Raw genomic sequence first — 55,721 nt, forward strand, 5'->3', positions numbered from 1 at the left:
CGAGGACTCCCAGGGAACCGACCCCGGCGCCGACCTCGAGGAAAGCGGAGGCGCGGACGACACCGGCGGAACCGGCGACACCGGCCAGGAACAGTCACCCGACGCACCGGCAGGCGGCGCCCTGCCCTTCTGGCGCCCCGAGAAAGCGGACTGACGAAAATCCCGAACACGCAAAACGAAGTGGGGCCGGTGAGCAGCTCACCGGCCCCACTTCACGGACTGAGAAACAGAAAAAGACTGGCAGAAACGGACTGCCAGAAAGCAACAGACTGACAGGAACAGGAACAGGAACAGACTGCCGGACGCGTCAGAGACAAAGACCTCAGAGATAGAGACCTCAGAGATAAAGACCCGTGGAGTCCTGCGAACCCTCGAACCGGTCCGCCGCCACCGCGTGCACGTCGCGCTCCCGCATCAATACGTAGGCCACACCGCGCACCTCGACCTCGGCCCGGTCCTCCGGATCGAACAGGACACGGTCACCCGCCTCCACGGTCCGTACGTTCTGACCGACCGCGACCACCACGGCCCAGGCCAGGCGCCGGCCCACCGCCGCCGTGGCGGGGATCAGAATGCCGCCACCCGAACGCCGCTCGCCCTCGGCCGAGTCCTGCCGTACGAGCACCCGGTCGTGCAGCATCCGGATGGGCAACTTGTCGTGCTGGGAGTTCTCGCTCACGTCACCGAACCTACCTGCCCGAACAGCCCGCCCACCCGGCCGGGTCAGCCCCTGCGGCGCCGTACGAGAACCAGCGAGGTCACTCCGACGACGACAACGGCGGCCGGGATGACCCGTTCGAGCCGCGGCTGCCCCTCGTCCGAGACGAACCTGGCACGCACCGAGGAGACGGCACGGTTGGCGGCCACGTAGGCACGGCCCAGGGTGTGGTCGACACGGGCCGCGATCCCGGCCTTCGCGTCACCGATGATCGTCTTCGGGTGCACACGCACACCGATCTCGTCCAGCGTCTCGGCAAGCGTCACGCGCCTGCTCTTGATGTCCGCCTCGATCTGCGCGGGAGTCCTGGCATCCGACACCGGGCTGCCTCCGTGGTCGTCGTCGGTCGTTGTCCGAAATTTTTCTACTGGACAGTCTGTCAGCTCCACCGCGACCGCACCCCTCGGCACCCCCCATTGCCCGCGGCTTACCCTCGACCGGTAACCCTGTCCCGGGGCCCAAGGCCCCCCTGCGAGGAGTCCGACATGAGCGAGCGACTGCAGCCCGGCGACACCGCCCCCGACTTCACCCTGCCCGACGCCGACGGCACCAGCGTCTCCCTCGCCGACCACAAGGGCCGCAAAACGATCGTCTACTTCTACCCCGCCGCCCTCACCCCCGGCTGCACCAAGCAGGCCTGCGACTTCACCGACAACCTCCAGCTCCTCGCCGACTCCGGCTACGACGTCCTCGGCATCTCCCCCGACAAGCCGGAAAAACTCGCCAAATTCCGCGACAAGGAAAGCCTCAAGATCACCCTCCTCGCCGACCCCGACAAGTCCGTCCTCACGGCCTACGGCGCCTTCGGCGAGAAGAAGCTCTACGGCAAGACGGTCACCGGAGTCATCCGCTCCACCGTCGTCGTGGACGAGGAGGGCAAGGTCGAGCGGGCGCTGTACAACGTGCGGGCTACGGGGCATGTGGCCAAGATCCTCAAGGACTTGGGGATCGCTACGGGCTGAGCGGGCGACCCCCTTGCCCTCCGCATCCGTACGAAACGGCCTGCCTTCGGGCGGGCCGTTTCGTATGGGCAAGGGACGGGCGCGAAACCATCCGGTCACGTGGCGTAACCAACGGACGGTCGCATCGTTAATTCGTTCGAGGTCACGAACATACGGCCGGAACGGAGAACGTGATGAGAGCCCGCTACACCCCTGAGCTACTGGCAGCAGCAGCCCGGGAGACGGACAACTGGGATGACGCGGTGAGGTTTTGCGGTGGGATACCGACACCGGGGAGCAAGGACTGCATGCGCCGCAGAATGGCCGCGGCAGGCATCAGCACCGCGCACTTCCGCAAGGGATGGGCGCGTCACACGGAGGAGAAACTGCGTGAGGCAGTAGCCGAGTCAACGTCCGTGAAGGGGGTCGTCAAGAAGCTGGGCATCAGCCCTGTCGGAGGAAACCAGGCGCATATCGGCCGTCGAATAGCGGCGCTCGGCATCGACACCTCGCACTTCATGCCCGGGACGCCCACCCGCCGCAAGTCTGCCGACCTGCTTTCCTTGCGCACGCCAGACCATGGTCGGACACCCGGCCAGCGGCTGAAGCCCAGAATGCTGGCGCTCGGCATCGCGGAAGTCTGTGCCTTCTGCGGGACCGGCCCCGAGTGGAACGGGAAGCCACTACGGCTGGAAGTCGACCACATCAACGGTGAGTGGTGGGACAACCGTAAAGAGAACTTGCGGCTCCTGTGCCCCAACTGCCATGCCGTGACGGACACTTACCGCGGCCGCAAGAGGTCGTCCGGATGAAGGGCATCGACACCCCGCAATCCCACAAGGCCCGGAAGCGCCAAAAGCTCTTACCTCGGGAGCCGTTGGCGAAAGCAGTCACCGACTCGACGAGCATCGCGGCCGTAGTTCGCCATCTCGGCCTCGTCGAGTCACAGTCGACAAGGCGCCAGGTCAAAGCATCCATCGAGGCACAAGGCCTGTGCACCGATCACTTCACGGGACAGGGGCACCGACGCGGAACCGTCTCGCCCACACGCAAGACGGCGGGCGAGATTCTTGTGAAGCTGGGGCCGAACTCCCCCAGAACCAAAACCCTCCAACTGCGACGTGCGCTCGACGATCGGGGCGTGGCCCACGAATGCGCCCTGTGCGGCTTGGGAGAGACATGGCAGGGTCGTCGGTTGGTGCTTGAAGTCGATCACGTCAACGGGGACCGGTGGGACAACAGGCTGGAGAACCTGCGCTACTTGTGCCCCTCTTGCCACAGTCAAACTGTCACCTTCAGCCGCCCACCGTCCCCTTCCCACGGGGGCACCTGACCACCGACGTCCCACCACCTCGCCCCCTGTCGAAGAGTTACCATGCCTGACAGCACACGCGGCCGTTGCTGAATTGGCATAAGCGGGCGTTTTAGGGGCGTCTGGGGTAATCCCCCGTGTGGGTTCGAGTCCCACCGGCCGCATCGGACAAGGTCCCGTCTCGCAGGAGACGGGACCTTATTCTTTTGCGCCTGCTACCCCACCAACTCCCCCACCACAGGCACCAACGCCCGGAACGCCTTCCCCCGATGGCTGATCGCGTTCTTCTCCTCGGGGGTCAGTTCCGCGCAGGTGCGGCTCTCGCCGTCCGGCTGGAGGATCGGGTCGTAGCCGAAGCCGTTGCTGCCGGAGGGTGCGGTGCGCAGGGTGCCGCGCAGGCGGCCCTCGACGACGCGTTCGGTGCCGTCGGGGAGGGCGAGGGCGGCGGCGCAGGCGAAGTGGGCGCCGCGGTGTTCGGCGGGTACGTCGGACAGTTGGGCGAGGAGCAGGTCGAGGTTGGCGCGGTCGTCGCCGTGGGTGCCGGACCAGCGGGCGGAGAAGATGCCGGGGGCGCCGCCGAGGACGTCGACGCACAGGCCGGAGTCGTCGGCGACGGCGGGCAGGCCGGTGGCGCGGGCGAGGGCGTGCGCTTTGAGGAGGGAGTTCTCGGCGAAGGTGACGCCGGTTTCCTTGACGTCGGGGAGGTCCGGGTAGGCGTCGGCGCCGACGAGTTCGTGGGGGAGTCCGGCGTGCGCGAGGATCGCCCTGAGTTCGGTGATCTTTCCGGTGTTGCGGGTGGCGAGGATCAGGCGGGTCATGGGGCCAGTATCGGGGGCGGCGGGGCGGGCGGGGCTCCGGGGCTCCGCCCTGTCCGTGTCCGCCGCCGCGTCCGCTGCCTTCGCCATGTGCGCGGCCCTCGCCGCGTCCGCTGCCCTCGCTGTGTCTGCGGCCCCCACCGCGTCCGCTGCCCGCTGTGTCTGCGGCCCCGCCGCGCCCGTGGCCCTCGCCGCTCCCCCGCGTCCGCCTGCTGTTACGGGGTGCAGACCTTGGTGAGTTCGCCTGCCGCGTCGGTGACGGGGCTGATGTCGGGGGTCTCGTCGCCGTTCTTGATGGCGGTGCGGACGTTGCCGACGGCTTCGTTCAGGTCGTCGACGGCCTTGTTGACGTCGCTGTCGTCCGTCTTGTCGCCGATCTCGTCGAGGTTCTTCTCGATGTCGTCGAGGGCCTGGTCGGCCTTCAGCGGGTCGTTGGCCGCGGTCTCGACCGCCTGCTGGAGGTCGGTGACGCTGTCGGCTATGGCGTCGGCGGTCTGGACGCAGTCCAGGGCCTTGTCGAGCGCACTGCAACCGACCGCTGCGGGTGTCAGCAGTGCGACGCTCGCGAAGACGACGGTGGCGATAACGGTGCGGCTACGGCGCGTGGCCATGTCGGCGGTCCCTCCCAGGTAACGGACGCGGGCGCCGCACTGGCCGCGTGCGCTCGCATCTGTAGAAACGCGCCACGGCTCTTCTTGGTTGCCTTTTTACTGTTGTGGTTTTGCTGTGCGGAGGCTTTGTGGGCGCGCGGGGAGCGTGTTCTCCCGGGTTGCACCTATTGGTTCCCCGGGTCGGCGCTTCGTCGGCGGTTCCGTGGTTCGGCCGGGCTTGCCGTCCGCCGGGTCTGCCGCCGTGTGTGGCAGACCCGGCGGACGGCAAGCCCGGGCCGGGGGCCGGGACTTGAAAGTGAGTCACCACCTGAACCAGGACCTGAACCGGGACCTGAAGCAGGCCATGAACCAGGACCTGGACCTGGCCTAGGACCGGGTCCGGGCGAGGGCTTCGTTCTGGAAGGCGGCGAGTTCGGCGCAGCCGGTGACGGCGAGGTCGAGCATGGCGTTGAGTTCGTCGCGGGCGAAGGGTTCGGCTTCGGCGGTGCCCTGGATTTCGACGAAGCGGCCGTCGCCGGTGCAGACGACGTTCATGTCGGTTTCGGCGCGGACGTCTTCCTCGTAACACAGGTCGAGGAGTGGGGTCTTGTCGACGATGCCGACGCTGATGGCGCTGACGGTGTCGGTGAGGGGCTTGCGTCCGGCCTTGATGAGTTTCTGGCTCTGGGCCCAGGCGACGGCGTCGGCGAGGGCGACGTAGGAGCCGGTGATGGCGGCGGTGCGGGTGCCGCCGTCGGCTTGGAGGACGTCGCAGTCGAGGACGATGGTGTTCTCGCCGAGTGCCTTGTAGTCGATGACGGCGCGCAGGGAGCGGCCGATCAGGCGGCTGATCTCGTGGGTGCGGCCGCCGATCTTGCCGCGGACGGATTCGCGGTCGCCGCGGGTGTTGGTGGAGCGGGGGAGCATCGCGTATTCGGCGGTGACCCAGCCTTCGCCGCTGCCTTTGCGCCAGCGGGGTACGCCTTCGGTGACGGAGGCGGTGCAGAGGACTTTGGTGTCGCCGAAGGAGACGAGGACGGAGCCTTCGGCGTGCTTGCTCCAGCCACGTTCGATGGTGACGGGGCGCAGTTGGTCGGGGGTTCGGCCGTCGATGCGGGTCATGGAAGGGAGCGTATCCGTCGTGCGGGGTGTGGTTTTACGCCGCCTGTGGGTGGGCCCCGCCGCGGTGGGGGCGGGGCCCGTCTCATGGGCTTGTGGCGTACGTGCTGCTGCTCTCGGTGCTCACATCATGTCTTCGATGTCGGCTGCGACCCGGTCGGCGTCGCTGCCGACGACGATCTGTACGGCGTCGCCCATGACGACGACGCCGTGCGCGCCTGCCGCCTTGAGGGCGGCGTCGTCGACGTTCTCCCGGTGTTCGACCTCGGCGCGTACGCGGGTCACGCAGCCCTCGACCTCGACGATGTTGTCGAGTCCGCCCAGTCCGGCGACGATCTTCTCTGCCTTGGTGGCCATGGTGTGCTCCGACCGTTCGGGGGCCCGCCTCACGGGGTCCGTTTTGTCACGGTAACCCAGGGTTGGCACCGGTCACATCTCGCCGCTTGCTCTCGGGCCCCCGGTCGTCTGCCGCCTGCCGTCTGCCGTCTGCCACCTGTTGTCTGACGTCTGCCGCCGGTTGTCTGCCGCCCGTCGTCTGCCGTCTGTTGTCCGTCGCCGCTTCCGGTCAGATTTCGTACGTGGCGCCGGGGGCCGCGAGTTCGGTGGGTCCGGCGAAGGCGGCGCGGGCGTCGGCGAGGTTGACGGCGGGGTCGGTCCACGGCGGGATGTGGGTCAGGACGAGTCGGCCGACCTGGGCGCGTTCGGCGCTCTGGCCCGCTTCGCGCCCGTTGAGGTGGAGGTCGGGCACGTTCTCCTTGCCGTGGGTGAAGGCGGCCTCGCACAGGAACAGGTCGCTGCCGTGAGCGAGTTCGTCGAGTTCGGGGGCCACTCCTGTGTCGCCGGAGTAGGTGAGCGAGCGGCCGTTGTGTTCGAGCCGGATGGCGTACGCCTCGACGGGGTGTCGTACCCGTTCGGTGCGTACGGAGAAGGGGCCGATCTCGAAGGCGCCGGGTTTGACGGTGTGGAAGTCGAAGACCTCGCTCATGGAGGAGGCGCTGGGGGTGTCGGCGTAGGCGGTGGTCAGTCGCTGTTCGGTGCCTTCGGGGCCGTAGACAGGGATGGCCGGGCAGCGGCCTCCGTCGTGGCGGTAGTAGCGCGCGACGAAGTACGCGCACATGTCGATGCAGTGGTCGGCGTGCAGATGGCTGAGGAAGATCGCGTCGAGGTCGTAGAGACCGCAGTGGCGCTGCAGCTCGCCGAGGGCACCGTTGCCCAGGTCGAGGAGCAGCCGGAAGCCGTCGGCCTCTACGAGGTAGCTCGAGCAGGCCGATTCCGCGGACGGGAAGGACCCCGAGCAGCCGACGACGGTGAGCTTCATGGGAGCTGGAACCTCCGCGCTGACGTGGGGACGAGGGGGGTCGTGCGGTCCGTCGAGGGTAAGTCGATCGGCTCGGGGTGGCTCCACCGTGGGTCGCCGTTGTGGGAGAACTCACCTGAGCTGTCACCGGTTCGGATGGCGCGCGGATAGGTGTGCGGGTGTTGTGGGGGGCTGGGGCGGAGTCCCGGGGCGAGGTCTCGGGGGGCTCGGGGGTGTGGTCGTCCGGTACGCGCCGAGGGTGCACCTCCTGTGTGGAGGTGCACCCTCGGTGTGCGATGCGATGTGATGCGAGTGGACGTGACCCGTGACCCGTGACCCAGGCGTGGCTTCAGGCCCAGAGCTGCCCGTGCAGGGTGTCGATGGCGTTTCGGTTTTCGGGGGACGTCAGGCGCGGCACGCATGATCGCCCAGGATCATGAGGCCGTCCAGGTATCCGCTTCCTCATCCGGGCTCATCCGGATGGTGCGGGCGAACTCATCGATGTCGTCGAGAGCTCGCAGGATCCGGCCGGCGTCGGGATCGGCCAGGATGACCAGGACGTCCGCGGCTTCCGTGCCCTTCTCGTAGCGCCAGGCGTAGCGGAGGCCGACGTGCACCTCGTTGCTGTCTTCGTCCTGGTAGTAGCGCAGTACGCGCAGGCCGGTTCCCAGGTGCGGGGAGTCGAAGTCCTCGACGATGGGGGGCTCGACGGTGTAGCCGGCGTCGGCGTGGGTCAGCTCCCGCAGTGCCGTTTTCCGGTCCTCACCCTCTTCGATCTCCACGAGGTCGACGTACGCGGGGAGCGGGATCTCGCGTGGGTGCGGGAGATGGAGGAAGACCTCGAAGTCCGGATAGGCCGCGGGGGCTCTGATTGCGTACATCAACAGGATGTCGGTCAGCAGTTCGACTTCGCCCGGTTTCGGCTTCTCCGGCGCGAAATCTTCCCAGAGCCCCTCGGCGAAGTAGCGCGCCCACGCCTCGGGCGTTTGCGCCTCCTCGACGTCCTCCAGTCCCGGTTCCGGCCACATGAGCGGGATGCGGATCCAAGGGGACAGTTCCATGGCGTGCTTGACGTTGAGCCAGCTCACTCATAACTCCATTTGAACGTGCCGACCACCGCGTCGAACAACTCGACCAGCACGTCGGTGAATTCACTGTCGATATCGCCGTCACCCGGTGTGGAGAAGTTGATGCTGATCCAGCGCCCGGGATCGTCGGGCACGGGGATCACATAGTCGACTCGCCGCGTCGGCAGGGCGACCTGCTGCACGGCTTGGGGGGCGGAGGCCAGCTTCTCCTCGTCAGGGGTGGAGCGGTAGTCGCGGCGGAGTGCGGGGGCTCCTGCCACGTGGACCTCTGCCGCTGTTCCGCCGGGGACGTCTTCGTTGGCCAGTTCAGCGAGCACGGCCTGCTGAGGAACGGCCTGCTGAGGAATGCCATTGGCTTGGCCGATCGGCATCTCGGCGACGATGAACGAGGCCATGAGGAAGATTCCCCCGCGTGGGAGCACCGGAAGGTAGAGGTCGAGGCCACCGTTTCTTCTGGCGGCACGGGCCTGCTTCTCCAACTGGCGACGCATGTCCAGCCGGAAGCGCATCGCGTCGTCCTTGGGAATGCCCTCCGGGACTTGCCCCATGTGCGAGAAGAGGACCTTCTCGAGTGCTTCCTTCGTACCCTGGCGCAGAGGGATACGGACCCAGCCGGGTGGCAGGACGAGTTCGTAGCGGCCGGGAACGGTTACTTCGGCGGGGGGTGTTTGCTGCTCTGCATCGGAGGTGCTCATGCGCGGGCCCGCTTCTTGAGTTGCCAGTCGGCCACCAGGATCGTCAGGCAGGAGAGCACCGAAATCACGCCCAGCCAGCTATAGCCGATGGTCCCGATAATGTTCCAGACCAGGTACAAGACGGCAACCAACTTGATCGTCTGCGAGAAGTTGGCACCTATCCGCGGGTCACGGATGAGTTCTCGGTTCCTGAAGAAAAGGATCAGCATCAGCACTGGCGCGATCATCATCGGCCACGCTACATAATGATAGTTGAGCCACTCCATTCCGCCGTGCTTGCTCCCGATATCCTGGAAGGCCAAGCAAAGAATGGGCACCAGTGTGCACGCGGCAAGGAACCTCATGGCTCGTGATTCCTGCGCACTTCTCGCCGGGATTGTCGCCACTATCTCCGCTCCCTCGGATTCTGCTTCGACTTTCGCCGCATCCAGTTGATGCCGATCGATTCGCACTCCGAAGTGATCACCAGCGGCTCCCGACTTCACGCGTCAGGACATCCTTGGCATCACCGTACTTATCCTTGTATGGACCCTTTTCCGCAAGTTTGTCACCCACGTCGACCAGGGTGGCGGCGCCGTAGTTCACTTTGAACTTCAGTGCGGCCTTACTCACCGCATCGGCCGCCTGCACCACATCGGGATCCCCATCGAACTCGGCGCGCATGGCCTTGGCGAACTTGGTTGCGCTGACGACCTCCCCATCCCCGCCGAGCAGACGTTCCAGTCGTCCGGCCCCAGGCCGTGTTTCCCTCGACCCGATCCCGCGCAGCGCATTCTTCGCCCGCGCTGCTTTCGCGCCGCGGGCCGAGTCGGGGCCGTATCGCGTGATGTTCCTGTCGAGCAGCTTGCGCAGATTCGCGTACCGCTGGAATCGTTTTGCCCTGCTTGCGGTCTTGAGCGCTGCCGTCGCGGCCTTCACGCCTTTCATCGCGATGCTGCCGAATCCGAGTGTCGCCAGCGCGAAGACGTCCATCGCGACATCCGTCCAGTTCCCGTCACCGGAGAGGGCGAGCAGTGTGTGCCCGACGCCGGCGAGCGCTGTGAAACTGATGGCGGTCACCGTGATGAGGGTCGCCACCCATCCGACTGGCGTGAAGAGGAGAGCGATGGCCCCGATGATGGTCGCTGCCAAACTCAGGGCCTCAACGATGCTCTTGATCGCACCCGCGTGCTCGTGCACCCAGTCCTTGAAGTTCTCCCACCGGCTGTCCTTGATGATGTCGGAGATGTCGTCGCCGATGTTCTCGGCGTAGTGCTTGGCGCGGGAGTCGCGGTCGGAGATGACCTGGTTGAGCTGCTTGCGGTACGGGGCCAGGTGACTGTCGGGGTCGGAATCCTCCGGAGCCTTCTTGTCCTCGTCCTTCTTGTCTCCGTCCTTCTTGGCCTCGGCTTCCTTTTTCCGCTCCTCGGCAGCGTGTTCCTCGTCGGCCTGCTTCGCGGCTCGGAGGACGCCGTCGGCGCGATCCTGGAAGCCGTCCAGCTCGTTGGCCCAGTTTCCGAGGTCGCCGACCACACGTTCGTAGCGGGCCGCAGTCTCACGGAAGTGCTTTTCGAGGTCGCCGGACTTTTCGCGGATCTTGTCGGCGTACTTGCCCTGCAGCGCGTCACCGTCGGCCGCCGAGCGCAGGATGACGGCCTGCGCGCGGAGGGTCGTGGCGAGGTTCTTCATCCTGGTGACCTCGTCGCGGATGTCCTCCGGGTCGCCGGGGACCGGGTCCTTCTCCGCCAGCGGATGCCAGTCGACCGGTCGGCGCCTGCCCTTACCCGCCCCCATCGGTTATTTCCCCCCGCCCTTGCCGCGCTTCTTCTTGCCCGCGTTCGTGAGATCGAGGTCGAGCTTCTCAAAGGTCTTGAGCGAGGTCTGCACTTGGTTGCCCAAGTCCACGACATTTTCGAGGAGTTCGCGCCGATAGTTGTCCCAGTTGCTGACGAAGTCGCTCATCTTGTCTTCGATGCTGCTATGACCCCAGATGTCCTGGATGTCGGTACGGTGTTTTTCCATACCTTCGAGGGCTTTTTTGATGTCCTTCAGATTCTTCGTCGACGACTCCAAAAGTATGTAGTCGACTACCAGGCGCTCGTGTTCCCCCATGGGCACCTCCGTTTGCACTTTTCAGATGGTCAACACGCTCCCGTAGGGCCAAACCACTGCAGTACACCATGCGGCGCCGAGCCAGAACCGGGCGGCCGGAAGGAACAAGACAACTCGAAATCACGTCGGCGAACGACTTCGGCCTCCAGGACCCGGTCGGGGTCCTGAAGGCCGAAGTGCCGTACGGGTGCCGCCCGGCAGAGGTGCGTGGGGCGGCACTGTGTGGTGGTGCGGAGTGTTCAGGCCCAGAGCTGCCCGTGCAGGGTCTCGATGGCCTCTTCGGTGGTGGCGGCGGTGTAGACGCCGGTGGAGAGGTACTTCCAGCCGCCGTCGGCGACGACGAAGACGATGTCCGCGTTCTCGCCCGCGGCGAGGGCCTTCTTGCCGACGCCGATGGCGGCGTGCAGGGCGGCGCCGGTGGAGACGCCCGCGAAAATGCCTTCCTGCTGGAGGAGTTCGCGGGTGCGGGTGACCGCGTCGGCGGAGCCCACCGAGTAGCGGGTGGTGAGTACGGAGGCGTCGTAGAGCTCGGGTACGAAGCCCTCGTCGAGGTTGCGGAGGCCGTAGACGAGGTCGTCGTAGCGCGGCTCGGCGGCGACGATCCTCACGTTCGGCTTGTGTTCGCGGAGGTAGCGGCCGACGCCCATCAGGGTGCCGGTGGTGCCGAGTCCGGCCACGAAGTGGGTGACCGAGGGCAGGTCGGCGAGGATTTCGGGGCCGGTGCCGGCGTAGTGGGCGCCCGCGTTGTCGGGGTTTCCGTACTGGTAGAGCATGATCCAGTCCGGGTGTTCGGCGGCGAGTTCCTTGGCGACGCGTACGGCCGTGTTGGAGCCGCCCGCGGCGGGGCTGGAGATGATCTCGGCGCCCCACATGGCGAGCAGGTCGCGGCGTTCCTGGCTGGTGTTCTCGGGCATGACGCAGACGATGCGGTAGCCCTTGAGTTTGGCGGCCATGGCCAGGGAGATGCCGGTGTTGCCGCTGGTGGGTTCGAGGATGGTGCAGCCGGGGGTGAGGCGTCCGTCCTTCTCGGCCTGCTCGATCATGTGCAGCGCGGGCCGGTCCTTGATGGAGCCGGTGGGGTTGCGGTCCTCCAGCTTGGCCCAGACGCGGACGGTGTCGGAGGGCGACAGCCGCGGCAGGCGTACCAGGGGGGTGTTGCCTACCGCGGCGAGCGGGCTGTCATAGCGCATCGCGAAATCAGCGCATTCCCCCGGCGACCGCCGGGAGGATCGTGACGTTGTCGCCGTCGGTGAGCTTGGTGTTGATGCCGTCGAGGAAGCGGACGTCCTCGTCGTTGAGGTAGACGTTGACGAAGCGGCGCAGCTGGTCGCCGTCGACGATGCGCTCCTGGATGCCGGTGTGGCGGGCTTCCAGGTCGGCGAAGAGCTCGGCGAGGGTGCTCCCGTTGCCCTCCACCGCCTTGGCGCCGTCGGTGTAGGTGCGGAGGATGGTCGGGATGCGGACCTCGATGGCCATGGCGTTGGGCTCCTTCGGGGAGGTTCGTCGGTGAGGCGCGCGGCGGCCCCGGTCGGGTTCCTGGCGGTGCGCGGTGAGCGCGTTGCGGCTGCGTGGCCCTTGGCCGTTCGGCGGCGGGCGACAGGCGTCAGTCGTGACAGGCGTCGGTCAGTCGTGACGGGTGGCGCTGCGACAGATGGCGCTGGCGAGCCTGCACAGATCGACGTGGAGGCGCGCCACAAGCAGCAGGCTGCTCGGGGGCTGTTCGCTCACGTCGTGGAAAACCATGGGCTCATCGTATCGATTCCCGGTCCGGGTTCCGGAATGTGATCTCGCATCCTGGACGGATTCTGTTCGTCAGACGGGACCGGGCAGGTAGGTGACGGTGGGAGCGCCGGTGGTCGGGTGGACGGCGACCTCGGCACGGACACCGTAGACCTTGGCGAGGAGGTCGGGTGTGAGGACCTCTTCCGGTGGGCCGGAGGCGATGACTTTTCCCTGGTCGAGGACGTGGAGGCGGTCGCAGAAGTACGCGGCGAGGTTGAGGTCGTGCAGGGCGAGCAGGCTGGTGGTGGCCAGGGTGCGGACCAGGTGGAGGACGTCCAGCTGGTACCGGATGTCGAGATGGTTGGTCGGTTCGTCCAGGACGAGCAGTGCCGGGTCCTGGACGAGGGTGCGGGCGACGAGGACGCGCTGGCGTTCGCCGCCGGACAGTTGCGCGAAGGGCCGGTCGGCGAGGTGGGCGGCGCCGACCCGGTCGAGGGCCTCGGTGACGCGTGCGGCGTCGGCGGCGGTGTCGGCCTCCCAGAAGCGTTTGTGCGGGGAGCGGCCCATGGCGACGATCTGCCGGACGGCGAAGTCCCCGCCGCCGTGGCCGTCCTGGGGTACGGCGGCGATGCTGCGGGCCCGTTCGCGTACGGGGGTGGCGGTGAGCTCCCGCCCGTCGAGGAGGATTTCGCCGCCGGTCGGGGTCAGGGTGCCGTAGACGCAGCGCAGCAAGGTGGACTTGCCGCTGCCGTTGGGGCCGACCAGGCCGACGGTCTCGCCGGGTGCGGCGTCGAGGTCGACGCCGTCGAGGAGGGTGGCGCCGTCCGTGGTGAAGCGCAGGGAACGGATGGCGAGGCGGGCGGTCACAGCAGGGTCACCTCCGGGCGACGGCGCATCAGCCACAGCAGGAAGGGGCCGCCGATGAGGGCGGTGAGCACGCCGACGGGGATGTCCTGGGGTGCGGCCACCGTGCGTGCGCCGAGGTCGGCGAGGACCAGGGCGAGCGCGCCGCCGAGCGCCGCGACGGGCAGCAGGGCGCGGTGCCCGGCGCCGACGACGAGCCGGGCGGCGTGCGGAACCATCAGGCCGATGAAGCCGACGGCGCCGCTGACCGCCACCATGACCGCGGTGAGCAGCGAGGACAGGACGAACACGGCGCCGCGGAACCGGCTGGTGTCCAGGCCGAGCACGGTGGCGTCCTCCTCGCCGAGGGCCATCAGGTCCAGGGGCCTTGCGAGCAGCAGCAGGACGAGGGTGCCGAGGACGACGACCACCGAGGGCAGCAGCAGGGTGTCCCAGCGGGCGCTGCCGAGTCCGCCGAGCGTCCAGTGCATGGCCTCCTGGAAGTGCTCGGGCCGGGCGGCGAGCACCAGGATCAGCGTGGTCAGCGCGGACAGGATGTACGAGACGGCGACCCCGGCGAGTACGAGCCGGGTCCCGGTGAGGGTGCCGCCGCGCCGCGCGAGACCGTAGACGAGGGCCAGGGCGAGCAGCGCACCGGCGAAGGCGGCGGCGGGCATGGCGACAGTGGTGGTGATGCCGCCGCCGATGCCGAGGACCATCACCAGTACGGCACCGGCGCTCGCGCCCGAGGAGATGCCGAGCAGGAACGGGTCGGCGAGCGGGTTGCGCACCAGGGCCTGGAGCACGGTGCCGACGACGGCGAGACCCGCGCCCACCACGACGGCCAGCACCGTGCGTGGCAGCCGCACCTCGCGCACGATCGTGCGCCGCGGGCTGGGTTCGGCGCCGGGGGCGAGGGCGCCCAGGACCTCGCCGGTCGGTATGTGCACGGAGCCGAGGGCGAGGGCGGCGAGGATCGCGGCGGCCAGCGCGGCGGTGAGCAGGGTGAGGACGAGGGTGTAGCGGAGGGGGCCGGGGGTGGGGCCCGCGGGTCTCCGGCGGGTGGACTTGCCGGGCGGTGGTGGACCGGGCTTGCCACCCGCCGGTGAAGTGGCTTTGCCGGGCGCCGAGTTCGCCGTGTGGTGCTCCCGGCCGGACGCTTGGTCCCATGTACCGCCCGCAAGACCCGTCACCGCATCCCCCGTACCGCGCCCCCCGTCGGACGCCACGCTCATCGCCCGTTCGCCGGGTGGAGCTGTGCGGCGAGGCGGGCGATGGCGTCGGGGGCGCGGACGCCGAGGACGGTGTCCGACAGGGGCATGACGGCGAAGCGCTTGTTCTTGATCGCCGGGACGTCCTTGAGGGCGGGGTCGTTCAGGAGGCGCTTCTTCTTCTGTTCGACGCTCACCGAGCCGTAGTCGTAGATGACGATCGTCTCGGGGCGCCGTTCCACGACCTGTTCCCAGGAGGCGTCGCCGAAGGACTTGTCGAGGTCGGCGAAGACGTTGCGGCCCCCGGCGCGGGTGATGATCTCGTTGCCGATGCCCTTGCCGCCCGCGGTGAAGGCGGTCTTGTCGCCGCTGTCGTAGACGAAGACGGAGACGGGGCGGGTGTCCTTGGTGTGTTTCGCGGCGGCGGCGACGGTGGCGCGGGCCCGCTCGGTCCAGCGCTTGGCCCGGTCCGGGACGCCGAAGGTGCGGGCGACCTCGTCGACTTCGCGGTACAGGTCGTCCAGTCCGGCCGCGCCGTTGGTGCAGTTCTCGGTGTTGAGGCGGGTGTCGATGCCGGACTTCTGCAGGTCGTCGCGGGCCCGGCCGTCCTTGGCGGCGAAGGCGCTGGCGTAGCCGCCGTAGACGAAGTCGGGGTCGGCGGCGAGGAGTTGCTCCTTGCCGGGGTACTCCTTGGCGAGTACCGGGACCTTCTTGTACGCGGCGCGGTAGGCGGGCGCGATCTTGTCGTCGAGGTAGGCGGTGCCCGCCATCGACTTCTCCAGGCCGAGGGCCAGCATGATCTCGGTGACGTGCTGGTTCATGGTGACGGCCCGCTCGGGGGGCGCCTCGAAGGTGGTGCGTACGCCGCAGTTGGTGACGGTGTACGGGAAGCCGGGCTGCCGGGCCCGGTCGTCGCCGTCCCCGGAGCCGGAGTCGGAGCAGCCGCCGAGTGCGGCGGGGAGCAGAAGGGCAGCGGTGAGCGCGAGGGCGCGCGGGCGCCGGGCCATGGGGGCCTCCTCCAGGGGATCCGCGTCCCCTGCGTAAGTGGAAGAAGGCGGCAGGTCAGTTCCTGGCTTCCCCGCGGGGCGGGGTCACAGTGGCGGGACCGTGCCGGACTCGCACCGGCTTCCTGGGCCTGCCGCCCTGGGTCGCTGCTCAGTATGCCCGCCACCCCTCGGCGTGCCCCCGGCGCTCCCCTCTTCAGTACGCGGTGACGACCTTCACCTCTTCCTCGGTGATCTCGCCCTCGACGATCCGGAAGGAGCGGAACTGGAAGTCGCCGAGGCCGTCGGTGTCGGCGGTGGAGACCAGGACGTAGTGGGCGCCGGGCTCGTTCGCGTACGAGATGTCGGTACGGGAGGGGTAGGCCTCGGTCGAGGTGTGCGAGTGGTAGATGATCACGGGCTCTTCGTCCCGGTCGTCCATCTCGCGGTAGAGCTTGAGCAGGTCGCCGGAGTCGAACTCGTAGAAGGTGGGCGAGCGGGCGGCGTTGAGCATGGGTACGAAGCGCTCGGGGCGGCCGGTGCCCTCCGGTCCGGCGACGACGCCGCAGGCCTCGTCGGGGTGGTCCTTGCGGGCGTGTTCCACGATCTGGTCGTACAGGGCCTGGGTGAGGGTCAGCATGCCGCCCAGAATATGCGGGTGGGCCACCCCGTATCGATGGTCGATACGGGGTGGCCCACATGCTGGAACGGGTGAGGCGGAACCTCAGTCGCGGGAGCCGGCCTCGGCCTTCTGGGCGGTCCGCTGGAAGGCGGTGCCCTGCGGGTTGCGGGAGCGCAGGACCAGGTACGACAGGAGCATGATCGCGCCCCAGATCGGCGCGCAGTACAGCGAGATGCGCGAGTCCTTGTCGATGCCCATCATCACGATGACCATCGCGATGAAGGCCAGCGCGAACCAGCTGGTCCACGGGGCGCCCGGCGCCCGGAACTCGGAGGCGGGCAGTTCGCCGCGGTCGGCCTTGGCGCGGTAGCGGAGCTGGCAGATCAGGATCATGATCCAGGCCCACATACCGGAGATGGTGGCGAAGGAGACGACGTAGTCGAAGGCCTTGCCGGGCCACTGGTAGTTGATCCAGACGCCGACCATCATCAGGGCCGCCGAGAAGGTGGTGCCGATCAGCGGGGTGCCGGCCTTGGTCAGGCGCGTGAACAGCTTCGGGCCCTGGCCGTTGAGCGCGAGGCCGCGCAGCATCCGGCCGGTGGAGTACATACCGGAGTTGCAGGAGGAGAGCGCGGCCGTGAGGACCACGAAGTTCACGATGCCCGCGCCCGCGGCGAGGCCCATCTTGTCGAAGGCGGCCACGAACGGTGAGACGCCCGGCTGGAAGTGGGTCCACGGCACGACCGAGAGGATCATGATCAGGGCGCCGAGGTAGAAGACGGCGATGCGCCACGGCACGGTGTTGATCGCCTTGGGCAGGGTCTTCTTCGGGTCCTTGGACTCGCCCGCGGTGACGCCGACCAGTTCGACGGCGAGGAAGGCGAACATCACGATCTGCAGGGTCATCAGGGTGCCGCCGAGGCCCTTGGGGAAGAACCCGCCCTCGGACCACAGCAGGCTCATGCTCGCGCTGTCCCCGGCGTCGGAGAAGCCGATGGTGAGGATGCCGGCGCAGATGAGGATCATGCCGATGATCGCGGTGACCTTGACCATCGAGAACCAGAACTCCAGCTCACCGAAGAGCTTCACGGAGATGAGGTTGGCGCCGTAGAGGATGAGGGTGAAGATCAGTGCCGAGACCCATTGCGGGATGTCGAACCAGTACGTCATGTACTCGGCCGCCGCGGTGACCTCGGTGATACCGGTGACGACCCAGAAGAGCCAGTACGTCCAGCCGGTGACATAGCCCGCGAAGGGGCCGACGAATTCACGCGCGTAGTCCGCGAAGGAGCCGGACACCGGGCGGTACATGAGGAGTTCGCCCAGGGCGCGCATGATGAAGAAGATCACCAGGCCCGCGATGGCGTACGCGAGGATCAGGCTGGGGCCGGCCTTCGAGATGGCCTTGCCCGCGCCGAGGAACAGGCCGGTGCCGATGGCACCGCCGATCGCGATCATCTGGATCTGCCGGGCTCCGAGCCCGCGCTGGTAGCCCTCGCCGTCCGGGGCGTGGGGTGCTCCGGCGGCTGCCGTGCCGTCGTGCTGTTTGTCGACCCGCGCTGAGGTCATCGTTTCGAGCGCCTTTCTCCATTGCCCGATCCGCGCCGAGTCAAGGCCACGGAATCGGATCCCGATCCCCCCGGATACTGATGGAGTGCCACCGGCGGTCGGCCGGTCGGAGTGCCGGCGGCGGAACAGGGGTGGCGTCCCGTCGGCGGTCGTGAAGATGTATCACGAGTGTTGCGGGCGCTTGAAGAGCCGCATGTGGCGCGCGTCACAGTACGAAAGGGACAGGCGCGCCCGATCGCCGCAAAGTATGCGCATGAGTGACACGATCGTTATCCGGACTTGAGCGTCCGCTGAGCGAACACATTCCGGACACGATGGACGGGACGGACACCCCGGACACGGACAGTCCGGACATGGGCCGCCCGGAGGCGGGCGGCCCGGACGCGATCGGCGGTCCGGTGGCACGCGAGGCGCCTTCCCCTGCGGCGCGCGACGAACCGGGGACTTCCGGCCAAACCGGTGCCCGGCAGCGAGAGCCCCGGGAGTCCCCAGGAGTCCCCCGGCCGACCGTCAGGGCAGCAGCGTGCCGACCAAGGTCTCCTGGAGGTCGCCGAGCCAGAGGTAGGCCAGCACCATCGGCTTGCGCGGGTCGGTGTCGGGCAGCCGGTACAGGAGGTCGGCGTCCTCCTCGTCGACGATGTCGAGCCGGGAGCCGATGGCGAGGCGCAGGTCGTTGAGCGTACGGAGCCACTGCTGGGACTGCTCGGGCAGGAGCTCCAGCGGGACCTCGCGGTCGGCGTCACCGGGTTCGGCGCCCTCGCGGGACAGGCTGAGCGAGTCCAGGCTCCGGATCACCGCGAGGGCGTCCTCGCGTTTGCGCGCGCGCAGATCGTTCTCGGTGAAGCGGCGGAACTCGGCGGAGCGACCGCGGCGCTCCTCCTCGTCGGCGGCGGTGACGGCCGGGCCCGTCTCGTCGGCCGAGCCCTCGGGGCCGCTGTAGGCGTCGGGGAAGAGGCGTTTGAGTACGGGGTCGGCGGGCGGCTCGCTGGGGCCCTCGGCGAAGAGTTCGTCGAGCGGGTCGGCGGCCTCGCCCTCGCCGGGTCCGGGCCCGATGAGTTCGAGGAGCTGGACGGACAGCGAGCGGATGATCGAGATCTCGACCTCGTCCAGCGCGACGGCTGCCCCGCCGTCGGGGAGCGATTCGAAGTGTCCTGACATGGAGGCGAGTGACTCCGTCTACTTTCTGTCCTGCTGGAGGGTGGCCCACAAACCGTATCCGTGCAGCGCCTGCACGTCGCGCTCCATCTCCTCGCGGCTCCCGCTGGAGACGACCGCGCGCCCCTTGTGGTGCACGTCCAGCATGAGCTTGGTGGCCTTGTCCTTGGAGTAGCCGAAGTAGGCCTGGAACACGTAGGTCACATAGCTCATGAGGTTGACCGGGTCGTTGTGCACGATCGTGACCCAGGGCAGGTCGGGTTCGGGAACGGCGAAGGTCTCCTCCGCCTCCTCGGTACGTTCGGTTTCCATCGGTGCGGGAGCGGTCACATCGACCATGCTGCCACCTGAGGTGCCCCGGCGCACAAACGGCCCGGCTGTGCGCCGACCGAGAAATCGTCAAACTGACGAGATGGGGGTAGCATCCACTCCGTACCGTGAAACCGGGGCCGCTCCGCGCGAGCCGTTCCCCGGCCGCGACCGGGGGCGCCCCGTGCGTTCCCGCGAGGAGAGGCAGAAAGTGCACCCTGTGGATCTGGGGCTGCCGGTCGAGGTCCCCTCGACCGCGCTCTTCACCGACCAGTACGAACTCACCATGCTGCAGGCCGCCCTCAAGTCCGGCACCGCACACCGGCGCTCGGTCTTCGAGACGTTCACCCGGCGGCTACCCGAGGGCCGTCGCTACGGAGTGGTCGCGGGCACCGGACGGGTCCTGGACGCCGTGGAGAACTTCCGCTTCGACGAGGACCTCCTCGGCTTCCTGCGCGAGCGCGCCGTGGTGGACGCCGACACCCTGGACTGGCTCGCCGGTTACCGCTTCAGCGGCGACATCTGGGGCTACCCGGAGGGCGAGGTCTACTTCCCCGGCTCCCCGCTGCTGCGGGTGGAGGGCTCCTTCGCCGAGTGCGTGCTCCTGGAGACGGTGATCCTGTCGATCCTCAACCACGACTCGGCGATCGCCGCCGCGGCCTCCCGGATGTCCTCGGCCGCGGGCGGGCGCCCGCTGATCGAGATGGGCGCCCGCCGCACCCACGAGCTGGCCGCGGTCGCCTCCTCGCGCGCCGCCTACGTCGGCGGTTTCGCCAGCACCTCGGACCTGGCCGCCGGGTTCCGCTACGACATCCCCACCGTCGGTACCTCCGCGCACGCCTTCACCCTGCTGCACGACAGCGAACGCGACGCCTTCCGCGCCCAGGTCGACTCGCTCGGCCGGGGCACCACGCTCCTGGTCGACACCTACGACGTGGCCGAGGCGGTCCGTACCGCCGTGGAGATCGCGGGCACCGACCTCGGCGCCGTCCGTATCGACTCCGGCGACCTGCTGCTCGTGGCGCACCGGGTGCGTCAGCAGCTCGACGAACTGGGCGCGCGGAACACGAAGATCACGGTCACCTCGGACCTCGACGAGTACGCGATCGCCTCGCTGGCCGCGGCGCCGGTGGACGCGTACGGCGTGGGCACCCAGCTGGTCACCGGCTCCGGGCACCCGACCTGCTCGATGGTCTACAAGCTCGTGGCGCGCGCCGGCTCGGCCGACCCCGCGGCCGAGCTCGTGCCGGTCGCGAAGAAGTCGCTGGGCGGCAAGACCTCCATCGGCGGCCGCAAGTGGGCCGCCCGGCGCCTGGACGCCGAGGGCGTGGCCGAGGCCGAGGTGATCGGCACCGGCGAGGTGCCCGCCGACCTCGCGGGCCGCCAGCTGCTCGTCCCGTTGGTCAAGGGCGGCGAGGTGATCGCCCGCGAACCGCTCGACGCGGCCCGCGACCGCCACCGCGCCGCACGCGCCGGACTGCCGCTCTCGGCGACCCAGCTCTCGCGCGGCGAGCCGGTCCTCCCGACCGTCTACGTGTGAGGGCGGCCCGATGCGTGCGTACGCGATGCCTGCCTACGCGGTACGTGGGAGCGCGCCCGGACGCGTGCGTACGGGCGGCCCCGCCGCGAGAGCCGTGGCCGGTGGGACGGCTGCGGCGGGGGTGCGGGACGGGCGGGCGGAGGTCGCCGGGCGGGGCATGAATGACCGGGGAGCGGGAATGCAGCTTCAACGGACATCTCCCGCGTCCGGCGGACGGGCACCGACTCCCGCCGCGCCGCCGCGGCTTCTAGGCTCGGCCCCACCGGCCCCCGCCGACGCCGCCCACCCCACAATTCCGTGACTGCCGAAGGACACCGACCATGCGCCGCGCCCTGATCGTCGTAGATGTGCAGAACGATTTCTGCGAGGGAGGCTCGCTCGCGGTGGCGGGCGGCGCCGATGTCGCGGCGGCGATCACCGAACTGGTCGCCCAGGCCCCCGCGGGCTACCGGCACGTCGTCGCCACCCGGGACAACCACATCGCGCCGGGCGCGCACTTCTCCGACCGGCCCGACTTCCGCGACAGCTGGCCCGCGCACTGCGTGGCCGGGACCGAGGGCGTCGGCTTCCACCCGAACTTCGCGCCCGCCGTCGCCTCCGGCGGCATCGACGCGGTCTTCGACAAGGGCGCCTACCAGGCCGCCTACAGCGGTTTCGAGGGCGCCGACGAGAACGGCACCGCGCTGGCCGACTGGCTGCGCGAGCGGGAGATCACCGAGGTCGACGTGGTGGGCATCGCCACCGATCACTGCGTACGGGCCACCGCGCTGGACGCGGCCCGTGCGGGCTTCCGTACCCATGTGCTGCTGGATCTGACCGCCGGGGTCGCCGAGGACAGCACCGAGCGGGCGCTTCAGGACATGCGCGAGGCGGGCGTGGAGCTGTCCGGGAAGCCGGTGGTCTGAGTCCAGGGCGTGGGCAGCGCGCCGGGTACCCACTCGTGCGGCGCGGCCGGGAGCAGGCCCTCCACGGGGGGCCTGAGGCCGGTCGCGGCCTCGGCCGCGGGCCACAGCCTCGGCGCGGGCAGCAGGGCCCGGATCGGGTGCCACAGCTCCGCGTCGCCGCCCGCCGAGGCTCGCCATATCAGGCCGTCGGGGTGGTGCAGCACCGCGGTGATCTCGTCGCCGGTCGGCGGCTGGGCGTTGCCGCGCAGGTAGACCGCGCGCAGCCCGAGGTTGCGCAGCCGGGTCAGCGCCCGGGCCCGGTTCACGGCGTGCACCAGTACCCGTACGGTGCCTGTCGCGCCGCCGGTCACCTTGCCCGCGGGGGTGGAGCGGCCTGCCGGATCCGGCAGGGTCAGCGCCACGACCACCCGCCCGTCGGGCAGCTTGCAGAAACCGCCTGCGGCCATGCCTGTCACACCCCCGTGAGACATCCATCGGTGGGAAACCTGTCGGACGCAGCTAAGCACGACCGGCCGCCGCCCTCCAAGGGGCGGCGGCCGATCATGCGGTGACCTGCGCAAACGCTGTTCGGGCGGGAAAGATCACCGGAAGAGTCTGTCATTTCCGGCCATCCGGGCCGGTTTTCTCAGCAATGAGTGACCCGGGCCGCACGCTGGGTGAGGCCCGGGTCACGGGGTTACTACGGGGGTTACCGCGGGGCTACTACTTCGCCGGAGCGACCTTGACCGTCACGGTCGAGCCGTCCTTGCCCCAGCCGGCGATCTTGATCTGCGTGTTGGTGTCGGGCACCTTCACGCTGCCGGTCGGGTTGTCCTTGAACCAGTAGGTCCCGGTGCGGTCGTTGAAGACCGAGTTGCCCTTCAGCGCCGGGAGCTTCACCGCAACGTCCTTGCTGTGCAGGGTGAACGCGTCCGTCCGCGCCGTGGTGAAGGTCGAGTCGAAGGTCTGGATCTTGTTGACCATGACCTTGCCGTCCTTCCACTTGAGCGCCTTCGGGTGGGCGTCGACGGGAAGGATCAGACCGGTGCCCGGGTGGACGCTGGTGTTGTTGTCCTTCTGCGAGCTGTCCCACAGCCAGACGAGCAGGCCGTTCTGGTACGGGTAGTGCTCCACCCAGTTGGGACGGGACTCGCGCCAGCCGAAGTTGTACGGGCCGACCTTGAGGGTCTTGTCGTACGAGACGTACTGACGGTTCTCGGCGATGTAGTACTGCTCGTAGTCCTTGGTGAAGGACTCACCGATGCGCGAGAAGCCGTTGACGGTCCAGCCGTTGTCGTCGCCCTCGGCGTTGTCGCTGAACAGCGCCTTGCCGTCGGCGTTCACGACGATCTCGTCCGCCGCGAAGCCCTTGCCGCCGGCGCCGCCGTCGGTGTTGTAGCGGAAGCGGAGGTCGATCTTCTTGCCGGCGTACTCGTCCAGCGGGAAGACGAGCTTCTTGTACGTCTTGGAGACGTCGGTCAGGGCCGGACGGTCGGCGCCGTCCTTCGTTATCTCCTTGCCGTCCGCGGTGCCGTTGAGCGGCGTGAACTGCTTGCCGCCGTCGGTGGACACCTCGGTGTAGAGGTAGTCGTAGCCCTTCTCGATGTCCCACCAGCCGTTGAGCGTCAGCTCGGCCTTCTGCTTGCCGGTGAGGTCGACGCTGCGGCTCAGGGTGTTCTTGAGGTTGTCACCCTGGTTGCTCCACCACTGCTTGCTGCCCTCGGTGGGCTTGACCACCGTGGTGGTGACCTTCTTCTTGGGCAGTTCGACGAGCAGCGCCTGCGGGTTCTTCGTGTTGTACTCCGAAACACCCAGCTTGTGCGTCGACTTGGTGGCCGCCTTGCCCTTGGTGTACTTCAGCCAGCCGAGCTGGAGCTTGTCCCAGGAGGTCATGTCGCCCGGCAGGTCGCCGATCGACTCCTTGCCGGTGCCCAGCCACGAACCGGCCGACATCAGCGACCAGAAGCCCACCGAGTTGTCGCCGCCACCGGTGGTGTCGTAGTGGTCCGGCAGACCGAGGTCGTGACCGTACTCGTGGGCGAAGACGCCGAGGCCGCCGTTCTCCGGCTGCATCGTGTAGTCGCCGACCCAGATACCGGTGTCGCCGATCTGGGTGCCGCCCGCCTTGTTGTTGGCGGGACCGGTGTGACCGGCCTCGTCGCCGTAGGCGTACCAGCGGTGCGCCCACAGCGCGTGCTCGCCCTGAGCGCCGCCACCCGCGGACTCGTCCTCACCGGCGTGCACGATCTGGAAGTGGTCGATGTAGCCGTCGGACTCGTTGAAGTTGCCGTCGCTGTCGAAGTCGTAGCGGTCCCAGGCGTCGTACTTGGCCAGGGTCTGCTTGATCTCGGCGTCGGTCTTGCCCTGTTCCTTCTGGTCGGCGACCCAGGCGGTCACGCCGTCCTTGACCGTGTCCCAGACGTTGGGGCAGTTGTGGTCACCGCAGTAGTTGGAGCCGTAGCGGCCCTCGTTCCACGGCACCTTGACCCAGTCGGAGACCTCGCCCTCGACCGAGTAACGACCGGAGGAGGTCCGCTCGTAGTAGGTCTTCAGGGACTCCTTCTTCTTGCCGTCGGAGTCCTTGCCCTCACCGAAGTAGAGGTCCTGGAAGTGCTCCCGGTTGAAGTCCTTCTTCCAGGCGGTGCTGTTGTCGTCCTTGCGGTCCGGCTCGGCGATCTGGTTGCGCGCCGGGCCCGGGTCGCCGCCGTACTTGGTCACCGGCGGCTTGGGGCCGTCGCCGTCCGGGTCGAAGGTCGACTCCTTGTCCACCTTGTCGCCGAACTCGACCAGGATGGTGAAGATCTTGTCCGTCTTCTCGCGGCCGAGTTCGACGTACTTCTTGTTGTCGAGCTTCACCACGTTGGAGGCGCCGCGCTTCTCCACCTTGGCTTCGCCCGACAGGACCTGCTCCAGGGCCGCCTTGCGCTGGGCGTCGGCCTTCTTGGTGAACGGGCCCGCCAGGTTGTGCTCGGGCACCTCGTGCCCGTGCTTGTCCAGTTCGGCGCCCGGAGCCGGGTCGTGCCGCTCGACCGACTGCGGCCGGTCCTCGGTCTCGCCCGCCTGTGCCGAGTTGGCGACCGCGAGACCTGCGGTGGCCGCCGCCAGTGCGACGGCCACCGCGGTGGCTCTGAAAGTACGTTTCCTGCTGGTCACTTGAGGTGATCCTCCCCCGCGCCCACGCTGTGCGGTATTGGGGGGTCCTCGGGGTGGTGGACTACCGCGCGCGGCATACGCGTCTTAAGTGAGCGACATTCGACAGGAGTTCTCACAGAAAAAACAGATCTTGACTTGAACAGGCCAAGTGCACTATGCGACCCGAAGCCCCCGTTATACGAACAACTTCGGTCGCATCCGGCCGTTTCCCAACGGAAGCCGGACGCGGGGCGGGATGCGGGCAACAGGCGCGCCCGGCCGTCCACTTGATGGAACGGGTGAACCCGTGCGCCCCCCGTGCACCACCGCCGAGGTAAGGGCACGCTTACCGCTGGGGAGGCACGGGCATGCCAGAGCGGGGACGCCCGTCGGCCGGTGTCCCGGTGCGCCACCCCCGCACCACACCCCCTCCCCCGCGGCCGGAACTCACGGGGGCGCCCCCTTATTTCAGGACGGACAACGCCATGGCCCGACCGAGTGCCGTGCAGCTCCTGACCGGCTCGACCACCGTCGTCGCCACCACCCTCGCGGTGCTCCTCGCGACCGGGGCCGACTCGCCCCTCGCGGTCACCGCCACCGCCCTTGGCGCCCTGGCCCTCGGCCTGTTGGTCGCGGTGCGCCTGGCACCGGCCGCCCCCGGCCCGGCCGCCACCACCTCCCCGGCTCGCAGCGACGCCGCCCCGGCCCCAACAGCGACGTACGCGGTACCCGAGCGGGTCCGCGTACGTGCTGAAGTGCGTGCTGATGTGCGTGCTGATGTGCGTGCCGAAGTGCCGCGCCGCTAGGCCGTGTCCGCAAGGCTCTAGGGAACGCTGACCACCACCGTCTTGGCCGCCTTGTCGTGCAGGCCCTGCTTGTAGGGCTTGTCGAAGAAGCTCCAGCCGCCGCAGATGATCGTCCACACGCAGGCGCAGCAGAAGGCGAACGGGATCCACAGCACGGCCGCGCGCAGCAGCGAGGTCTGCATGGACGGGGTCGAGCCGTTCTCCAGGTTGGCCACGCGCTGCTTCATCAGCCGCTTGCCCAGGGTCTGTCCCGTCTTGGCGATCAGCAGTGTGTCGTACGCGATGTAGAGCACGGCCGCGATCAGCGACTGCCCGAAGGACTCGCCGTACTCGACCTTGTCCGGGTCGACGTCGTAGGAGCCGACCGAGAAGAGCCAGCCGATCAGCAGGACCACCGCGCCCACGATGATCATGTCGATCAGGCGGGCCAGCACCCGCTTGCCGGAGTCGGCAAGGGGCGGCATGCCCGCGAGCGGATCGCCGCCCGGCCCGCCGCCGTAGGGGCCGCCGCTGCCGTAGGGGTCCTGGCCGCCGGGACCGTAGGGTCCCCCACCACCACCGCCGTAGCCGCCCTGGCCACCGTTGTCGTAGGGGCCTCCGCCTCCCGACGGAGGCGGATCACCGTACGGCGAACCGCCCCCGGAACCGCCCGAGGAGGGCGGGGTGCTGAACGGCGTGCCGCCCTGCGGGGAGTCGTAGGGCGACGCACCACCCGGGGAAGGCTTGCGGAACGGGTCGTCTTCCGGCGGGTGGCCGGAGTTTCCCTGCGGCGGTTCATTGCTCATGGCCCGAGTCGAACGCGAACCCCGCCCGGGCGCATCCGGCGCGGGGCCAAGCGGGGTACCCGGCGACCGGCCCCGTGGCCTACGGAGCGGGCGGCCCCGTGGCGGGATTCCGTGTCCCGCCCTTCGCCTCCCGCCCCTTCGTCGCTCAGCCCGCGACGAACGTACGCGCCGCCTTGTCGTGCCAGCACTGGCGCCACGGGCGGTCGAACACGCACCACGCCAGGCCGATCACACCGATCACCAGGAGAGAGGGCACCGTGTGCGCCAGCCATCGCCGTACCGAGGCGCCGAAGCGCGGCGGCTCGTGGCCCTCGATGTCGCGTACGTCCAGACCGCACAGCTTCTTGCCCAGCGTGCGGCCCCACTTGGCGGTGGGCAGGGCCTCGTAGAGGAGACCGGTGAGGAACAGGACGGCGAGGACGACGGCGAGGCTGACCGAGGTGGTGCCGTCGAGCAGCCAGACCGTCACGGTCTCGCCGGAGAGCTTGGCCTCGTCGATCTTGTCGTTGATGTGGTCGAGCGCCTGGGTGCCGAGCGGGACCGCGGCCAGCGCCGTGACCCCGCCGACCACCACGGTGTCGATCAGCCGCGCGAGCAGCCGCTTGCCGAGCGCCGCGGGCCGCCCGGCGGCCTGCGCCTGCGCGGCGGCCAGGAACGGGTCCTCCACCGGCGGCTTCCACGGCACCACCGGCGGCTCCGACTCGGCGCCGCCCTGCCCGCCCTGCTGATGCGGCCACCCGGCGGCCGGTCCGGGGAAGGACGCCTGGCCGGGGGCCTGGCCCGGTGCGGAGCCGAGGGGCTGGCCGGGTACGTGGCCCGAGGTCTGACCCGGTACGGAGCCCGGGATCTGGCCGGGGGCGGGCTGCTGGGCGGCCGGGGCGGAGGCGTTCGGGGCCGAGGGGTTCGAGGCCGAGGGGTTGGCCGTGTGCGCGGTGTTGGAGGCGGCGGCGTCGGGGGCGGTGGGCTTCGGCAGCCGGATCGCCATCGTGCCCTCGTTGGCGCTCGGCGAGCGCCCCTCGCGTGCGGCGGCACCGCCACGCGCACCCGAACCTGCCTTCTGCGCACCGGAGTTGGCGCCAGTGCTCTGAGATCCGGAGCCCTGGGATCCAGGGGCCTGCGTACCCGCGCCCTGGGAGCCGCTGCCCCAGGCCTGTCCCGCGGCGGGAGCCGTACCGCCGCCGGACACGGCGCCGGAGTCGGAGTCGCCACGGCCGGGAATCTCCGGGCGGCGGAACATCACGGTGCCCTCAAGGGCGGGCGCGCCGTCCGAACCCGCGCTCGGCAGCTCCGGGCGACGTGCGCCGGGCTTGATGGCACGCATGGTGACCGTGCCGTCGCTGCGTACGTCGCCGTCGCCGGAGCCGGACGGGCCGCCGGGGGCCTGCCCCGTGGCGGGCGAACCCGCGCCACCGGCACCACCGGCACCACCGGTTCCGCGCGGATCGGCGACCGGAGCGGCGGAGCCCTGCGGCGCACCGGCACCAGCCGAAGTACCCCAGCCGACACGGGAGTCCTGCGCACCACCGAACCCGGCCTGACGGGTGGGGTCGGCACCCCACGAACCGCCCGCCGCGTTCGTCGTGTTCGCGGAGTTCGCCGTGTTCGCGGAGTTCGCCGCGTACGAGGCGCCGCTCTCCCCCGCCTCGCCCGTGCCCTGTTGCGGGAGGGCGCCGGTGGCCGGGCCGTTCTGCTGGCGGGCGGCGGCGGAGGGGTCCTCGTCGAAGAAGAGGGGGCCCGTCTCCTGTGCCGCGGGTACGCCCGCGCCGGGCGGGGCGGGCAGCGGGGTGCCGTCGGTGGGCGCCGGACGGCTGGTACCCGGAACCCAGGAGACACCGTTCCAGTACCGGACATATCCGGGAATGGAGGGGTCCGGGTAGTAACCCTCGCGGGGCCGTTCGTCGCCGGAGGCCGGTGTGGGGGCGCTCATGTCCGTCGTCCCGTATCTGCTCGGGGGTCTGCGTGAGGGTCCACATCTATCAGACCCGCGCGCATGAGCGGGCGCCCGTACGCGCGATGCCCACGATCCGGGCAACCGCCGTGTCCGCGCGGGCAGTCGGGCCGGTGCGTCCGCCCGGCGCGAGAAGCCGGAAAAAAACTTTCCGAAACCCGCGTAATGCTTCGCCACCTGCGGTGTCTCACCTTGCACGGGCGCGGCCGAAGGGCTGCCCGCCGAAGAAAGGAAAGACCCTCATGCACAGCGTGGTGGAACGCGAACTCGAGCTGCATCTGGTGCTGTCGCCAGAGCGCAGCATCCCGGTACCGGCCCGGTTCACCTATCGCACGGACGACCCCTTCGCCGTCCACATCACCTTCCACATCGGCTCGGAGAGCCCGGTGCACTGGACCTTCGCCAGGGAACTGCTCGTGGAGGGCGTGTTCCGCCCGTGCGGCCAGGGCGACGTACGGGTGTGGCCGACCAAGTCGCAGGGCCGCAGCGTGGTGCTCATGGCACTCAGCTCGCCCGACGGCGACGCGCTGCTCGAGGCGCCGGCCGCCATCGTCTCCGCCTGGCTGGAGCGGACCCTGAGGGTGGTTCCTCCGGGCTCTGAGGGCGAGCGGCTCCGCATTGACGACGGCCTCGCCGAGCTGCTCGCTCCCACTGTGGCCGACGACCTCTGGCTCAGCGACCCGTGGCAGCTGGACGACCAGCAGGACGGGGAGTGAGGCGGAGGTCCCGGAATGCGCCTGCGAGCAGCCGGTCAGAACAGCTTGCCCGGGTTGAGGATGTTCAGCGGGTCGAAGGCGTGCTTGACCGCCCGCTGCATCTCCAGGCCCACGGGCCCGAGTTCGCGTGCCAGCCACTCCTTCTTGAGTACGCCGACGCCGTGCTCCCCGGTGATGGTGCCGCCGAGGTCCAGGCCGAGGGCCATGATCTCGTCGAAGGACTCACGGGCGCGCCGGGACTCCTCGGCGTCGGAGGCGTCGAAGCAGACGGTGGGGTGGGTGTTGCCATCGCCCGCGTGGGCGCACACCCCGATGGTGAGGTCGTGCTTGTCCGCGATCCGCCGGACGCCTTCGAGGAGGTCGGCGAGCCGGGAACGCGGTACGCAGACGTCGTCGATCATCGTGGTGCCCTTGACCGCCTCCAGCGCGGTGAGCGACAACCGCCGTGCCTGGAGCAGCAGTTCGGACTCGGCCTGGTCCTCGGCCGGGACGACCTGGGTGGCACCGGCGGCCTCGCACAGGGCGCCGACCACGGCGAGGTCGGCGGCCGGGTCACTGCTGTCGAAGGCGGCGAGCAGCAGCGCGTCGGTGCTCTCGGGAAGGCCCATCCGCGCGAAGGAGTTGACCGCGCGCAGCGTCGTACGGTCCATGAGTTCGAGCAGGGCGGGCGCCCCGGCCCGGCTGCCGTCCGGTGCCCCGGCGCCCATGATGGCGACCACCGCCTCGCAGGCGGCCCGGACACTGTCGAACTCGGCGGCGAGCACCAACTGCGGCGGCGGCGCGGGCCGCAGTCCGAGCACCGCCTTCACCACCACACCGAGGCTGCCCTCGGACCCGACGAACAGCCGGGTCAGGTCGTATCCGGCGACGCCCTTCGCCGTGCGCCGCCCGGTGCTCATCAGGCGTCCGTCGGCGAGGACGACCTCCAGGCCGAGGACGTACTCCGCGGTGACCCCGTACTTGACGCAGCACAGCCCGCCCGAGGCGGTGCCGATGTTGCCGCCGATCGTGCACTGTTCCCAACTGGAGGGGTCCGGCGGGTAGAAGAGGCCCTCGGCGAGAACCGCCTTGGACAGGTCCGCGTTGATCACTCCCGGCTCGACGACCGCGATCCGGTCGACGGGGTTGATCTCCAGGATGCGGTCCATCTTCACCAGCGACAGGGCAATGGAGCCCGCGCTGGTGTTGGCCGCCCCGGAAAGGCCGCTGCGCGCGCCCTGCGGGACCACCGGCACCCGCAGTTCGGTCGCGGTGCGCATGATGTGCTGCACCTCTTCGACGGTGCGCGGCAAGGCGACCACGGCGGGTGGCTCGGAGTCGCAGAAGCTGGCCATGTCGTTGGCGTAGGCGGCGGTGACATCGGGGTCGGTGAGGACCGCCCCGTCGGGCAGTCCGGCACGGAGGCGCTCGACGAGAGTGCTGCTCATGATCACACCATGGCACCGGTCGCCTCCGCTGGGAAGCCATCGGCCGTCATCGGCGCCACGGTGTCCGCCCGCGCATGCCCGGCCCGCGCGCTCAGAGGTTTCCGCGCTTGGCCTGCTCCCGCTCGATGGCCTCGAACAGCGCCTTGAAGTTGCCCTTGCCGAAGCCCATCGAGCCGTGCCGTTCGATGATCTCGAAGAACACGGTCGGCCGGTCCTGGACCGGCTTGGTGAAGATCTGCAGCAGATAGCCGTCCTCGTCGCGGTCGGCCAGGATCTTCAGCTCGCGCAGCGTCTCCAGCGGCACCCGCGTCTCGCCGACCCACTCCCCCAGGGTCTCGTAGTACGAGTCCGGGGTCTCCAGGAACCGCACGCCCCCCTCCCGCATGATGCGCACCGTACGGACGATGTCGTCCGTGACCAGGGCGATGTGCTGCACCCCCGCGCCGCCGTAGAACTCCAGGTACTCGTCGATCTGCGACTTGCGCCTGCCCTCGGCGGGCTCGTTGATCGGGAACTTGACGGTACGGGTGCCGTCGGCGACCACCTTCGACATCAGCGCGCTGTACTCGGTGGCGATGTCGTCGCCCACGAACTCCTTCATGTTCGTGAAGCCCATGACCCGCTGGTAGAAGCCGACCCACTCGTTCATCCTGCCGAGTTCGACGTTGCCCACACAGTGGTCGATGGCCCGGAAGGTGCGCCTGGGCGGCGGGGCCACGAGCGGCTTGGCGGGCGAGAAGCCCGGCAGGTACGGGCCGTGGTAGCGGGTCCGGTCGACCAGGGTGTGCCGGGTCTGGCCGTAGGTGCCGATGGCGGCCAGGACGACGGTGCCGTACTCGTCGGTGAGCTCGTACGGCTCGGTGAGCGAGCGGGCACCGTGGGCGAGGGCGTACGCGTGGGCCGCGCGGGCGTCCGGCACCTCCAGGGCGAGGTCGACCACGCCGTCACCGTGCGCGGCCACATGCTCCGCGAGAAACCCCGACCAGTCGTCGGCAGCCTTGATCACCGAGGTCAGGACGAACCGGGCCGAGCCGTTCTCCAGCACGTAACTCGCCGTCTCACGGCTGCCGTTCTCCGGTCCGGCGTACGCGACAAGCCGCATCCCGAACGCGCTGGAGTAGTAGTGGGCGGCCTGCCGGGCGTTGCCCACGGCGAAGACGACCGCGTCCATGCCCTTGACCGGGAAGGGCTCGGCCCCCTCGGCGGTGACGGCTCCGGAGTCGACGTGTGCGGAAGTACCCATGTCCGCAGGCTCCCGCCGAACGGCGAGGTGCGCAATACGGGCATATCGCTACGGGTGGGGTGGGGCCACTCCGGCCCTCGGTAAGGCGGACAAGAGGTAAGGCGGACAAGAAGGCCGTTCAACCCGGCCTCGCCGCGCTCCTCAACAGAAGGGGACCGCTCTCCAGCGGGACGGGACCCGCTCCTCAGCAGGAGGGGACCCGCTGCCCCTTGTCCAGCGCGCTCAGCGACTGCACCGCGCCCTTGAGGTCGGTCACCGGGATCAGCCGCAGCCCCTCGGGGAGCTCCGCCTCGGCCTGGTCGCACTCGTCCTTCGGGACCAGGAAGACGGTGGCTCCGTCGCGCCGGGCGGCCTGGGTCTTGAGTTCCACGCCGCCCACGGCGCCGACCTTGCCGTCGGCCGCGATGGTGCCGGTACCGGCGATCACGCGGCCACCGGTCAGATCGCCACCCGAGCCGTTGCCGTCGAGCTTGTCGACGATACCGAGCGCGAACAGCAGCCCCGCGCTCGGGCCGCCGACCCGGGCGAGCCGCAGCTCCACGTCGACCTTGCCGGGGTCCTCACCGAGGTGCTTCAGGGCAGCCTGGGTGGCGGTGTCCTGCGACTTCTCCATCTGGTCGAGGTTGTGCCGCTCGATCTCCTCGGTGGTGTCGCCGCTCGGATAGACCGAGTCGTACGGCATCACCGCGCGGTCCTCACGGAACCAGTTGTCCCAGACGTCGCCGAGGTCCACCCGGGTGCCCGGACCGGTCGCCACGATCGTCGTCATCAGCAGCCGGCCCTCGGTCTTGCGGGTCGGCGCACCGGAGATCGTGATCACCGGCTCACCCTTGTTGCTGCCGAGCACATCGGCCGTCGAACCGGGCTGCGCCACGGCGAACGGCAACGGCGCGAACACCGCCGTGGCGAGCAGCGCCACCACGGGCAGCGCGCAGACGGCCAGGATCTTGGGGCGGGAGAGGCGAGAGAGGCGGGAGAGCACGGGTCAAATCTAACGGGTGGGGGGTGCGGGGATTTCCGGGGCGGGTGCGGACTCTTCGCGGGCGTGGGCGTGCGGGGCTTTTCGCGGGCCTGGGCGTCGGGGCTTCGCCTGCCCGAGCGTGGGGGCTTTCGCCTGCCCGGGCGTGGGGGCTTTCGGGGTCCCGGGCGTGGGGGGGTTTTCGCGGGCCCGGGTGCCTGCCCGCTCAGCGCAGGGCGTCCGCCACCTCGCGGGCGGCCTCGACCACACGTACGCCGACCCGTTCGGGTACGGACTCGGCGAGCATGACCACGCCGACGCTGCCCTCTATACCGGTGACGCCGAGCAGCGGTGCCGCGGCGCCGCTGGCCCCGGCCTCCAACTCGCCGTGGGTGAGCGTGTATCCGGGGTCCGCGCCGACGGCCTGGCGGGCGGCGAGTATCGCCCGGCCCGCCGCGCCCCGGTCCAGCGGGTGACGGAAACCGGCGCGGTAGGCGACGTGGTAGTCGGTCCAGGTCGGCTCCACCACGGCGACGGCGAGCGCCTCCGTACCGTCGACCAGGGTGAGATGCGCCGTGGCGCCGATGTCCTCGGCCAGGGACCGCAGCGCGGGCAGCGCGGCCTCCCGTACCAGTGGGTGGACCTGGCGGCCCAGCCTCAGCACACCGAGGCCGACCCGGGCCCGGCCACCGAGGTCGCGCCGGACCAGGGCATGCTGTTCCAAGGTGGCGAGCAGCCGGTACACCACGGTCCGGTTCACCTCGAGCCGGTGGGACAGCTCGGTGACGGTCAGCCCGTGGTCGGTGTCGGCAAGCAGCTTGAGGACACGGAGTCCTCGGTCGAGCGTCTGGGATGTCTCCGCGGTCACGACGCCCACTCCTTCGTAGTGAGTCGACGGCCCCTGCTGGAGACGTTGCCTGTCCCAGGACGACGCGCGGTCAGAGGCCGCCGGACGGTGGACGGCCAGGAGCAATTTCCGGCCGCCCAGGACCGGCTGCGCTCCGCGGCGGCGCTGCCACGGGGCGTGTGCGTAGCGGGACAGTAGCGAGCGGGGTTCGGTCAGCGGAAGACTTGGTCCAGAATCCGGGCAGACCAAAGATCACGTGCGTGGCTGATTGTCCCGTTGTGCACAGGGGGCAAGTTGATGGCACGGGGGGCCAGCTTCTCCAACTGGCCCGCGGGGGCGCGTTCGACGGACGGCAGCGAAGTCCGGTAGCCCCCGTGTCTCCTGCCCCGCGGGGGCCCGGCTCGCACCGGGAGGGCGGGCGGAGTGACCGCTCTCACTCCCGCCGCCCGGAACGCGGCGGATCCGCGCCGGGCGGGCCCGGCGCTCAGCGCATCCGGGTCGCCCACTCCTGCACCTTGGCGATGCGCTGACGGATCTGGTTCGCGGTGGCCTCCGCGCTGGGCGGGCCGCCGCAGACCCGGCGCAGCTCGGTGTGGATCACGCCGTGCGGCTTGCCGCTCTGGTGTACGTACGCGCCCACCATCGTGTTCAACTGCTTGCGCAGTTCGAGCAGTTCCTTGTGCGAGACCACCGGGCGGCGCTCGGCGGGCAGTTCGAGGAGGTCGGCCTCCTCGTCGGGCTTCTTGCGGCTGTGCGCGATCTGCCGTGCCTGCCGCCGCTGGAGCAGCATCTGGACCTGGTCGGGTTCCAGCAGTCCGGGTATGCCGAGGTAGTCCTGCTCCTCCTCGCTGCCCGGGTGCGCCTGCATACCGAACTCGGCGCCGTCGTAGAGAACCCGGTCGAAGACGGCGTCGGACTCCAACGCCTCGAAGGGGAGCGTGTCCTGCTCTCCGGTGTCCTCGTCCTGTTCCCGGTTGGCCTCCTCCATCTCCTTCTCGGATTCGGCGTACGGGTCCTCTTCGCTCTCCTTCTTCGGCTTGTCGAGGACGTGGTCGCGCTCGACCTCCATCTCGTTCGCGAAGCCGAGCAGGTCCGGGATGGTCGGCAGGAAGACGGACGCGGTCTCGCCGCGCCTGCGGGAGCGTACGAAACGGCCCACGGCCTGCGCGAAGAACAGCGGGGTGGAGATGGTGGTCGCGTACACGCCGACCGCGAGCCGCGGTACGTCGACGCCCTCGGACACCATCCGCACCGCGACCATCCAGCGGGCCTCGTTGCCCGCGAACTCGTCGATACGGTCCGAGGCGCCGTTGTCGTCGGAGAGCACCACGGTCGCCTTGGTCCCGGTGATCTCCCGGATCAGCTTGGCGTACGCGCGGGCCGAGTCCTGGTCGGAGGCGATGACAAGGCCACCCGCGTCCGGGATGCCCTTCCTGACCTCGGTCAGCCGGTGGTCCGCGGCGCGCAGCACATTGGGCATCCAGTCGCCGCGCGCATCGAGCGCGGTACGCCAGGCCTGCGAGATCGCGTCCTTGGTCATCGGCTCGCCGAGCCGGGCCGCGATCTCGTCGCCCGCCTTGGTCCGCCAGCGCATATTGCCGCTGTAGGAAAGGAAGATGACCGGCCGGACCACGCCGTCGCCGAGCGCGCTGCCGTACCCGTACGTGTAGTCGGCGGCGGACCGCCGGATGCCGTCGTTGCCCTCCTCGTACCGCACGAACGGGATCGGGTTGGTGTCCGAACGGAACGGCGTACCGGTCAACGCGAGGCGCCGGGTGGCCGGTTCGAACGCCTCCAGACACGCCTCGCCCCAGGACTTGGAGTCACCGGCGTGGTGGATCTCGTCGAGGATCACCAGGGTCTTGCGCTGCTCGACCCGGTTGCGGTGCAGCATCGGCCGTACCCCGACACCCGCGTACGTGATGGCGATGCCCTGGTACTCGCGGCTGAGCGGCCCCGCGCTGTACTCGGGGTCCAGCTTGATCCCGATCCGCGCCGCCGCCTCGGCCCACTGCTTCTTCAGATGCTCGGTCGGCGCGACCACGGTCACCTGCTGCACGACGTGGTGGTGCAGCAGCCAGGAGGCCAGGGTGAGCGCGAAGGTCGTCTTACCGGCCCCGGGCGTCGCGACGGCGAGAAAGTCCCGCGGCTGCTCCTGGATGTACCGGTCCATCGCCCCCTGCTGCCAGGCACGCAGCTTGCCCGCCGTACCCCACGGGGCACGGCCGGGGAAGGCGGGTGAGAGGTGCGAGGAGGTGGTGGTGGTAGTCACGGTCTCCGGTGGGGGTCGCGGTTCGCGTCGGTCCCGGGGAGGGACCGGGCCACCCTACCGGGGCGCACCCGCGCGCCGGGTCCGGCGAGCCCCGGGGGCACGCGGGTGCGATTTAGTTCACGTTCCCGTGCGCGTTTTCACGTCGCTTCCCGTCGCTTTCCCGTCGCCTTCCCGTCGCTCAGGGAGGGGAACCGGCCGTTCACGCGGCCTCTTCCGCGGCCGCGTGCAGGGACCGCAGCCGCCCGGCGATCACTTCGGGCTCACCGAGCGCGCCGGAGGCCACCCCCACGACCAGCTCGTACGCCTCGTCCTGGTCCACGTCCAGCATCCGCACGCCGTGCAGATGCAGAAAGACCACCGTGCACATCCAGGACATCCGCTTGTTGCCGTCCACGAGCGGGTGATTGACAGCCAGGCCTTGCAGCAGGACCGCCGCCTTCTCGAAGAGCCCGGCGTAGGCCTCGACGCCCAGCATCGAGGAGGCGGGCCGGTGCAGGGCGGAGTCGAGCAGCCCGGCGTCCCGGACGGGCATCCGGCGCCCGGCGCAGCCGAGTTGGGTCAGGTCGAGCGCCTCGGGCGAGGTCAGGTAGCGCATCTCGTCCTCACTCCCCGAGCCGTCGCAGCAGTACGGCGTGACGGGCCGCGTAGCGGGCGCCGATCCGGCGGATTTCGTCGCTGTCCGGGACGGTGGGGTCCTCGGCCTCGACTTCGCCCCGCCCGGCAGAGGTCCTCAACTGGTCGTCACGCGGCTCTGGTTGGCGGTTCATGTGCAGAACGTACCTCTTGCACTACTTGCGGTGACAGCGAGTTTCCCGTGGGCGAGGCCGACTTGGGGCAACCGGGCAGCGGGCCGTACGGCGGTAGGGCCTCGGGCCGTACTGCGGTAAGCCGTCAGGCAGTCCGCAGCCTCCCCGCCACCCAAGCCCCCGCCAACGCCACCACCGCCATCGGCAGGAACACCACCACGAAGGCGCCCGGGTGGGAGGCCGCGGCGGTGGAGGTCGCCTCGTGGGTGCCGCCGCCGACGGCGCCGCCGCCCAGGGCCGCGAAGGCGGCGCCGCCACCGGCGAGCAGGACGATGTTGGACAGGCCGTCGGATATCTGGAGCGCGGCCGAATTGGTGCCCGCCTCCTGGGGCTTGGACAGCTTGAGCAGCAGCACGCTGGTGGAGGAGATCACCAGCCCCATGCCGAGACAGCCGAAGCCCCAGGCCACCGCGACCGTCCACACCGGCACCGCGTCCACGAGCACACTCGGCACGGCCGCTATCGCCGCCGCCACCAGGATCATGCCGATCACCACCAGGCGCTCCCGGTACGGCTCCACGCGCGGCCGGGACTGCACGAAGCTGCCGAGCGCCCAGGTCGCCCCGCCGAGCGCGAGCGAGAGACCGGCCGCGGTCGGTGAGAGGCCGCGCTGGGTGACCAGCATCAACGGGATGAACGACTCGGCGGCGATGAAGGACCCGGCCGCCACTCCGCGCAGCAGCACCACCGAGGGCAGCCCACGCGCCGCCCGGTACGTGCCGCGCGGCAGCAGCCCGAGTGCCGCGGGCACCATCAGCGCCGCGCCCACCGCGCCGGGCAGTACCGAGAACCAGTTCAGGTCCTGCGCCGCGTACTGCACGAGCCCCGCTCCGGCCGAGATGGCGAAGGCGAGCCGCAGCCGTCGCGCCCGCTCGCCGGGCGCCGCCTCCTGCGCGGTCCCGTCCTCGGCGGGCTCCGGCGGCCCGGAGGCGCGGCGGCGTATCTGCGGCAGCGCGAGCCCCAGCGGGAACAGGACGAGTGCCGGGATACCGATGAACACCCAGCGCCAGCCCAGGTGTTCGGTCACCGTGCCCGCCGCCAGCGGCCCCACCACCGACGGCACCACCCAGCTCGCCGCGAACGCCGCCATGATCGCGGGCCGCAGCCGCTCCGGGTAGGCCCGCCCGACCGTCACGTACAGCGCGACGATCACCAGCCCGCCACCGAGCCCCTGCACCGCGCGACCGAGCACGAACACCCACATCGCAGCCGCCGTACCGGACAGCAACAGCCCCGCCCCGAAGGCCGAGATCCCCGCCGCGAGCGGCCCCAGCGGCCCGTGCCGGTCCGCCCACTGCCCCGACAGCACCATGCCGAGCAGACTCGTCGTGAAGTACGCGGAGAACGCGAACGCGTACAGGGACACCCCGTCCAGCTCCCGCGCCGCCACCGGCATCGCGGTCCCCACCGCCGTCGCCTCGAAGGCGATCAGGAGGACCACGGAGACGATGCCGATGCTCAGGGAGCGGTAGGCGCCGGACAGCACGCCCTCCGTTGCCTCGCGCTTGCCGCTGCCGGACTCCGCCCCGCCGTTCTGCTGCGGCGGGGCGGTGGCGGTGATGCCGGGTGCACCCGGTGCACCGGGTTCGTGCGGTGGCGGCGGCTCGGTGGCGGAGGCGACGTCGGTGTCGCGGGCGTCCGGGGTTGTCATGCTCGCCAGAGTAAGGGGCATGTACGACAGTGACCCCTGTCGAGAGATGTGAGAACGGTCGGCCTTTGGGCCTACGTCGGGGGGTGGGGAGGGGCGGCACCGGGAGGCGGGGAGGGGCGGCTGCCCGGAGGCCGCGTTCATGAACGCGGTATGGCGGTCCTGTTGCGGCGGCCCGGGAACCCTTGAGGGAGATCGTCAGGGCTGCCTAACGTCGACGTATCGCGTTCGTCGGTACGTACCGAACGTCCGCCGATGGCCGTGTGCCCGAGAGGTTTAGGGGCGCGCCTGCGCTGTGCTCATCAGCGGGCTCCGCCCGCGGGGGGTTACGTGGGTTCGCTTCCCGCCACGAGGGGCGCGGTCGTGAATGCGTATTGGCCGTGTGCCCGAGAGGTTTAGGGGCCCGCCTGCAAAGCGGGTTACGTGGGTTCGATTCCCGCCACGGCCTCCAACTGCTCGACCAGGAAAGACGAATGGGCGGCACCCCTCGCGAGGTGCCGCCCATTCGTTGATCCGTCTCGGTTTCCGTCTCTCATCGGCCTTTACCGGCTCGGGGCGAGGGCTCCCTCTCAGCCTCCGACGACCACCGTGTCCGCGCTGTGCACCCAGAGTTGGTCGAAGTGCCGCGCCAGTGTGGCCCCGGGCTCCGTGGCAACCGAGAGTTCGAGATAACCGCGATCCTCGAGGCGCTCGGGCTGCGCGGGCGCGAGTGTTCCGATGAACCCCTGAAAGATCGCACGGTCCTGTCGGACGAAGTGCGCGTTGGGCGCGAGGGTGTATCCCCGGTACTCGAATCGGAGTCGGGCCTCCTCGCTCCAGCCCTCCACGACGTCCTTGATTCTGTTCTCGGAGTCCGCGAGTTGCCGGCGCAGCGTCCGAGCGTCGGCTCGGGGCCACGGAAGCACCATCGAGGCTTGCTCCAGCACACTGTCGTCAGCGACCGAGGAGAGACCCAGAACACGGATGTGCACCCCTCGTTTGGATGCGCGTTCAAGAGCCTGCAACAGGTCGACGTTGGCGAACTGGAGATTCCGGTACATCACCACATCGAGGTTGTGCTGGGCCTCGTTCACCATCCTGTTGAGGAACGGCGGAACGAAGTAGCCCTTTTCCACGAGTTGCGCGCCTCGTCCGCTGGTGCCGCCCCGGCTCCGGCTCATCGAATCCAGGGTCCGGCTTATCCCTTCTATCTGGCCGCAGAGCCTGACCAGCTCCTCGGCGAGCAGATGAGCATCGTCCTCTCGTCCTTGCCGCAGGAATCGCGCGGCAGACCTGAGGTGGCTGGCGAGCGAATCCGTGCCGTAGAGCCTGCGCAGCAAAGCCCGTTCCTCTCTCTGCGCGCAGTGCACAGACTGCACCTTGATCAAAGTGATGACCGTGATGACAAAGCCGATGACCCCGAAACCGGTGTTCAGGTCGTCTAACCAGCTCACTCCGAAAGCTCCTGTACGTCTCGTGCGACGGAGTCGACTACGGCATCGACCAGTCCGTCCACAGCCATGTCCTCCATTGCTCGGAGCGCCTCGACCGTCACCCCCGCCACATGAGGGCTCCACAACGCCGCGTCGCCGAGCATCGACGGAACGCCGTCCGCGGCGAGGCCGAAGTCGTCGACTGCGAACCGGAGATCGGGCCGCTCGGCGACCACAGCAGGAAGTGCCGAGAAGTCCAGGATCTCCTTCCTGGCGGTGTTGACCACGAGCGCTCCCGGCGGCAGCAGGGACAGCAATTCGGGCCCGAGCAAGCCACGTGTCCGGTCCGTCAGCGGCAGATGCACGCTGATGATGTCGCTGCGCCGGAAGAGCGCCTTCAGGTCCATCAGCGGGAGGTCGGGGTGAGCCTCGGGCCGACGCGTCCAGAACACCGTGTCGGTCCCGAACGCGCGCAGCATGGGCAAGAGCGCGCGGGCTGTCGCACCCGCACCCAGCACTCCCACGCGACGGCCCCGTATTTCCAGCGGAGGAGCGAGCAGCCCCGCGCGGTCCGCCCCGCTCAGCACTGCCGCGTGACCTGACAGCGCACGCTTGGAGACAGCCAGAATCATCATCATCGCGTGTTCCGCGACGGACACGGCGTTCACGCCTGGGGTGGTCACCAGGCGAATGCCACGGTCGCTCAACGCCGCCAGGTCCAGGTGGTCGGTTCCCGCTCCGACGGACGCGACGACCCCGAGCCGCGGCACGGCATCGAGTACGGAAGCGTCGATTCGCTCCCTGACCCCGATGACGGCGGCCGTGACCTCGTCACCCAGGGCAGCCAGCTCAGCGAGAGCGTGTTCCCTTGCCGAAACGACATGGACGTTCTCGAAAGTGGCGCTGAGTTCCCCGAAGGCGCGACGATTGTGTGCGAGGTCGGCCAAAGCTACGAAGACAGTCCCTTTCACGGGGCCATCTTGCCCTGCACAGAACATGGACACACCACGGCACCCCTGGGCGGAGCCACCGGCTGTCGCACCCAACTCCGTTCGTTTCCAAGGCTCTTGGCGTCGAGCACGGTCGAAGTGTCCCTAGAATGTTCGGCATGTCCGAAGACGCCTTCGCCGCCGCCCTCGCGGCCGCCCTTTCCGGGGCCGAAGAGGCGTATGCGCGCTGGGCGACGCCCGGTCCGGACCTCGGCCGTGACAGCGGCAGCGACGACTACAGCGGAGTCGATTGCGTTGCCGTCTCCGGTGACCGGATCTATCTCGTGCAGGCCAAGTACTTCGACGGCGACCGGCGGACCGGTCGGTCGGTGGAGGACTTCTGGCTGAGTGCCGCGCTGCGGGCCGAGCACACGAAGCGGTCCCTGGACGAGGTTCGCCGTCATCGGTCGGTCGTCGAGTTCGGGCTGCGGCTGCTGTCGTCGGCCGAGGACGTCACGGGACTTCCCTCGATCACGGCCCCCGCGACCGCTCCGGGTCTGGCCGCCGTCTGGGGCAGCCGCGTACTGCCGTCGTTGGACGAGCTCGCCCGGTCCGCCGAGGAGGCCGAGCGCTTCTGGCATGTCGCGGTGGCGGTTCTCGCGGAGCTTCTCGGGGTCCTGGTTCCCGTCCACAACGCGCAGGCGCCGCCCGGAGATTCCGCCCCTTGCGGGGTCATCCGGTTCGCTGCTCCCGTGATCCCTCGCGCGCCTGGAGGGCCGGTGCACTCACCGGTTCCTTCCAGTCTTTTCGTGCCCGCTGCCTGACGACCTCGTACGGGCGGCAGTGGGCCGTACGCGAGAGGTACAACAGCAGTGAACGACCCCACCGTGTGGGTACTGGCCCTGTTCGGCCTGATCAGCCTCTTCCTGGTGATGGGCACGAAGCTGGCCAAGGATTTCGAAGACTTCTGTACGGCGTGGATCGGTGCCTTCCGGCGGCTGCGTGAGCGCCTGCGGCACGGAGAGGACAGCCGAACTCCGGACGAGGAAGAGGGCGCGGACGAAGGTCCGGGTCAGGGCGGAGGAGGCCGGAGCCCGGGGCCCTGAGCCGCTCCTCGCCGCTACGCCACCGCCGTCGTCGCCTCCAGTCTGCGCAGCCAGAGGGCGAAAGCGAGGGTGGAGATGTCCGCGTGCAGGGCGCGTGGGTGCGCGTCTCCCGGGGTCCAGGTGAAGAGGGCTCCGGAGGGGCCGTCGAGGACGAGGTGCGCCGTCGCCAGGCGGCCGAGACGGATCAGGTCGTCCGCCGCGTCGGGGAGTGCCGGGGCCGCTGCGGGCTCCGAGGCCTGTCGGCGGCGCTGGCGCGGCACCCACTCGGCGGAGTCGCCAACCGGCCCCGTACCACTGCTCGTTGCGGTTGCCGGGCTCCTGCCTTCGCCCTCGGTGCCGTCCGGGCCACCGCCGCCCTCCGTCCCCGCCTCCGCCTCGCTCGTCTCCCTGTCCCGGTGGAAGTCCGAGAGCGTGGGCAGGGGCAGGTCGGTGTCGAGGTGGAACGGGAACGCTTCTTCGGGGAGGCCGACTTCGCGCAGAAAGCGGCGGGTGGGTTCGTGGGTCAGGGTGACCGGGAAGTCGACGTCCTCGAAGCGCATCACCCGGTGTGGGCCGAACTCCTCGACGAGGAGCCGCTGCGGGAGGTCGAGTATCAGGCCCGTCGCGGACGTGGACAGCCAGCCGCGCGCCCTCGTACGCGCGAAGGCGCGGGTGAGGCAGGGCAGCAGTTGCTCCGCCGCGTGCGCGGTCATGTCGCGCGCGCTCGGCGCCGCCGCCATGGCCGCGCTCGTCGCCGCGGCCGTGTCGCTCGTGCTCATCGTGCCCCCACGCGAGTGCCTCGGCAGGCGGCCGCCCACCGGCCGTCTCCCACTGCACCGAAGATTACGAGCCACCACTGACAACGCGGGCCGGCCTGCGCGAATGTACCCACTGATCCGTCAACTCCGGTTCGCGGCAACGAAAACCCCGACATCGCAAGGTTCCTGGTCTCGTGTCACCCGACGCGCGCGGAGGCAAGACCGGCAAGCAGTGCCTCCACCGTCTCGGCCACCGTCAGCGCCGAACTGTCCAGCCACAGGCCGATGTTCGGGGTTTCCTCGCGCAAACCACGGTCCAGCCGCGCCACGTCCCAGAGCTCGGCGCCCGCCCCGTACCCGGACTTGGCGCGTCCGGCCTCCCGTCGGGCGACTTCCTCCGGCTTCGGGGCGAGTACGACCACGTAGAGCGGGCGGGTGCGGACCAGGTCCACGTAGGCGGAGAGGTGGGGGCCGAGGATGACGTCCTGTACGACGGCGGTGAAGCCCTCGGCGGCGTAGGCGTCCGCCGTGGTGGCCGACAGGCGGTGGCGCAGGCGGAGTTGGGACTCCGCTTCGGCGCTGGCGCCGGGGATGTAGTCGGCGCGGCCGGAGACGACCATCCGGCGGAAGACGTCGCCGCGGACGTGGGCGGCCCGGGGCAGTCGCTCGGCCAGCGCCTGGGCGACCGTCGACTTGCCCGCGGCCATGATCCCGGTGAGGAGTACGACGCTGCCGCGCGGCGGGAGTTGGGCATCCGTGGCGGGCGGCGTGGTCACGTCCCGGTGCGCACGCCCGCCCACGTCCTGGCTCAACTCCCCGTTCACGTACCGCTGTTGACGACCGCCGCCTGGGGCCTTATCGGCAGGCGGTTGACCGGGCGGCCGGTGGCCGCGCGGACCGCCGAGGCGATCGCGGCGGGGGCGGTCACCACGGGGACGGCGCTGACCGCCTTGGCGCCGAAGGGGGCCACCACGTCGCGTTCCTCGACGAGCCGGACGATGCGGATGTCGGGAGCGTCCAGGGCGGTCGGCAGGGCGTAGCCGGTGAGGTCGGGGTGGCGGACCAGGCCGCGCGGGGTGCGCAGGTTCTCGGTCAGCGCGGCGCCCACGCCCTGGGTGACGCCCGCCTCGATACGGGCCCTGAGCTGGGCGGGGTTGAGGATACGGCCGACGTCCTGGGCCACCGCGAGCTCGACCACCCGTACCGAACCCAGCTCGATGTCGACGTCGACGACGGCACGGATCGCACAGAAGGCGAGGCCGACGAAGGCGTCGCCCTGGCCGGACTCGTCGAGCCGTTCGGTCGGGTGCGGGCGGCACTGGGCGGTCGCCCAGAGTTCCTTGCCGTCCAGGGCCTCGCTGACGGTCGTGGAGAGCACGCCGTCGTAGGAGGTGATCCTGCCGTCGTTGATCTGGAGGAGTTCCGCGGACATGCCGAACTTGTGCGCCAGCGGCTGGAGAAGCTGCGTACGGACCATCTTGGCGGCGCGTTCGACCGCACCGCCCGAGACCCAGGTGTGCCGACCGCGGCAGCCGGGCCCGGCGGGCGGCTGTTCGGTGTCCACGGGGGCCATGTGGACCTCCTGGACACCGAGCGTCTCCTGCACGATCTGGCGGGCGAGCGTGGCGAAGCCCTGGCCGGTCTCGACGGCCGCGCACTGCACGGTCGCCACCCCGTCGTGCACCTTGACGGTGGCCGTCGACACCTCGTCGGTGCCCTCGGCGCCGAGCATGTGCACCATGCCGAGGCCGTAGCCGACGCCGCGCCGCACCGCACCGGGCTCGCCCGCGCCCTCGGGGCCGCCGGGCAGCAGCCACTCGTCCTCGGGGCTGTCCTTGGGCAGCGCGGGCAGCGGCTCCTCCCGTACGGCGGTGAGGAGTTCGGCCACCGGGGCGGGGCAGGTGACGGTCTGGCCGGTCGGCAGTACGTCGCCGGTCGCCAGGACGTTGCGGGTGCGCAGTTCGGCCGGGTCGATGCCGAGTTTCTTGGCGAGCTTGTCCATCTGCGCCTCGTAGGCGGCGCAGACCTGCATCGCGCCCTCGCCCCGTACATGGCCGGACGGCGGGTTGTTGGTGCGTACCGCCCAGCCCTCGATGAAGGCGTTCGGCACGACGTACGGGCCGCAGGCGAAGGAGACGGCGGCGGCCAGCGCGTCCGAGGACGTGTCCGCGTACGCGCCCGAGTCGAGCAGGATCTGCGCCTCGACCTTGACCAACTGCCCCTCGGCGTCGGCGTGGTGGCGGTAGCGCAGCAGGGTCGGGTGGCGGTGGGCGTGGCCGAGGAAGGACTCCTCGCGGGTCGCGGTCAGCTTGACCGGGCAGCCGGTGCGCAACGCCAGGAGTCCCAGCGGGAGTTGGAAGCCCGGGTCCTCGCGGTCGGCGGTGGCACCCGGCACACCGGTCACGACGACCTTGACGCGGTCCGGGTCGAGGCCGTAGCAGGCCGCGGCCAGGTCCCGGTCGCGGTGCGGGTCGGTGGAGGCGACGTACAGCTCGACGCCGCCGTCGGGGCGCGGGACGGCGAGGCCCGCCTCGGCACCGATCGGCGCCGGGTCCTGACGCCCGATGCGGTACAGGCCCTCGACCACGACCTCACCGGCCGCGTCCGGGTCGCCGTGCCGCAGCGGGATGTGCCGGATCACGTTGCCGTCGGGGTGCAGGGGTTCGGCGGCGAAGGTCTTCTCCGGGTCGGTGACCGGCTCGCTCACCTCGTACTCGACGATGATCGCCGCCGCGGCCATCCGCGCCGTGTCCGGATGGTCGGCCGCGACCGCGGCGATCGGCTCGCCGTGGTGGCGCACCCGCTCGGAGGCGAACACGGGCCGGTCCGCGCTGCGGCCGTAGGTGCCCTTGCCCGGCACGTCCTCCTGGGTGACCACCACGCGTACGCCCGGCATCTCCCGTGCGTGCCGCGTGTCGATCGAGACGATACGGGCGCTGGCGTGCGGCGAACGCAGCACCGCCGCCCACAACAGGCCCTCGGCCCACAGGTCGGAGGCGTACGGGAAGGTGCCTTCCGCCTTGGCGCGGGCGTCGGCCTGGGGCAGCGAGGCGCCGAGCCCGTGCGCGGGCCGCTCCTGCGCCGCGGCCTCGGCGAGCGGGGCGGACAGGGTCGCGGGGGAATCGTTGCTCACGCCGTGCCTCCGCCGTGGTCGTCGCTGTACGGCTGGTGGCCCTGCGCCTGGACCCCGCCCGCGCCGGGCCCGGCCTGGTGCGGGATCCGGGGACCGGCCGCGCCGTGCGGCCCGGCCTCCCCGGCCGATTCGCCGAACCGGCCGAACTCGGCGGCCTCCGGGGCCCCGTGCCGGTCGGTGTCGACACCGGCGGCGGTCTCGGCCGACTCCTCGTGCGTTTTACGGGTCTGCGCGTCGCGCTCGTCCACGACCTCGCGTACGGCGTCGAGGACGCCCCGGTAGCCGGAGCAGCGGCACAGGTTGCCGCACAGGGCCTGACGGGTCTCCAGCTCGCTGGGCGCCGGGTTGCGCTGGAGCAGGTCGTGCACGGTCATCGCCATACCGGGTACGCAGAAGCCGCACTGCACGGCCCCGCACCTGGCGAGCGCCCGCTGGACGTCGGAGGGTTCACCGTCCTCGGCGAGGCCTTCGACGGTACGTACCTCGCTGCCCGCCGTGGTGGCCGCGGGCACCAGGCAGGAGGCGACCAGACGGCCGTCCACCTGGACGTTGCACGCCCCGCACTCCCCCTGCGAGCACCCGTCCTTGGCACCCGCGAGCCCCAGCCGCTCACGCAGCACATAGAGCAGCGACTCCCCGATCCAGGCCCCGGTCACCGGCCGGTCCGAGCCGTTCACCCGCAGCACGTACGAGGCGAGCGGGTGCTCCTCGTGCGGGATCGCGGGGGCTACGGGGGCGGGAGCGGGTTCGTTCGCCGTGGGGGTGGGGGTCGGGGTGAGGTCGGGGGTGGGGAGGGATTCGGGGGTGGTGGCGGGTGCCTGGGCGGATGCGGTGGACGCGTCCGGGGCGGTTTCGGGTCCGTCGGCGAGGGCGACGGGGGCGCCGGGGGCTTCCTCGTCGGTGAGGTCGCGGTCGGAGGGGGACGCCGTGTCGGAGGTCTGCCGGTTGGGCGTGGTGGAGTCGGTTACGGCTTCGGGGGCGGCGTCGAGTTCGGACGCGGGGTCGGCGGGCACGTCGTCGGCAGGCGCGGCGTCGGTGAGGTGGTGGCCCTCGCCGAGGGTGCCTTCGGGGCCGGTTGCCGCGAGGGGGGTGCCGTCGTGCGACGTGACCGGGGTCCCGGAGGAAGGGGTGGCCGACGCGTCAACGGGCGCTGTTTCGGGGCCGGTTGGCGTTCCCTGTGCTGGTGTGGGGCTGGTTCCGAGGGTGGCGCCGGGGGTGTGGGCGTGGGGCCCGTGGTCCAGGGATTGGGGGGCCAGGGATGCGGCGTCCGGGGAGTTGAGGTCCTGGGATTGGGCGCCCTGGATTTGGGCGTTCTGGGACTCGGTGTCCTCGGTCACCGTGTCCAGGGAGTGGGCATGCAGGGATACCGAATCCGAGGACTCCGGGTCCAGGGAGTGCGAGTCCAGGGACTGCGGATCCAAGGACTGCGGATCCAAGGACTGCCGATCCAGGGACTCTGGGTCCTGGGCTCCCGTATCCGGGGATCCTGCGACCGGGGACTCTGCACCCATGGGCTCTGCGACCAAGGACCCTGCATCCAGGGATCCGTGACCCCCGGTTCCGTCCCCGGTCCCCGCCCCGGCATCGTCAACACCGGATGCTCCGGCAACAGGGAACCCGGCCCCGTCCGTCCCAGGACCCGCGAACCCTGGCGCACCCGGGTTCGCGCCCGCACCCGGGTTCGCGCCCGCGCCCACGTCCGCGCCGGAGCGCCGCAACGCCGCGAGCCCCCCGGCGAATCCCGCACTCCCGGCGCCGTAGCCTCCGGCGCCTTCGGGCCGGACCTCGCCGGTGTCGTGATAGCCCTCGGCCCGCTCGGCGAACTCCTCGCCGTCGAGCGGTTCAGCGCCCTCGGGCTGTTCCGCCGCTTCCGTACCGCCGGGGTGCTCCCCGCCGAAATGCCGCCCGTCCCCGTGCGTACCGTGCACGTCCGCACCGGGCTGCCCGCCACCCTGCGTGGCGAACTGCCCCGTACCGTCGAACCCTTCGGCCCCCGGATACGCGACCGCCCCGGGCCCCTGGACTCCCGGAACGTGCCCGGCGCCCTCGAACGCGGGACCGGCACTGTAGGGCCGGACGCCGTCAAAAACCCCGCTGTCCTCGTAGACCCCGGAGTCCTCGTACGCCCCGGAGTCGTAGGAATCGGCGTTCTCGTAGTGCTCCGCCTGCTCGGCACCGTCGTAGTGCTCGGCCTGCTCCGCGCCGTCGAACGCCTCGGCGGCGGCAGCACCGTCGAACGCTCCGGCAGCGGCGCCGTAGGACCCGCCCCCGTCATGGGTCTGGGGGCGCCGGGCGTTCTCGTACGTCCCCGGTCCGGGGTAGCCCTCCGTCCCCGGCTCGCGGTAGCCCTCGCCGTAGGTGCCGGAGTCGCGGTACTCGCCGTACTCCTGATACGCGCCGGAACCGGGCGCCGCCTGTCCGGGGGCACCGTGACCGCCACGCGTGTGCGAGGCCGTGTCGGCGGGACCTGGGCCGCCGGGGGCCGCGCCACCGGGACCGGGGCCGGGGCCGAGCGGACGTCGTCCGGTAGACGGCGCCGCCTCACGCCGGAACCCTTCCCCGGCACCGGCACCGGCACTAGGACCAGCACCAGGCCCGTAGCCCTCGCCCGCATCCACACCGATATCCGTACCGGCATCCGCGTCAACGCCCGCGTTCAGGTCCGCGTTTGCGTTCGCGTCCGCCGAAGAACCGTGCTCGCCCGCATCCACGCCATGGCCGTGACCGTGGCCCGCCGCCTCCGCGTTCACGCCCTCCGCGCGGTCCGCGCCCTCCGCACCCTGCGGCCAGGACTGATCCTGCGCACCGGTCGCCCAGGGAGCCACCGCGCCGCCGGGCAGCGTGGCGGGCAGGGTGCCCTCCCACTGGGACGCCAGGGTCGAGGTGGTGAACTCGCCCGAGTCGTCCGGAAGATCACCCTCGGCGACCGGGATCGACCACTCACCGGTGACATCGAAGTGCTGCTGCTCGGGACCACCGGGCCGACCCTGTAGACCCTGCTGACCGGGATGCCCCTGCTGACCGTGCGGTCCGGAGTGCCCGGGGGCCTGCCCCGCGTACTCGTCGTACCCGGCCTGCTCGCCGTACCCGCCGCTGCCGCCGTCACCGCCGTACAACGACGGATCTCCGTACGAGACCCCGTCCCCGTACGACGCGCCCTCCCCGTACGGAGCCTGCGCCCCATAGCCGGGCGCGGACGTATGAGTGTGCGGCTGCGGATGCGACGGCGCGGCGTCCGGGTGGCCGCTGTGCTGCTGGGTCCCGTGCTGCTGGTCCCCGTGCGGCCGGCCGCCCTGCTGCTGACCGTCCTCGCTGAACGCCCACTCCCCGGTGGCCGCCTGCTCGTAGACGAAGCGTCCCTGCTGGGTCTGGTGTGCCTGGGTGTCGTGCGCGCCCGGGCCGCCCGGCTCGGGCCAGCTCACCGGCGCGCCCTCGGCCGCCCGGGGCTCCGGCGCCTGGGTGGCCTGCGGGTGGGCGGTGACGTCGGTGCCCAGGGCGGGCAGGGCCCAGCTGCCGGTGGCCGCGGGGTCGGTGGTGCCGCCCGCGGTCGGGGTGATCGTTATCTGGGGCGGAACGTAGCCGTGCCCGGGCGCGGCCAGCGGGCTGTCGCCGTACTGGTCGTAGTGCTCGTACTGGTCAGCCTGGCCGAAGTTTCTGGGCAACTGAACGAAGGCGGTGGCGCCGTCGTCGTAGTCGGACTGGGGAAGGGGTTCCCAGCCGTGGGGCGCGCCCTCGCCGCCCCGCTGTTCGTCGGTCACGACAGTGCCCTCCCCAGCGCTCGTCGGGCCAGCGCGGCGACGGTGCGCCGCAGATGCAGTACGGCGGGCGGCAGTTCCTGGACGGTGCCGTCCGGTGCGGGTTCCGGGTCGGGGATGCAGGCGGCGGCGACGTACTCGCCGAAGGCGTGCAGCGCCTCGGGGACGAGGGCGCGCTGCCCTTCCCAGTCGATCAGCGAGGCCACCCACTGCTCGGCCTCCAGCGGGCGCAGCGGCATCGGCGCCACCGCGCCGACCGCGCAGCGCACGCCGCGCCGGCCCGGGTCGAGCACCAGCGCGACGGAGGCGAGGGCGCGGCCGGGGCCGGTACGGCCGGTGGCCTTGAGGAAGACCTGGGGGGCGTGCAGCAGCGGCACCCGTACGAAGCCGATGAGTTCGGCGGGCGCGAGCATCTCCATGCCCGCGAGCAGGTGCGAGACGGGGATCTCGCGGCGTGCGCCGCCGGGGCCCGCGATGATCAACGTGGCTTCGAGAGCGGCGAGTACGGGCAGTGCGTCGCCGGTCGGCGCCGCGCTCGCGATGTTGCCGCCGAGGGTGCCCGCGTTGCGGATCTGCGGCGGGCCCGCGGCGCGCGCGGCGGCGGCGAGCCCGGGGATCAGGGCGGCGAAGTCGGGGCGTCCCATACGGGCGTGGGTGAGGCCCGCGCCGAGCAGTGCGTGGCCGTCGAGGTACTGCCAGCTGCGGATCTCGCTGATCCGCCCGAGCCCGACCAGCGCGGCGGGCCGCAACTGCCCGCGGTTCACGGAGGTCATCAGGTCGGTACCGCCGGCCACGGGCACGGCGGCGGGCACGGCGGCGAGCGCCGCCACGGCCTCGTCCAGCGTGGCAGGCAGTCTCACCGGTTGCACTGCCTGCGGTGCCTGCGTCGTCAAAGCCGACTGTCCCTTCCGCGTCTCACCTGGTCCCGCTGTGGCCGTACGGTACGTGCTCACTGCCGGGACGTGGCAACTCTGGCACATCTTCCGGGGCCCCCGCCGCGTGGGTCCGCTAGGGGCCTTTTGTCCCGTGAACCGATCGGTGGCCCGATATCACCGCCTCTTGCCGGTCGGTGTCAATTGCCGCTGTTCGACCGTCAGATGCGGTTTCGTACGCTCCACCGTGACAGGCTCACGAGGCGCGCGTTCCACGTCGGCGGGCGGCTCACACGTTCGGGGGCGCCCCCTCGATCGAGCGTTTGAGCACCCCGCGGAGCCGGTTCCCCGCTCGCGTGTACGACGAGGTGCTGGCCGGAAAACGCGGTTGCGGCCTGTCCATGACCCAACTCCTCGACGGTACGGACCACTTCACGCCGCCAGGACCCCCAATTCCGTCGCCACGGGACCGGATCGAGCCATTCCGCTTGGCGCGTCCACCCGGCGCACGTACGCCCAACTGCCCGTCCACGTACGTCGGTACGCGGCTGCGCGGCGGGCCGTACACCCGGCGGCCCGGGCCGCCCCCGGATACGCCGCGACCGTGGTGCCTCCCTCTGACCTGCGAAGGAAGGCGCCACGGTCGCGTGTGAACTCGGCGCGGAGGAACGGGAGTAGGGGGAAGTGGGGAGGGCGGGAGGCGAGTGGCCGGAGGAGGCGAACGGGCGCCGGGAGACACCGGACGGCGCTCGGGCGGAGCGCGGGAGCCCGGCACGGGCGCGCGCACGCGGCGCTCGTTCGCACCGGTGCGCTCCGTCGACGGGGCCCCGCCGAGGGGCGCTCACCCCGATCGGCGGGCGCCCCTTGTCACGGGCACGTACGCCACGGCTCCCACAAGATCCGGCCAGCGACCGGCGCGCGATCGGCGGGACCACCGCCCCGGACCGCGGCAGGACCGGGCAGCGGACTACTTGTCCTTGCCGCCCTTGCCGCCCTTGTCCTTGTCGCCGCCTGCGCCCATGGACTCGTAGATCTCCTTGCACATGGGACAGACCGGGTACTTCTTCGGGTCGCGTCCGGGCACCCACACCTTGCCGCAGAGCGCGACGACGGGGGTGCCGTCGAGTGCGCTCGCCATGATCTTGTCCTTCTGGACGTAGTGGGCGAAGCGCTCGTGATCGCCGTCGCCGTGCGACACCTGAGGTGTCGGCTCGACGAGAGTTCCCGTACCTGCCCCGCGCTCGGGCTCAAGAGTGCTCATAAGTTTCAAGTTTACTGAAGGGTTCGCGGGAGGGGTCCGCGACCATCGCGAGATGCCTGGATCGGCTCGGTCCTCGGCCGGAGTGCGCCCCGCGGACCGCCCCGGGCGCACCACCCGCACCCCGAGCCCCCGGCAGCGCACGAACCCCGCACCCGCCTCAGTTCGCCTCAGTTCATCTCAGTTCATCGACGGGTCGTCCGGATACGTGGCGACCATCGCCAGCTCCCCGCGCTGGCGCCGCAGCACCTCGCGCCAGAGGCGTTCGGGCGCGGGGCTGGACACGTCGCCCGGCTCGGACTCGACGACGTACCAGGCGCCCTCGGTCAGCTCGTCCTCCAGCTGGCCCGGGCCCCAGCCCGAGTAGCCCGCGAAGATCCGCAGCGAGCCGAGTTCGGAGGCGAGCAGTTCGGGCGGCGCCTCCAGATCGACCAGACCGATCGCGCCGTGCACCCGGCGCCAGCCGAGCACCCGGCCCTCGTCCGCGCCGTCGCCGGGGACCACGCCGACGCCGAGCGCCGAGTCGAGGGAGACCGGACCGCCCTGGAAGACGACGGGGGGCGCGCCCGCGAGGGCGCCCCAGCCCTGGAGGATGTCGTCGACGTCGACTGGGGTGGGCCGGTTCAGGACGACGCCGAGCGAGCCCTCCTCGTCGTGGTCGAGCAGCAGCACCACAGCGCGGTCGAAATTCGGGTCCGCCAGGGCGGGGCTGGCCACGAGCAGCCGCCCTGTGAGAGAGGACACCTCGGTCATGGCAGACATGATTCCGCATCTGCCGCGGAAGCGGGACGCCGGTGCCCGAACCGGTGGCCGCCCAGCTCAGCGCGGTACCGCGGGGCGCGAGGGCGGGAACCGGCCATGACGGGCAGTCCTGGATCAGCCACGTGTGGTGCTGTCACACATTCATGACGGGTTCGCAGCGTCCGCGGGCTTACGGAAGGGGGGTGCGGGGCCATTAGTCTTGCCTCCTTGGCCCTGCCCATCTCATCGGAACGCGAGATTCATGACCGTCACCGACGATGTACTCCTTGTCCACGGCGGAACCCCGCTGGAGGGCGAGATCCGTGTCCGCGGCGCGAAGAACCTCGTGCCCAAGGCCATGGTCGCGGCACTGCTCGGCAGCGGGCCCAGCAGGCTGCGGAACGTGCCCGACATCCGCGACGTGCGGGTGGTGCGCGGGCTGCTGCAGCTGCACGGTGTGACGGTGCGCCCGGGTGAGGAACCCGGCGAGCTGGTCATGGACCCGACGCACGTCGAGAGCGCGAACGTCGCCGACATCGATGCCCACGCGGGTTCCTCGCGTATCCCGATCCTGTTCTGCGGCCCGCTGCTTCACCGGCTCGGCCACGCGTTCATCCCCGGCCTCGGCGGCTGCGACATCGGCGGCCGTCCGATCGACTTCCACTTCGACGTCCTGCGGCAGTTCGGCGCGCGGATCGTCAAGCGCGACGACGGCCAGTACCTGGAGGCCCCGCAGCGGCTGCGCGGCACCAAGATCACGCTGCCCTACCCCTCGGTCGGCGCCACCGAGCAGGTGCTGCTGACCGCGGTGCTCGCCGAAGGTGTCACCGAGCTGTCCAACGCGGCCGTCGAGCCCGAGATCGAGGACCTCATCTGCGTACTGCAGAAGATGGGCGCGATCATCGCCATGGACACCGACCGCACCATCCGCATCACCGGTGTCGACTCGCTCGGCGGCTACACCCACCGCGCCCTCCCGGACCGCCTGGAGGCCGCCTCCTGGGCGTCCGCCGCGCTGGCCACCGAAGGCAACATCTACGTACACGGCGCCCAGCAGCGCTCGATGATGACCTTCCTGAACACCTACCGGAAGGTCGGCGGCGCCTTCGAGATCGACGACGAGGGCATCCGCTTCTGGCACCCGGGCGGCACGCTGAACGCCATCGCCCTGGAGACCGACGTCCACCCGGGCTTCCAGACCGACTGGCAGCAGCCGCTGGTGGTGGCCCTCACCCAGGCGACCGGCCTGTCGATCATCCACGAGACGGTGTACGAGTCCCGGCTCGGCTTCACCGAGGCGCTGAACCAGATGGGCGCGCACATCCAGCTGTACCGCGAGTGCCTGGGCGGCTCGGACTGCCGCTTCGGCCAGCGCAACTTCCTGCATTCCGCGGTGGTTTCGGGCCCCACCCGCCTCCAGGGCGCCGACCTGGTCATCCCCGACCTGCGCGGTGGCTTCTCGTACCTGATCGCGGCTCTCGCCGCCCAGGGCACCTCCCGGGTCCACGGCATCGACCTGATCAACCGCGGCTACGAGAACTTCATGGACAAGTTGCAGGAGTTGGGAGCCAAGGTCGAGCTGCCGGGCAAGGCACTCGGCTGACCCGTCCGACCGGCTGTTCCGGCCGGGGGTCCGGGGGTGGTCCCCCGGGAAAGCACAGCATGGACAAGCTGCAGGAGTTGGGGGCGAAGGTCGAGCTGCCGGGCAAGGCGCTCGGCTGACGAAAGTCCGTACGCGGGCGGCGGTTGGCCCCCCGCATATGCCAAAGGGGCGGCCACCCGGTGTGGGTGGCCGCCCCTTCGCTTACTCGGCCGCGTCGGTCGTCCGCCGACGGCGGGCCCTGCCTGACGCGTGCCGCGTAAGGGCGCGCGTGCGGGCCTACTTGCCCTTCGCGGCTTCCTTGAGCTTGGAGCCCGCGGAGACCTTCACGCTGTAGCCGGCCGGGATGTCGATCGGCTCACCGGTCTGCGGGTTGCGGGCGGTGCGAGCGGCACGGTGGGTGCGCTCGAAGGTCAGGAAGCCGGGGATGGTGACCTTCTCGTCGCCCTTGGCGACGACCTCGCCCGTAACCTCGGCGAAGGCGGCCAGAACGGCGTCGGCGTCCTTGCGGGTCACCTCGGCGCGGTCGGCCAGCGCGGCCACCAGCTCACTGCGGTTCATTTTTGTACTCCCGTGTTCATCTTGCCGTTGAGGCGTGAGATCGAAGCCGATGCTGTCAGGGTCCTTGTCCGCGACCCGGACCCGGGGGCCCGATACGGATCGGCCGAACGCCCTCGCGCCCCTGGGGGTCCCCCCAGGACTCTGTCCTGGAGGAGCATCCTGCCCCCACCTGCGGCGGTAAAGCCAATCCGGCGCCCGTGCCGTGCACCGGAAGCCACACGAAAAGCGCCAGTGCCTCGGCTCGGTGACGCTCCGTCCGCTCCTGGCAGCGGTCCGCACGGCCGACCGCCCGCTCCCGGGTGGGCCCCGGCCCCCGCCGGGATGCACGGCAGAAGAATGCCGGGCAAACCCGAGGGAAGTTCGCTGCGGCCCACCCTAAGGGGCGCTCCGGGGCGGTCTGTCCCGCGACGCGCCGTACGTCAGAGCTGTGCGGCCGGGCCCGCCGCCCCCACGGCCTTCGCTGCGTTGCGCACCGCGTCGGCCACCGCGCCCGCGACCTTGTCGTTGAAAACGCTCGGAATGATGTAGTTGGGGTTCAGCTCGTCCTCGGTGACCACGTCGGCGAGCGCACTCGCGGCGGCGAGCATCATCTCCGTGTTGACGGCCCGCGACTGCGCGTCGAGCAGACCGCGGAACACGCCCGGGAACACCAGTACGTTGTTGATCTGGTTCGGGAAGTCGCTGCGGCCGGTGGCCACAACTGCCGCCGTCTGCCGGGCGATTGCCGGTTCGACCTCCGGGTCGGGGTTCGCGAGCGCGAAGACAATCGCACCGTCGGCCATCGCCGCGACATCCTCGCCGTCGAGCACATTCGGCGCCGAGACACCGATGAACACGTCGGATTCGCGGACGGCTTCCTTCAAAGTGCCGCTGACACCTTCGGGGTTGGTGTTGTCCGCGATCCATCGCAGTGGCGAATCCGGGGCGGCGTCGACCAGGTCCTCGCGACCGGCGTGCACCACACCCGCGATGTCGGCGACCACGGCGTGCTTGACGCCCGCGGCGATCAGCAGCTTCAGGATGGCCGTACCGGCGGCGCCCGCACCGGACATGACGACCCGTACGTCGCCGATCGCCTTGCCGACCACCCGCAGGGCGTTGGTCAGGGCGGCGAGGACGACGATCGCGGTGCCGTGCTGGTCGTCGTGGAAGACCGGGATGTCCAGGGCCTCGCGCAGGCGTGCCTCGATCTCGAAGCAGCGGGGCGCGGAGATGTCCTCCAGGTTGATCCCGGCGAATCCGGGCGCGATCGCCTTGACGATCTCGACGATGGCGTCGGTGTCCTGGGTGTCCAGGCACAGCGGCCAGGCGTCGATGCCCGCGAACCGCTTGAACAGGGCCGCCTTGCCCTCCATCACCGGGAGCGCAGCCTTCGGGCCGATGTTGCCGAGGCCCAGGACCGCCGAGCCGTCGGTGACCACGGCCACCGAGTTGCGCTTGATGGTCAGGCGGCGCGCGTCCTCGGGGTTGTTCGCGATCGCCATGCACACCCGGGCCACACCCGGCGTGTAGACCATCGACAGGT

At 70.3% G+C, this 55,721-nt stretch carries 55 protein-coding genes, 2 tRNA genes, 2 pseudogenes and 1 riboswitch (2 of these 60 running past the window's edge); of the genes and pseudogenes, 13 read left to right on the forward strand and 46 right to left on the reverse strand.

Features of this window, described 5'->3' with window-relative positions; all coding sequences use genetic code 11:
• Positions 1-154, forward strand: partial view of a transglycosylase domain-containing protein gene (locus HUT18_RS10400; protein WP_176099791.1) — the final stretch only. It extends 2,510 nt beyond the left edge of the window; only the last 154 of its 2,664 coding nucleotides appear in the window; its start codon lies beyond the left edge, outside the window; it ends in the stop codon at positions 152-154.
• 183 nt (positions 155-337) lie between these two features.
• On the opposite strand, the gene HUT18_RS10405 is transcribed toward HUT18_RS10400, so the two are convergent.
• A complete protein-coding gene (locus tag HUT18_RS10405; protein WP_176099793.1) occupies positions 338-679 on the reverse strand; it encodes a co-chaperone GroES in 342 nt (113 codons plus the stop codon).
• Positions 680-723: 44 nt separating this feature from the next.
• Positions 724-1,038, reverse strand: coding sequence for a DUF3618 domain-containing protein (locus HUT18_RS10410; RefSeq protein ID WP_254878520.1), 315 nt, complete (start codon positions 1,036-1,038; stop codon positions 724-726).
• Between the two features lie 165 nt (positions 1,039-1,203).
• On the opposite strand from HUT18_RS10410, the gene bcp reads away from it, so the two are divergent.
• From bcp to HUT18_RS10430, 4 genes are all read left to right on the forward strand, one after another.
• Positions 1,204-1,680, forward strand: coding sequence for a thioredoxin-dependent thiol peroxidase (bcp, locus tag HUT18_RS10415; RefSeq protein WP_176099795.1), 477 nt, complete (start codon positions 1,204-1,206; stop codon positions 1,678-1,680).
• 287 nt (positions 1,681-1,967) lie between these two features.
• Positions 1,968-2,471: an HNH endonuclease gene (locus HUT18_RS10420; protein ID WP_368661516.1), complete on the forward strand. Its 504-nt coding sequence runs from the start codon at positions 1,968-1,970 to the stop codon at positions 2,469-2,471.
• A complete protein-coding gene (locus tag HUT18_RS10425; protein WP_176099798.1) occupies positions 2,468-2,992 on the forward strand; it encodes an HNH endonuclease in 525 nt (174 codons plus the stop codon). The genes HUT18_RS10420 and HUT18_RS10425 overlap by 4 nt, the downstream gene beginning before the upstream one ends.
• Before the next feature lie 58 nt (positions 2,993-3,050).
• Positions 3,051-3,135: transfer RNA gene (locus tag HUT18_RS10430), tRNA-Leu, on the forward strand.
• 51 nt (positions 3,136-3,186) lie between these two features.
• Here the strand turns inward: HUT18_RS10430 and rdgB are convergent.
• From rdgB to clpS, 20 genes are all read right to left on the reverse strand, one after another.
• Positions 3,187-3,789 carry an RdgB/HAM1 family non-canonical purine NTP pyrophosphatase gene (gene rdgB, locus HUT18_RS10435; protein ID WP_176099800.1) on the reverse strand — a complete coding sequence of 201 codons (603 nt, stop codon included), beginning with the start codon at positions 3,787-3,789 and terminating at the stop codon, positions 3,187-3,189.
• 212 nt (positions 3,790-4,001) lie between these two features.
• Complete coding sequence (locus tag HUT18_RS10440) at positions 4,002-4,397, reverse strand: hypothetical protein (RefSeq protein WP_176099802.1); 396 nt, start codon at positions 4,395-4,397, stop codon at positions 4,002-4,004.
• A gap of 366 nt (positions 4,398-4,763) precedes the next feature.
• The gene (gene rph, locus HUT18_RS10445; RefSeq protein ID WP_176099804.1) at positions 4,764-5,498 is read right to left on the reverse strand and encodes a ribonuclease PH; all 735 of its coding nucleotides are present in this window, start codon (positions 5,496-5,498) and stop codon (positions 4,764-4,766) included.
• Between the two features lie 120 nt (positions 5,499-5,618).
• A complete protein-coding gene (locus HUT18_RS10450; RefSeq protein WP_176099806.1) occupies positions 5,619-5,852 on the reverse strand; it encodes a glucose PTS transporter subunit EIIB in 234 nt (77 codons plus the stop codon).
• Between the two features lie 208 nt (positions 5,853-6,060).
• Complete coding sequence (locus tag HUT18_RS10455) at positions 6,061-6,813, reverse strand: MBL fold metallo-hydrolase (protein ID WP_176099808.1); 753 nt, start codon at positions 6,811-6,813, stop codon at positions 6,061-6,063.
• 413 nt (positions 6,814-7,226) lie between these two features.
• Positions 7,227-7,880: a hypothetical protein gene (locus HUT18_RS10460; protein WP_176099809.1), complete on the reverse strand. Its 654-nt coding sequence runs from the start codon at positions 7,878-7,880 to the stop codon at positions 7,227-7,229.
• On the reverse strand, positions 7,877-8,575 hold the full coding sequence (locus tag HUT18_RS10465) for a hypothetical protein (RefSeq protein ID WP_176099811.1): 699 nt from the start codon (positions 8,573-8,575) through the stop codon (positions 7,877-7,879). The genes HUT18_RS10460 and HUT18_RS10465 overlap by 4 nt, the downstream gene beginning before the upstream one ends.
• Positions 8,572-9,060 (reverse strand): hypothetical protein, encoded by a 489-nt coding sequence (locus HUT18_RS10470; RefSeq protein ID WP_176099813.1) that lies wholly within the window; start codon positions 9,058-9,060, stop codon positions 8,572-8,574. The genes HUT18_RS10465 and HUT18_RS10470 overlap by 4 nt, the downstream gene beginning before the upstream one ends.
• Positions 9,038-10,348, reverse strand: a complete 1,311-nt coding sequence (locus HUT18_RS10475; RefSeq protein ID WP_176099815.1) for a putative T7SS-secreted protein — start codon at positions 10,346-10,348, stop codon at positions 9,038-9,040. The genes HUT18_RS10470 and HUT18_RS10475 overlap by 23 nt, the downstream gene beginning before the upstream one ends.
• Before the next feature lie 3 nt (positions 10,349-10,351).
• Positions 10,352-10,666: a hypothetical protein gene (locus HUT18_RS10480; protein WP_176099816.1), complete on the reverse strand. Its 315-nt coding sequence runs from the start codon at positions 10,664-10,666 to the stop codon at positions 10,352-10,354.
• 239 nt (positions 10,667-10,905) lie between these two features.
• A complete protein-coding gene (locus HUT18_RS10485) occupies positions 10,906-11,856 on the reverse strand; it encodes a PLP-dependent cysteine synthase family protein (protein ID WP_176099818.1) in 951 nt (316 codons plus the stop codon).
• A gap of 7 nt (positions 11,857-11,863) precedes the next feature.
• Complete coding sequence (locus HUT18_RS10490) at positions 11,864-12,142, reverse strand: MoaD/ThiS family protein (protein WP_176099820.1); 279 nt, start codon at positions 12,140-12,142, stop codon at positions 11,864-11,866.
• Between the two features lie 147 nt (positions 12,143-12,289).
• Positions 12,290-12,409 carry a putative leader peptide gene (locus HUT18_RS34295; protein ID WP_368661517.1) on the reverse strand — a complete coding sequence of 40 codons (120 nt, stop codon included), beginning with the start codon at positions 12,407-12,409 and terminating at the stop codon, positions 12,290-12,292.
• Positions 12,410-12,478: 69 nt separating this feature from the next.
• Positions 12,479-13,255 carry an ABC transporter ATP-binding protein gene (locus HUT18_RS10495; RefSeq protein ID WP_176099822.1) on the reverse strand — a complete coding sequence of 259 codons (777 nt, stop codon included), beginning with the start codon at positions 13,253-13,255 and terminating at the stop codon, positions 12,479-12,481.
• Positions 13,252-14,235 carry an iron ABC transporter permease gene (locus HUT18_RS10500; RefSeq protein ID WP_254878971.1) on the reverse strand — a complete coding sequence of 328 codons (984 nt, stop codon included), beginning with the start codon at positions 14,233-14,235 and terminating at the stop codon, positions 13,252-13,254. Before HUT18_RS10500 ends, HUT18_RS10495 begins: the two co-directional genes overlap by 4 nt.
• A 227-nt stretch (positions 14,236-14,462) precedes the next feature.
• Positions 14,463-15,449 carry an ABC transporter substrate-binding protein gene (locus tag HUT18_RS10505; protein WP_176099826.1) on the reverse strand — a complete coding sequence of 329 codons (987 nt, stop codon included), beginning with the start codon at positions 15,447-15,449 and terminating at the stop codon, positions 14,463-14,465.
• Positions 15,450-15,484: 35 nt separating this feature from the next.
• Positions 15,485-15,604, reverse strand: a riboswitch (cobalamin riboswitch).
• A gap of 38 nt (positions 15,605-15,642) precedes the next feature.
• Positions 15,643-16,065, reverse strand: coding sequence for a Mov34/MPN/PAD-1 family protein (locus tag HUT18_RS10510; RefSeq protein ID WP_176099828.1), 423 nt, complete (start codon positions 16,063-16,065; stop codon positions 15,643-15,645).
• A gap of 84 nt (positions 16,066-16,149) precedes the next feature.
• Positions 16,150-17,616 (reverse strand): amino acid permease, encoded by a 1,467-nt coding sequence (locus HUT18_RS10515; protein WP_176099830.1) that lies wholly within the window; start codon positions 17,614-17,616, stop codon positions 16,150-16,152.
• A gap of 510 nt (positions 17,617-18,126) precedes the next feature.
• Positions 18,127-18,774: a DUF2017 domain-containing protein gene (locus HUT18_RS10520; protein ID WP_176099832.1), complete on the reverse strand. Its 648-nt coding sequence runs from the start codon at positions 18,772-18,774 to the stop codon at positions 18,127-18,129.
• Between the two features lie 18 nt (positions 18,775-18,792).
• A complete protein-coding gene (gene clpS, locus HUT18_RS10525; protein ID WP_176099833.1) occupies positions 18,793-19,110 on the reverse strand; it encodes an ATP-dependent Clp protease adapter ClpS in 318 nt (105 codons plus the stop codon).
• Positions 19,111-19,291: 181 nt separating this feature from the next.
• Here clpS and HUT18_RS10530 point away from each other — a divergent pair, with 181 nt between their 5' ends.
• Complete coding sequence (locus tag HUT18_RS10530; protein WP_176099835.1) at positions 19,292-20,620, forward strand: nicotinate phosphoribosyltransferase; 1,329 nt, start codon at positions 19,292-19,294, stop codon at positions 20,618-20,620.
• A 320-nt stretch (positions 20,621-20,940) separates the two neighbouring features.
• Positions 20,941-21,525 carry an isochorismatase family protein gene (locus HUT18_RS10535; protein ID WP_176099837.1) on the forward strand — a complete coding sequence of 195 codons (585 nt, stop codon included), beginning with the start codon at positions 20,941-20,943 and terminating at the stop codon, positions 21,523-21,525.
• Between the two features lie 119 nt (positions 21,526-21,644).
• Here HUT18_RS10535 and HUT18_RS10540 read toward each other — a convergent pair.
• Positions 21,645-21,971: pseudogene (locus HUT18_RS10540) on the reverse strand (hypothetical protein); the annotation flags it as partial.
• Positions 21,972-22,227: 256 nt separating this feature from the next.
• Entirely contained in the window at positions 22,228-24,657 is a 2,430-nt protein-coding gene (locus HUT18_RS10545; RefSeq protein ID WP_176099839.1) for an immune inhibitor A domain-containing protein, read from the reverse strand.
• Between the two features lie 464 nt (positions 24,658-25,121).
• Here HUT18_RS10545 and HUT18_RS10550 point away from each other — a divergent pair, with 464 nt between their 5' ends.
• A complete protein-coding gene (locus HUT18_RS10550) occupies positions 25,122-25,442 on the forward strand; it encodes a hypothetical protein (protein ID WP_176099841.1) in 321 nt (106 codons plus the stop codon).
• A gap of 17 nt (positions 25,443-25,459) precedes the next feature.
• Here HUT18_RS10550 and HUT18_RS10555 read toward each other — a convergent pair whose 3' ends face one another.
• Both HUT18_RS10555 and HUT18_RS10560 read right to left on the reverse strand, forming a co-directional pair.
• Positions 25,460-26,227, reverse strand: coding sequence for an RDD family protein (locus tag HUT18_RS10555; RefSeq protein ID WP_176099842.1), 768 nt, complete (start codon positions 26,225-26,227; stop codon positions 25,460-25,462).
• Positions 26,228-26,372: 145 nt separating this feature from the next.
• Entirely contained in the window at positions 26,373-28,154 is a 1,782-nt protein-coding gene (locus HUT18_RS10560) for an RDD family protein (protein ID WP_176099844.1), read from the reverse strand.
• Between the two features lie 263 nt (positions 28,155-28,417).
• Between HUT18_RS10560 and HUT18_RS10565 the strand changes: the two genes are divergently transcribed.
• Positions 28,418-28,891, forward strand: a complete 474-nt coding sequence (locus tag HUT18_RS10565; protein ID WP_176099845.1) for an SsgA family sporulation/cell division regulator — start codon at positions 28,418-28,420, stop codon at positions 28,889-28,891.
• Positions 28,892-28,926: 35 nt separating this feature from the next.
• On the opposite strand, the gene HUT18_RS10570 is transcribed toward HUT18_RS10565, so the two are convergent.
• The 8 genes from HUT18_RS10570 to HUT18_RS10605 form a co-directional block, all read right to left on the reverse strand.
• A complete protein-coding gene (locus HUT18_RS10570) occupies positions 28,927-30,318 on the reverse strand; it encodes an FAD-binding oxidoreductase (protein ID WP_176099847.1) in 1,392 nt (463 codons plus the stop codon).
• A gap of 91 nt (positions 30,319-30,409) precedes the next feature.
• Entirely contained in the window at positions 30,410-31,561 is a 1,152-nt protein-coding gene (gene hppD, locus HUT18_RS10575; protein ID WP_176099848.1) for a 4-hydroxyphenylpyruvate dioxygenase, read from the reverse strand.
• Positions 31,562-31,745: 184 nt separating this feature from the next.
• A complete protein-coding gene (locus HUT18_RS10580; RefSeq protein WP_176099850.1) occupies positions 31,746-32,543 on the reverse strand; it encodes a S16 family serine protease in 798 nt (265 codons plus the stop codon).
• 202 nt (positions 32,544-32,745) lie between these two features.
• Positions 32,746-33,387: an IclR family transcriptional regulator gene (locus HUT18_RS10585; protein ID WP_176099851.1), complete on the reverse strand. Its 642-nt coding sequence runs from the start codon at positions 33,385-33,387 to the stop codon at positions 32,746-32,748.
• A 463-nt stretch (positions 33,388-33,850) separates the two neighbouring features.
• Entirely contained in the window at positions 33,851-35,638 is a 1,788-nt protein-coding gene (locus HUT18_RS10590) for a DEAD/DEAH box helicase (RefSeq protein WP_176099853.1), read from the reverse strand.
• A gap of 199 nt (positions 35,639-35,837) precedes the next feature.
• Complete coding sequence (locus tag HUT18_RS10595; protein WP_176099855.1) at positions 35,838-36,233, reverse strand: type II toxin-antitoxin system death-on-curing family toxin; 396 nt, start codon at positions 36,231-36,233, stop codon at positions 35,838-35,840.
• A 7-nt stretch (positions 36,234-36,240) separates the two neighbouring features.
• Positions 36,241-36,405, reverse strand: a complete 165-nt coding sequence (locus tag HUT18_RS10600; RefSeq protein WP_176099857.1) for a hypothetical protein — start codon at positions 36,403-36,405, stop codon at positions 36,241-36,243.
• 124 nt (positions 36,406-36,529) lie between these two features.
• The gene (locus HUT18_RS10605; protein ID WP_176099859.1) at positions 36,530-38,095 is read right to left on the reverse strand and encodes an MFS transporter; all 1,566 of its coding nucleotides are present in this window, start codon (positions 38,093-38,095) and stop codon (positions 36,530-36,532) included.
• Positions 38,096-38,468: 373 nt separating this feature from the next.
• On the opposite strand from HUT18_RS10605, the gene HUT18_RS10610 reads away from it, so the two are divergent.
• Positions 38,469-38,543 (forward strand) — tRNA-Cys (locus HUT18_RS10610).
• Between the two features lie 118 nt (positions 38,544-38,661).
• On the opposite strand, the gene HUT18_RS10615 is transcribed toward HUT18_RS10610, so the two are convergent.
• On the reverse strand, positions 38,662-39,525 hold the full coding sequence (locus HUT18_RS10615) for a hypothetical protein (protein WP_176099861.1): 864 nt from the start codon (positions 39,523-39,525) through the stop codon (positions 38,662-38,664).
• Positions 39,522-40,475 carry a D-isomer specific 2-hydroxyacid dehydrogenase family protein gene (locus tag HUT18_RS10620; RefSeq protein ID WP_176099863.1) on the reverse strand — a complete coding sequence of 318 codons (954 nt, stop codon included), beginning with the start codon at positions 40,473-40,475 and terminating at the stop codon, positions 39,522-39,524. The genes HUT18_RS10615 and HUT18_RS10620 overlap by 4 nt, the downstream gene beginning before the upstream one ends.
• 137 nt (positions 40,476-40,612) lie before the next feature.
• Between HUT18_RS10620 and HUT18_RS10625 the strand changes: the two genes are divergently transcribed.
• On the forward strand, positions 40,613-41,257 hold the full coding sequence (locus tag HUT18_RS10625; protein ID WP_176099865.1) for a hypothetical protein: 645 nt from the start codon (positions 40,613-40,615) through the stop codon (positions 41,255-41,257).
• 48 nt (positions 41,258-41,305) lie between these two features.
• Entirely contained in the window at positions 41,306-41,539 is a 234-nt protein-coding gene (locus HUT18_RS10630) for a hypothetical protein (protein WP_176099867.1), read from the forward strand.
• Between the two features lie 14 nt (positions 41,540-41,553).
• On the opposite strand, the gene HUT18_RS34300 is transcribed toward HUT18_RS10630, so the two are convergent.
• From HUT18_RS34300 to HUT18_RS10665, 8 genes and pseudogenes are all read right to left on the reverse strand, one after another.
• Positions 41,554-41,799 carry an SUKH-4 family immunity protein gene (locus HUT18_RS34300; protein WP_368661566.1) on the reverse strand — a complete coding sequence of 82 codons (246 nt, stop codon included), beginning with the start codon at positions 41,797-41,799 and terminating at the stop codon, positions 41,554-41,556.
• Between the two features lie 129 nt (positions 41,800-41,928).
• A pseudogene (locus HUT18_RS34305) lies at positions 41,929-42,144 on the reverse strand (SUKH-4 family immunity protein); the annotation flags it as partial.
• Between the two features lie 329 nt (positions 42,145-42,473).
• Entirely contained in the window at positions 42,474-43,052 is a 579-nt protein-coding gene (locus HUT18_RS10640) for an AAA family ATPase (RefSeq protein ID WP_303246579.1), read from the reverse strand.
• Positions 43,053-43,096: 44 nt separating this feature from the next.
• Positions 43,097-45,409, reverse strand: a complete 2,313-nt coding sequence (locus HUT18_RS10645) for a xanthine dehydrogenase family protein molybdopterin-binding subunit (protein WP_176099871.1) — start codon at positions 45,407-45,409, stop codon at positions 43,097-43,099.
• The gene (locus HUT18_RS33660) at positions 45,406-49,167 is read right to left on the reverse strand and encodes a 2Fe-2S iron-sulfur cluster-binding protein (RefSeq protein ID WP_254878521.1); all 3,762 of its coding nucleotides are present in this window, start codon (positions 49,165-49,167) and stop codon (positions 45,406-45,408) included. Before HUT18_RS33660 ends, HUT18_RS10645 begins: the two co-directional genes overlap by 4 nt.
• Entirely contained in the window at positions 49,164-50,057 is an 894-nt protein-coding gene (locus HUT18_RS10655) for a xanthine dehydrogenase family protein subunit M (RefSeq protein ID WP_176099872.1), read from the reverse strand. Before HUT18_RS10655 ends, HUT18_RS33660 begins: the two co-directional genes overlap by 4 nt.
• 946 nt (positions 50,058-51,003) lie before the next feature.
• The gene (locus HUT18_RS10660) at positions 51,004-51,297 is read right to left on the reverse strand and encodes a DUF3039 domain-containing protein (RefSeq protein WP_176099874.1); all 294 of its coding nucleotides are present in this window, start codon (positions 51,295-51,297) and stop codon (positions 51,004-51,006) included.
• Positions 51,298-51,474: 177 nt separating this feature from the next.
• On the reverse strand, positions 51,475-52,047 hold the full coding sequence (locus HUT18_RS10665; RefSeq protein WP_176099876.1) for a YqgE/AlgH family protein: 573 nt from the start codon (positions 52,045-52,047) through the stop codon (positions 51,475-51,477).
• A 250-nt stretch (positions 52,048-52,297) separates the two neighbouring features.
• Here HUT18_RS10665 and murA point away from each other — a divergent pair, with 250 nt between their 5' ends.
• A complete protein-coding gene (gene murA / locus HUT18_RS10670) occupies positions 52,298-53,638 on the forward strand; it encodes a UDP-N-acetylglucosamine 1-carboxyvinyltransferase (RefSeq protein WP_176099877.1) in 1,341 nt (446 codons plus the stop codon).
• A 276-nt stretch (positions 53,639-53,914) separates the two neighbouring features.
• Here the strand turns inward: murA and HUT18_RS10675 are convergent, their stop codons facing one another.
• Entirely contained in the window at positions 53,915-54,196 is a 282-nt protein-coding gene (locus HUT18_RS10675) for an HU family DNA-binding protein (protein WP_176099879.1), read from the reverse strand.
• Between the two features lie 419 nt (positions 54,197-54,615).
• On the reverse strand, positions 54,616-55,721 hold the 3' portion of the coding sequence (locus HUT18_RS10680; protein WP_176099881.1) for an NAD-dependent malic enzyme. 325 nt of this gene lie beyond the right edge of the window; the window shows 1,106 of its 1,431 coding nt (coding positions 326-1,431); the start codon falls outside the window, past its right edge — the gene reads right to left on this strand; the stop codon is at positions 54,616-54,618.

This window comes from Streptomyces sp. NA04227 (assembly GCF_013364195.1).
In the GTDB taxonomy this organism is placed as follows: domain Bacteria; phylum Actinomycetota; class Actinomycetes; order Streptomycetales; family Streptomycetaceae; genus Streptomyces.

What these genes read in the sequence shown, in the direction of transcription:
- HUT18_RS10550 (WP_176099841.1), top strand. Translation starts at nt 25,122, where the DNA reads ATGGCCCGACCGAGTGCCGTGCAGCTCCTGACCGGCTCGACCACCGTC.
- HUT18_RS10600 (WP_176099857.1), bottom strand. Translation starts at nt 36,405, where the DNA reads ATGAACCGCCAACCAGAGCCGCGTGACGACCAGTTGAGGACCTCTGCC.
- HUT18_RS10510 (WP_176099828.1), bottom strand. Translation starts at nt 16,065, where the DNA reads ATGCTGACCCTCACCCAGGCCCTGTACGACCAGATCGTGGAACACGCC.
- rdgB (WP_176099800.1), bottom strand. Translation starts at nt 3,789, where the DNA reads ATGACCCGCCTGATCCTCGCCACCCGCAACACCGGAAAGATCACCGAA.
- HUT18_RS10440 (WP_176099802.1), bottom strand. Translation starts at nt 4,397, where the DNA reads ATGGCCACGCGCCGTAGCCGCACCGTTATCGCCACCGTCGTCTTCGCG.
- HUT18_RS10660 (WP_176099874.1), bottom strand. Translation starts at nt 51,297, where the DNA reads ATGAGCACTCTTGAGCCCGAGCGCGGGGCAGGTACGGGAACTCTCGTC.
- HUT18_RS10480 (WP_176099816.1), bottom strand. Translation starts at nt 10,666, where the DNA reads ATGGGGGAACACGAGCGCCTGGTAGTCGACTACATACTTTTGGAGTCG.
- HUT18_RS10560 (WP_176099844.1), bottom strand. Translation starts at nt 28,154, where the DNA reads ATGAGCGCCCCCACACCGGCCTCCGGCGACGAACGGCCCCGCGAGGGT.
- clpS (WP_176099833.1), bottom strand. Translation starts at nt 19,110, where the DNA reads ATGGTCGATGTGACCGCTCCCGCACCGATGGAAACCGAACGTACCGAG.
- HUT18_RS10475 (WP_176099815.1), bottom strand. Translation starts at nt 10,348, where the DNA reads ATGGGGGCGGGTAAGGGCAGGCGCCGACCGGTCGACTGGCATCCGCTG.
- HUT18_RS10505 (WP_176099826.1), bottom strand. Translation starts at nt 15,449, where the DNA reads ATGGCCCGGCGCCCGCGCGCCCTCGCGCTCACCGCTGCCCTTCTGCTC.
- HUT18_RS10565 (WP_176099845.1), top strand. Translation starts at nt 28,418, where the DNA reads ATGCACAGCGTGGTGGAACGCGAACTCGAGCTGCATCTGGTGCTGTCG.
- hppD (WP_176099848.1), bottom strand. Translation starts at nt 31,561, where the DNA reads ATGGGTACTTCCGCACACGTCGACTCCGGAGCCGTCACCGCCGAGGGG.
- rph (WP_176099804.1), bottom strand. Translation starts at nt 5,498, where the DNA reads ATGACCCGCATCGACGGCCGAACCCCCGACCAACTGCGCCCCGTCACC.
- HUT18_RS10555 (WP_176099842.1), bottom strand. Translation starts at nt 26,227, where the DNA reads ATGAGCAATGAACCGCCGCAGGGAAACTCCGGCCACCCGCCGGAAGAC.
- HUT18_RS10665 (WP_176099876.1), bottom strand. Translation starts at nt 52,047, where the DNA reads ATGACCGAGGTGTCCTCTCTCACAGGGCGGCTGCTCGTGGCCAGCCCC.
- HUT18_RS10570 (WP_176099847.1), bottom strand. Translation starts at nt 30,318, where the DNA reads ATGAGCAGCACTCTCGTCGAGCGCCTCCGTGCCGGACTGCCCGACGGG.
- HUT18_RS10605 (WP_176099859.1), bottom strand. Translation starts at nt 38,095, where the DNA reads ATGACAACCCCGGACGCCCGCGACACCGACGTCGCCTCCGCCACCGAG.
- HUT18_RS34295 (WP_368661517.1), bottom strand. Translation starts at nt 12,409, where the DNA reads ATGGTTTTCCACGACGTGAGCGAACAGCCCCCGAGCAGCCTGCTGCTT.
- HUT18_RS10625 (WP_176099865.1), top strand. Translation starts at nt 40,613, where the DNA reads ATGTCCGAAGACGCCTTCGCCGCCGCCCTCGCGGCCGCCCTTTCCGGG.
- HUT18_RS10490 (WP_176099820.1), bottom strand. Translation starts at nt 12,142, where the DNA reads ATGGCCATCGAGGTCCGCATCCCGACCATCCTCCGCACCTACACCGAC.
- HUT18_RS10450 (WP_176099806.1), bottom strand. Translation starts at nt 5,852, where the DNA reads ATGGCCACCAAGGCAGAGAAGATCGTCGCCGGACTGGGCGGACTCGAC.
- HUT18_RS10675 (WP_176099879.1), bottom strand. Translation starts at nt 54,196, where the DNA reads ATGAACCGCAGTGAGCTGGTGGCCGCGCTGGCCGACCGCGCCGAGGTG.
- bcp (WP_176099795.1), top strand. Translation starts at nt 1,204, where the DNA reads ATGAGCGAGCGACTGCAGCCCGGCGACACCGCCCCCGACTTCACCCTG.
- HUT18_RS10465 (WP_176099811.1), bottom strand. Translation starts at nt 8,575, where the DNA reads ATGAGCACCTCCGATGCAGAGCAGCAAACACCCCCCGCCGAAGTAACC.
- HUT18_RS10520 (WP_176099832.1), bottom strand. Translation starts at nt 18,774, where the DNA reads ATGTCAGGACACTTCGAATCGCTCCCCGACGGCGGGGCAGCCGTCGCG.
- HUT18_RS10420 (WP_368661516.1), top strand. Translation starts at nt 1,968, where the DNA reads ATGCGCCGCAGAATGGCCGCGGCAGGCATCAGCACCGCGCACTTCCGC.
- HUT18_RS10595 (WP_176099855.1), bottom strand. Translation starts at nt 36,233, where the DNA reads ATGCGCTACCTGACCTCGCCCGAGGCGCTCGACCTGACCCAACTCGGC.
- murA (WP_176099877.1), top strand. Translation starts at nt 52,298, where the DNA reads ATGACCGTCACCGACGATGTACTCCTTGTCCACGGCGGAACCCCGCTG.
- HUT18_RS10455 (WP_176099808.1), bottom strand. Translation starts at nt 6,813, where the DNA reads ATGAAGCTCACCGTCGTCGGCTGCTCGGGGTCCTTCCCGTCCGCGGAA.
- HUT18_RS10485 (WP_176099818.1), bottom strand. Translation starts at nt 11,856, where the DNA reads ATGCGCTATGACAGCCCGCTCGCCGCGGTAGGCAACACCCCCCTGGTA.
- HUT18_RS10535 (WP_176099837.1), top strand. Translation starts at nt 20,941, where the DNA reads ATGCGCCGCGCCCTGATCGTCGTAGATGTGCAGAACGATTTCTGCGAG.
- HUT18_RS10515 (WP_176099830.1), bottom strand. Translation starts at nt 17,616, where the DNA reads ATGACCTCAGCGCGGGTCGACAAACAGCACGACGGCACGGCAGCCGCC.
- HUT18_RS10425 (WP_176099798.1), top strand. Translation starts at nt 2,468, where the DNA reads ATGAAGGGCATCGACACCCCGCAATCCCACAAGGCCCGGAAGCGCCAA.